Origin of the sequence: Paenibacillus hubeiensis (assembly GCF_032334105.1) — a bacterium.
Taxonomy (GTDB): domain Bacteria; phylum Bacillota; class Bacilli; order Paenibacillales; family Paenibacillaceae; genus Paenibacillus; species Paenibacillus hubeiensis.
Window position 1 is genome coordinate 576,716 of record NZ_JAVYAE020000001.1, and the last position, 57,671, is coordinate 634,386.

56 protein-coding genes, 1 tRNA gene, 1 other RNA gene and 1 riboswitch (2 of these 59 running past the window's edge) are annotated in these 57,671 nt (G+C 51.4%); of the genes, 19 read left to right on the plus strand and 39 right to left on the minus strand.

The window, feature by feature from the left end; translation table 11 throughout:
• Positions 1-11, minus strand: partial view of a sensor histidine kinase gene (locus RSX24_RS02610; protein WP_343259580.1) — the start only. Its footprint begins 1,813 nt before the window's first position; the window shows 11 of its 1,824 coding nt (coding positions 1-11); it begins with the start codon at positions 9-11; the stop codon falls past the left edge of the window.
• 638 nt (positions 12-649) lie between these two features.
• Between RSX24_RS02610 and RSX24_RS02615 the strand changes: the two genes are divergently transcribed.
• Positions 650-2,080, plus strand: a complete 1,431-nt coding sequence (locus RSX24_RS02615; protein ID WP_343259581.1) for a hypothetical protein — start codon at positions 650-652, stop codon at positions 2,078-2,080.
• Here the strand turns inward: RSX24_RS02615 and RSX24_RS02620 are convergent.
• From RSX24_RS02620 to RSX24_RS02640, 5 genes are all read right to left on the minus strand, one after another.
• Complete coding sequence (locus RSX24_RS02620) at positions 2,049-2,681, minus strand: DUF4269 domain-containing protein (RefSeq protein WP_343259582.1); 633 nt, start codon at positions 2,679-2,681, stop codon at positions 2,049-2,051. The genes RSX24_RS02615 and RSX24_RS02620 overlap by 32 nt on opposite strands.
• Positions 2,678-2,884, minus strand: a complete 207-nt coding sequence (locus RSX24_RS02625) for a YwbE family protein (RefSeq protein WP_236417979.1) — start codon at positions 2,882-2,884, stop codon at positions 2,678-2,680. Before RSX24_RS02625 ends, RSX24_RS02620 begins: the two co-directional genes overlap by 4 nt.
• 165 nt (positions 2,885-3,049) lie before the next feature.
• Positions 3,050-3,823: a polysaccharide deacetylase family protein gene (locus RSX24_RS02630; protein WP_339277317.1), complete on the minus strand. Its 774-nt coding sequence runs from the start codon at positions 3,821-3,823 to the stop codon at positions 3,050-3,052.
• A 114-nt stretch (positions 3,824-3,937) separates the two neighbouring features.
• Entirely contained in the window at positions 3,938-4,876 is a 939-nt protein-coding gene (locus tag RSX24_RS02635; protein ID WP_343259583.1) for an aldo/keto reductase, read from the minus strand.
• Positions 4,877-5,028: 152 nt separating this feature from the next.
• Positions 5,029-7,050, minus strand: a complete 2,022-nt coding sequence (locus RSX24_RS02640) for a Na+/H+ antiporter (protein WP_343259584.1) — start codon at positions 7,048-7,050, stop codon at positions 5,029-5,031.
• A 146-nt stretch (positions 7,051-7,196) separates the two neighbouring features.
• Between RSX24_RS02640 and RSX24_RS02645 the strand changes: the two genes are divergently transcribed.
• Positions 7,197-7,496 carry a hypothetical protein gene (locus RSX24_RS02645; protein ID WP_343259585.1) on the plus strand — a complete coding sequence of 100 codons (300 nt, stop codon included), beginning with the start codon at positions 7,197-7,199 and terminating at the stop codon, positions 7,494-7,496.
• A 132-nt stretch (positions 7,497-7,628) separates the two neighbouring features.
• Here the strand turns inward: RSX24_RS02645 and RSX24_RS02650 are convergent, their stop codons facing one another.
• On the minus strand, positions 7,629-8,111 hold the full coding sequence (locus tag RSX24_RS02650) for a MarR family winged helix-turn-helix transcriptional regulator (protein WP_236417995.1): 483 nt from the start codon (positions 8,109-8,111) through the stop codon (positions 7,629-7,631).
• A 252-nt stretch (positions 8,112-8,363) separates the two neighbouring features.
• On the opposite strand from RSX24_RS02650, the gene RSX24_RS02655 reads away from it, so the two are divergent.
• Positions 8,364-9,479: an FAD-dependent monooxygenase gene (locus tag RSX24_RS02655; RefSeq protein WP_343259586.1), complete on the plus strand. Its 1,116-nt coding sequence runs from the start codon at positions 8,364-8,366 to the stop codon at positions 9,477-9,479.
• A 95-nt stretch (positions 9,480-9,574) separates the two neighbouring features.
• Here RSX24_RS02655 and RSX24_RS02660 read toward each other — a convergent pair whose 3' ends face one another.
• The gene (locus RSX24_RS02660; RefSeq protein WP_438286765.1) at positions 9,575-12,130 is read right to left on the minus strand and encodes a beta-mannosidase; all 2,556 of its coding nucleotides are present in this window, start codon (positions 12,128-12,130) and stop codon (positions 9,575-9,577) included.
• A 272-nt stretch (positions 12,131-12,402) separates the two neighbouring features.
• On the minus strand, positions 12,403-14,484 hold the full coding sequence (locus tag RSX24_RS02665; RefSeq protein ID WP_343259587.1) for an acyltransferase family protein: 2,082 nt from the start codon (positions 14,482-14,484) through the stop codon (positions 12,403-12,405).
• Positions 14,485-15,203: 719 nt separating this feature from the next.
• Between RSX24_RS02665 and RSX24_RS02670 the strand changes: the two genes are divergently transcribed.
• The 4 genes from RSX24_RS02670 (at position 15,204) to RSX24_RS02685 (ending at position 19,697) form a co-directional block, all read left to right on the plus strand.
• Positions 15,204-16,961: a DEAD/DEAH box helicase gene (locus tag RSX24_RS02670; RefSeq protein ID WP_343259588.1), complete on the plus strand. Its 1,758-nt coding sequence runs from the start codon at positions 15,204-15,206 to the stop codon at positions 16,959-16,961.
• Entirely contained in the window at positions 16,958-17,989 is a 1,032-nt protein-coding gene (locus RSX24_RS02675) for a YqhG family protein (RefSeq protein WP_343259589.1), read from the plus strand. The genes RSX24_RS02670 and RSX24_RS02675 overlap by 4 nt, the downstream gene beginning before the upstream one ends.
• Positions 17,990-18,137: 148 nt before the next feature.
• Complete coding sequence (locus RSX24_RS02680; protein ID WP_343259590.1) at positions 18,138-19,223, plus strand: hypothetical protein; 1,086 nt, start codon at positions 18,138-18,140, stop codon at positions 19,221-19,223.
• A 51-nt stretch (positions 19,224-19,274) separates the two neighbouring features.
• Positions 19,275-19,697 carry a hypothetical protein gene (locus RSX24_RS02685; protein ID WP_343259591.1) on the plus strand — a complete coding sequence of 141 codons (423 nt, stop codon included), beginning with the start codon at positions 19,275-19,277 and terminating at the stop codon, positions 19,695-19,697.
• A 62-nt stretch (positions 19,698-19,759) separates the two neighbouring features.
• On the opposite strand, the gene RSX24_RS02690 is transcribed toward RSX24_RS02685, so the two are convergent.
• Positions 19,760-19,936, minus strand: a complete 177-nt coding sequence (locus RSX24_RS02690) for a YqzE family protein (protein WP_236418013.1) — start codon at positions 19,934-19,936, stop codon at positions 19,760-19,762.
• A 194-nt stretch (positions 19,937-20,130) separates the two neighbouring features.
• Between RSX24_RS02690 and RSX24_RS02695 the strand changes: the two genes are divergently transcribed.
• Positions 20,131-20,904 (plus strand): N-acetylmuramoyl-L-alanine amidase family protein, encoded by a 774-nt coding sequence (locus RSX24_RS02695; protein ID WP_343259592.1) that lies wholly within the window; start codon positions 20,131-20,133, stop codon positions 20,902-20,904.
• Here the strand turns inward: RSX24_RS02695 and RSX24_RS02700 are convergent.
• The 4 genes from RSX24_RS02700 to RSX24_RS02715 all read right to left on the minus strand — a co-directional run bounded on the left by RSX24_RS02700 (position 20,879) and on the right by RSX24_RS02715 (position 25,559).
• Complete coding sequence (locus RSX24_RS02700; RefSeq protein WP_339277298.1) at positions 20,879-21,814, minus strand: divergent polysaccharide deacetylase family protein; 936 nt, start codon at positions 21,812-21,814, stop codon at positions 20,879-20,881. The two genes, RSX24_RS02695 and RSX24_RS02700, sit on opposite strands and share 26 nt — an antisense overlap.
• A gap of 229 nt (positions 21,815-22,043) precedes the next feature.
• Positions 22,044-22,871 (minus strand): GNAT family N-acetyltransferase, encoded by an 828-nt coding sequence (locus tag RSX24_RS02705; RefSeq protein WP_343259594.1) that lies wholly within the window; start codon positions 22,869-22,871, stop codon positions 22,044-22,046.
• A gap of 702 nt (positions 22,872-23,573) precedes the next feature.
• Positions 23,574-25,181, minus strand: a complete 1,608-nt coding sequence (locus RSX24_RS02710; RefSeq protein ID WP_343259595.1) for an alkaline phosphatase family protein — start codon at positions 25,179-25,181, stop codon at positions 23,574-23,576.
• Between the two features lie 293 nt (positions 25,182-25,474).
• Positions 25,475-25,559: transfer RNA gene (locus RSX24_RS02715), tRNA-Leu, on the minus strand.
• Between the two features lie 330 nt (positions 25,560-25,889).
• Positions 25,890-26,021: riboswitch (cyclic di-AMP (ydaO/yuaA leader) on the plus strand.
• 6 nt (positions 26,022-26,027) lie between these two features.
• Here RSX24_RS02715 and RSX24_RS02720 point away from each other — a divergent pair.
• On the plus strand, positions 26,028-26,492 hold the full coding sequence (locus tag RSX24_RS02720; protein WP_236418023.1) for a C40 family peptidase: 465 nt from the start codon (positions 26,028-26,030) through the stop codon (positions 26,490-26,492).
• A gap of 124 nt (positions 26,493-26,616) precedes the next feature.
• Here the strand turns inward: RSX24_RS02720 and RSX24_RS02725 are convergent, their stop codons facing one another.
• From RSX24_RS02725 to RSX24_RS02740, 4 genes are all read right to left on the minus strand, one after another.
• On the minus strand, positions 26,617-26,946 hold the full coding sequence (locus RSX24_RS02725; protein ID WP_236418025.1) for a carboxymuconolactone decarboxylase family protein: 330 nt from the start codon (positions 26,944-26,946) through the stop codon (positions 26,617-26,619).
• A 131-nt stretch (positions 26,947-27,077) separates the two neighbouring features.
• Entirely contained in the window at positions 27,078-27,296 is a 219-nt protein-coding gene (locus RSX24_RS02730; RefSeq protein WP_343259596.1) for a hypothetical protein, read from the minus strand.
• A gap of 143 nt (positions 27,297-27,439) precedes the next feature.
• Positions 27,440-27,769 (minus strand): hypothetical protein, encoded by a 330-nt coding sequence (locus RSX24_RS02735; protein ID WP_236418028.1) that lies wholly within the window; start codon positions 27,767-27,769, stop codon positions 27,440-27,442.
• Between the two features lie 97 nt (positions 27,770-27,866).
• Entirely contained in the window at positions 27,867-28,448 is a 582-nt protein-coding gene (locus tag RSX24_RS02740; protein ID WP_236418029.1) for a xanthine phosphoribosyltransferase, read from the minus strand.
• A gap of 199 nt (positions 28,449-28,647) precedes the next feature.
• Between RSX24_RS02740 and RSX24_RS02745 the strand changes: the two genes are divergently transcribed.
• Positions 28,648-29,706, plus strand: coding sequence for a YkvI family membrane protein (locus RSX24_RS02745; protein ID WP_343259597.1), 1,059 nt, complete (start codon positions 28,648-28,650; stop codon positions 29,704-29,706).
• Between the two features lie 95 nt (positions 29,707-29,801).
• Here the strand turns inward: RSX24_RS02745 and RSX24_RS02750 are convergent, their stop codons facing one another.
• Positions 29,802-30,947 (minus strand): glycosyltransferase family 4 protein, encoded by a 1,146-nt coding sequence (locus RSX24_RS02750; protein WP_339277290.1) that lies wholly within the window; start codon positions 30,945-30,947, stop codon positions 29,802-29,804.
• 148 nt (positions 30,948-31,095) lie between these two features.
• On the opposite strand from RSX24_RS02750, the gene RSX24_RS02755 reads away from it, so the two are divergent.
• Positions 31,096-32,496: an RsmF rRNA methyltransferase first C-terminal domain-containing protein gene (locus RSX24_RS02755; RefSeq protein ID WP_343259598.1), complete on the plus strand. Its 1,401-nt coding sequence runs from the start codon at positions 31,096-31,098 to the stop codon at positions 32,494-32,496.
• Between the two features lie 91 nt (positions 32,497-32,587).
• Positions 32,588-33,571, plus strand: coding sequence for an MBL fold metallo-hydrolase (locus RSX24_RS02760; RefSeq protein WP_343259599.1), 984 nt, complete (start codon positions 32,588-32,590; stop codon positions 33,569-33,571).
• A gap of 155 nt (positions 33,572-33,726) precedes the next feature.
• Here RSX24_RS02760 and RSX24_RS02765 read toward each other — a convergent pair whose 3' ends face one another.
• The 4 genes from RSX24_RS02765 to RSX24_RS02780 form a co-directional block, all read right to left on the minus strand.
• Entirely contained in the window at positions 33,727-34,281 is a 555-nt protein-coding gene (locus RSX24_RS02765; protein ID WP_343259600.1) for a GNAT family N-acetyltransferase, read from the minus strand.
• A 21-nt stretch (positions 34,282-34,302) separates the two neighbouring features.
• Complete coding sequence (locus tag RSX24_RS02770; RefSeq protein WP_343259601.1) at positions 34,303-35,109, minus strand: Cof-type HAD-IIB family hydrolase; 807 nt, start codon at positions 35,107-35,109, stop codon at positions 34,303-34,305.
• A 152-nt stretch (positions 35,110-35,261) separates the two neighbouring features.
• Positions 35,262-36,008, minus strand: a complete 747-nt coding sequence (locus RSX24_RS02775) for a pseudouridine synthase (RefSeq protein ID WP_236418040.1) — start codon at positions 36,006-36,008, stop codon at positions 35,262-35,264.
• Entirely contained in the window at positions 36,005-37,630 is a 1,626-nt protein-coding gene (locus RSX24_RS02780; protein ID WP_343259602.1) for an RsmB/NOP family class I SAM-dependent RNA methyltransferase, read from the minus strand. The genes RSX24_RS02775 and RSX24_RS02780 overlap by 4 nt, the downstream gene beginning before the upstream one ends.
• Positions 37,631-37,848: 218 nt before the next feature.
• Here RSX24_RS02780 and RSX24_RS02785 point away from each other — a divergent pair, with 218 nt between their 5' ends.
• Positions 37,849-38,394 carry a thioredoxin family protein gene (locus tag RSX24_RS02785; protein WP_236418042.1) on the plus strand — a complete coding sequence of 182 codons (546 nt, stop codon included), beginning with the start codon at positions 37,849-37,851 and terminating at the stop codon, positions 38,392-38,394.
• A gap of 174 nt (positions 38,395-38,568) precedes the next feature.
• On the opposite strand, the gene RSX24_RS02790 is transcribed toward RSX24_RS02785, so the two are convergent.
• The 3 genes from RSX24_RS02790 to RSX24_RS02800 all read right to left on the minus strand — a co-directional run bounded on the left by RSX24_RS02790 (position 38,569) and on the right by RSX24_RS02800 (position 41,221).
• Positions 38,569-39,072 (minus strand): DUF309 domain-containing protein, encoded by a 504-nt coding sequence (locus tag RSX24_RS02790; RefSeq protein WP_343259603.1) that lies wholly within the window; start codon positions 39,070-39,072, stop codon positions 38,569-38,571.
• Positions 39,059-39,874, minus strand: coding sequence for a GTP diphosphokinase (gene yjbM / locus RSX24_RS02795; protein ID WP_236418045.1), 816 nt, complete (start codon positions 39,872-39,874; stop codon positions 39,059-39,061). Before yjbM ends, RSX24_RS02790 begins: the two co-directional genes overlap by 14 nt.
• Positions 39,875-40,123: 249 nt before the next feature.
• Positions 40,124-41,221, minus strand: a complete 1,098-nt coding sequence (locus tag RSX24_RS02800) for a quinone-dependent dihydroorotate dehydrogenase (protein ID WP_236418047.1) — start codon at positions 41,219-41,221, stop codon at positions 40,124-40,126.
• Between the two features lie 276 nt (positions 41,222-41,497).
• Between RSX24_RS02800 and RSX24_RS02805 the strand changes: the two genes are divergently transcribed.
• Positions 41,498-41,635, plus strand: a complete 138-nt coding sequence (locus RSX24_RS02805) for a hypothetical protein (protein WP_236418049.1) — start codon at positions 41,498-41,500, stop codon at positions 41,633-41,635.
• 62 nt (positions 41,636-41,697) lie between these two features.
• On the opposite strand, the gene RSX24_RS02810 is transcribed toward RSX24_RS02805, so the two are convergent.
• The 3 genes from RSX24_RS02810 to RSX24_RS02820 all read right to left on the minus strand — a co-directional run bounded on the left by RSX24_RS02810 (position 41,698) and on the right by RSX24_RS02820 (position 45,001).
• Entirely contained in the window at positions 41,698-43,119 is a 1,422-nt protein-coding gene (locus tag RSX24_RS02810) for a L,D-transpeptidase family protein (protein ID WP_343259604.1), read from the minus strand.
• A 220-nt stretch (positions 43,120-43,339) separates the two neighbouring features.
• Positions 43,340-43,582 carry a ferredoxin gene (locus tag RSX24_RS02815; protein WP_236418054.1) on the minus strand — a complete coding sequence of 81 codons (243 nt, stop codon included), beginning with the start codon at positions 43,580-43,582 and terminating at the stop codon, positions 43,340-43,342.
• 117 nt (positions 43,583-43,699) lie between these two features.
• A complete protein-coding gene (locus RSX24_RS02820) occupies positions 43,700-45,001 on the minus strand; it encodes a DNA polymerase IV (protein WP_343259605.1) in 1,302 nt (433 codons plus the stop codon).
• 370 nt (positions 45,002-45,371) lie between these two features.
• On the opposite strand from RSX24_RS02820, the gene cimA reads away from it, so the two are divergent.
• On the plus strand, positions 45,372-46,991 hold the full coding sequence (gene cimA, locus RSX24_RS02825) for a citramalate synthase (protein WP_343259606.1): 1,620 nt from the start codon (positions 45,372-45,374) through the stop codon (positions 46,989-46,991).
• Positions 46,992-47,088: 97 nt separating this feature from the next.
• Here cimA and RSX24_RS02830 read toward each other — a convergent pair whose 3' ends face one another.
• Complete coding sequence (locus tag RSX24_RS02830) at positions 47,089-47,640, minus strand: TlpA disulfide reductase family protein (protein ID WP_236418058.1); 552 nt, start codon at positions 47,638-47,640, stop codon at positions 47,089-47,091.
• A gap of 198 nt (positions 47,641-47,838) precedes the next feature.
• On the opposite strand from RSX24_RS02830, the gene RSX24_RS02835 reads away from it, so the two are divergent.
• Positions 47,839-48,327, plus strand: coding sequence for a M67 family metallopeptidase (locus RSX24_RS02835; protein WP_339277277.1), 489 nt, complete (start codon positions 47,839-47,841; stop codon positions 48,325-48,327).
• Here the strand turns inward: RSX24_RS02835 and RSX24_RS02840 are convergent.
• The 3 genes from RSX24_RS02840 to RSX24_RS02850 are packed head-to-tail and all read right to left on the minus strand — an operon-like array spanning position 48,313 to position 51,578.
• The gene (locus RSX24_RS02840; RefSeq protein WP_343259607.1) at positions 48,313-49,050 is read right to left on the minus strand and encodes an exonuclease domain-containing protein; all 738 of its coding nucleotides are present in this window, start codon (positions 49,048-49,050) and stop codon (positions 48,313-48,315) included. The two genes, RSX24_RS02835 and RSX24_RS02840, sit on opposite strands and share 15 nt — an antisense overlap.
• Positions 49,047-50,141 carry a DUF294 nucleotidyltransferase-like domain-containing protein gene (locus tag RSX24_RS02845; protein WP_438286766.1) on the minus strand — a complete coding sequence of 365 codons (1,095 nt, stop codon included), beginning with the start codon at positions 50,139-50,141 and terminating at the stop codon, positions 49,047-49,049. Before RSX24_RS02845 ends, RSX24_RS02840 begins: the two co-directional genes overlap by 4 nt.
• Before the next feature lie 36 nt (positions 50,142-50,177).
• Positions 50,178-51,578, minus strand: a complete 1,401-nt coding sequence (locus RSX24_RS02850; protein WP_236418073.1) for an ammonium transporter — start codon at positions 51,576-51,578, stop codon at positions 50,178-50,180.
• 349 nt (positions 51,579-51,927) lie between these two features.
• Between RSX24_RS02850 and RSX24_RS02855 the strand changes: the two genes are divergently transcribed.
• Both RSX24_RS02855 and RSX24_RS02860 read left to right on the plus strand, forming a co-directional pair.
• On the plus strand, positions 51,928-52,356 hold the full coding sequence (locus RSX24_RS02855; RefSeq protein ID WP_236418524.1) for a MerR family transcriptional regulator: 429 nt from the start codon (positions 51,928-51,930) through the stop codon (positions 52,354-52,356).
• A gap of 29 nt (positions 52,357-52,385) precedes the next feature.
• Positions 52,386-53,066 carry a zinc metallopeptidase gene (locus tag RSX24_RS02860; RefSeq protein WP_236418075.1) on the plus strand — a complete coding sequence of 227 codons (681 nt, stop codon included), beginning with the start codon at positions 52,386-52,388 and terminating at the stop codon, positions 53,064-53,066.
• Between the two features lie 44 nt (positions 53,067-53,110).
• Here RSX24_RS02860 and gltC read toward each other — a convergent pair whose 3' ends face one another.
• On the minus strand, positions 53,111-54,019 hold the full coding sequence (gene gltC, locus RSX24_RS02865; RefSeq protein ID WP_236418077.1) for a glutamate biosynthesis transcriptional regulator GltC: 909 nt from the start codon (positions 54,017-54,019) through the stop codon (positions 53,111-53,113).
• A 69-nt stretch (positions 54,020-54,088) separates the two neighbouring features.
• A complete protein-coding gene (locus RSX24_RS02870) occupies positions 54,089-54,715 on the minus strand; it encodes a rhomboid family intramembrane serine protease (protein ID WP_343259609.1) in 627 nt (208 codons plus the stop codon).
• Positions 54,716-54,864: 149 nt separating this feature from the next.
• Here RSX24_RS02870 and tpx point away from each other — a divergent pair, with 149 nt between their 5' ends.
• Positions 54,865-55,383: a thiol peroxidase gene (gene tpx / locus RSX24_RS02875; RefSeq protein ID WP_343259610.1), complete on the plus strand. Its 519-nt coding sequence runs from the start codon at positions 54,865-54,867 to the stop codon at positions 55,381-55,383.
• Positions 55,384-55,459: 76 nt separating this feature from the next.
• On the opposite strand, the gene RSX24_RS02880 is transcribed toward tpx, so the two are convergent.
• The 4 genes from RSX24_RS02880 to cshA form a co-directional block, all read right to left on the minus strand.
• Positions 55,460-55,852: a DUF1499 domain-containing protein gene (locus RSX24_RS02880; RefSeq protein ID WP_236418091.1), complete on the minus strand. Its 393-nt coding sequence runs from the start codon at positions 55,850-55,852 to the stop codon at positions 55,460-55,462.
• Positions 55,853-56,023: 171 nt separating this feature from the next.
• Positions 56,024-56,214, minus strand: a non-coding RNA gene (gene ssrS / locus RSX24_RS02885) — 6S RNA.
• A gap of 49 nt (positions 56,215-56,263) precedes the next feature.
• The gene (locus RSX24_RS02890; RefSeq protein ID WP_343259611.1) at positions 56,264-57,088 is read right to left on the minus strand and encodes a YesL family protein; all 825 of its coding nucleotides are present in this window, start codon (positions 57,086-57,088) and stop codon (positions 56,264-56,266) included.
• Between the two features lie 221 nt (positions 57,089-57,309).
• On the minus strand, positions 57,310-57,671 hold the final stretch of the coding sequence (gene cshA / locus RSX24_RS02895; protein ID WP_343259612.1) for a degradosome RNA helicase CshA. 1,204 nt of this gene lie beyond the right edge of the window; the window shows 362 of its 1,566 coding nt (coding positions 1,205-1,566); the start codon falls outside the window, past its right edge; it ends in the stop codon at positions 57,310-57,312.

A 57,671-nucleotide genomic window follows, 5' to 3' on the forward strand; every position in this document is an offset into this window, starting at 1 on the left:
ATAAAATTCATCGTCTCCCGCCCTTTTCGAAAGCGTTATCAAAAGTGCCTGTACGCAGGGCATGTCAACCTCGAATGTACGGCATCTGCAATTTCCTTCCTTTTATGGCATGTTTCATTGTAATCACGGTCATTGTTCATTGTCTATGTCATTCCGTGACCTGTTTCTGAACATTATGGTGACTTTCCTTTCGAATCGCTTTGCCGCCTCGTGTTGCTTCGAAAGTCGACTTTCTCTTTACCGCACTAACAATCACACAAGGCACTGCGAGTGCAGTACCATCTTCCGATCGCTGTTATCCCCAGATTTTTTGATTCCCCTTTTCTAAGGGGAAAATCCGGTGATAAGCCTATGCTTCCGATGCAGCTTTCTTTCAGAAAGCTTTCAGCGAACGCTTCGCTTCTCCAGATTGGTTCTGCCTCTCCGTTGACGTGTGTATGTTTTTTGCGGTTTACATAGATAGTTCTCCATTTGTAAAAAAAATCCTTCAACCCTTCGGTTAGAGCAGAGGGGCAGGTGATGTCCGGCAATCCCCCTTGTCTTCGGCAGTCATGAGCAGAGTTGTACAATTCGTAGTTCGGCACGTACACCTAAGCGCCCACCCAAGCATATGATACGTTGACTTTCAAGAAGAAGGGTGGCCTGCAGCATGCATATACAGCTCACTTCGTTGCATTATGTATATCTTGCTTTTATCGTCCTGATCATGGCCGTCATGATTCGCCGCAGGGATACAACGATCATCTGCGTGGCCGGAGTAATGACGATCGGAATCCTTGCGACCGAAACATTAAGCGGGTCGGTTACCGGCATTTTCAACAGCTTTGTTTATGCGGCCAAAGAGCTGCTCAGCACCATATTCATCATCTCGATCATCGTGGCCATGAGCCGGGTACTGATCCGAACAGGCATCAACGAGACGATGGTTGCGCCGCTCACCCGGTTTATCCGATCGCCTCAGGTTGCGTATTGGGGCATCGGGCTCATCATGATGACGGTATCCCTGTTCTTCTGGCCGTCTCCGGCAGTGGCGCTGGTGGGAGCCGTGTTGCTTCCTGTCGCGGTCCGGGTCGGCCTGCCGCCCATCGGCGCGGCCGTCGCCATGAATCTGTTCGGGCACGGCATCGCTTTGTCGGGAGATTTCATCATTCAAGGCGCGCCCAAGCTGACCGCAGATGCAGCCGGATTATCCGTAACTTCCGTCATGTCTGCGAGCCTGCCCCTGGTCATCGTTATGGGCACCGTCTCCACGCTCACTGCTTTCTGGATGCTTCAGCGGGAGATGCGTTCAAACCAAGGATCGGGCAACCTTCTCCCGTCCTCTTCGCCGGAAGCCGTAACGGACACGCCGACGCAGGAAGCTCAAACAAACGAAGCGAATGCCGGCGTCCGCCCTTTACCTTCGCGGCTTCGGCACGTATTTGCCATTAGCATTCCTTTGTTGTTTGCGGTCGATGTTGTGCTCATGTTTGTGCTGAAGCTGCAGGGGGGAGATGCCACGGCGCTGATCGGCGGCACGGCGATCCTCATTTTGATCGCGGTAACCCTCGCGGCGCATCGTCACGAAGGACCCGAGCAGACCACGGAGTATTTGATCGAGGGGTTTCAATTCGGGTTCAAGGTGTTCGGGCCGGTCATTCCCATAGCGGCTTTTTTCTACCTCGGAGATGCCGCCATCAACGAATTGTTCAGCAGTCCGCTTCCGGACGGATCGCACGGCATCGTAAACGATTTGGGGGTAGCCCTTGCGGGCCTTGTGCCATTAAACCATACGGTGGGCGCAGTGACGCTAACGTTGACCGGGGCGATCACCGGCATGGATGGATCGGGGTTTTCGGGCATATCGCTGGTTGGTTCCGTGGCATCGATGTTTGCCGGAACGGCGGATGCAGCCCCAACCCTGACTGCGCTCGGCCAGATTGCCGCCATCTGGGTCGGTGGCGGTACGCTGATTCCGTGGGCGTTAATTCCGGCCGCGGCGATCTGCGGGGTTAGCCCGTTCGAGCTGGCCAGACGCAATCTGAAGCCGGTGCTGCTGGGATTGATCGTCACAACGGTGGTTGCGATTTTTCTGATGTAACTGGTCGTAAACGAACAAGATCAGCCAGTTCTTCATCACTCTTGTCCGCCAGATTCAGCAATTCAGCATAGGGATCCCCATTCAATCCCAACGCATATGCAAATGCCGGTTCCGTCTTCATTCCTTTATTTTTCAGTCTGCGTATCTCCTTATGCCCTTCACGTCCCCAATGCGTCAGCAACGCCCATTCGACCAGCATGTGCCTGTAGGCATTTTGCTGCCGGACCGGCATGGATTGGGCGAATATTTCCACAGGCCAGCCTCCTGTAGACACGCTGCAGACGACGTAAGGCGACACTCCCGTTTCTCGGGTTACTAGGGTACATTGGAAGCCTTCCATCTCTCCCAACGCTTGATGCACCACAGCTCTGAACCGCTCCAGATCCTCGGCTTCGCACAAGAGATCGATATCGCTGCCCGGCACATCGATATCGATGGGCACGGTTCCCGCGGGATATGGATGGTACGCCGCCAACAGCTCCATCAACCCGCTCTGCTTCAGTGCCCGATAAGCGGATCGCTGTCTTTCGTTGCCTGATGCAAGATGGGTCATGACGCCTGCCGCACTCGTCAAGTCCGGTCGCATCTCGCCATTGCTCATTCGGGTGAACCCGTGATGATTTGTTTCACTCTTCCCACTTGCCCATTCGTCAAGCGTACCTTGATGCCGTGAGGGTGTGTGGGGGAGTTGGTCAACAAGTCCTTGACGATGCCCCTCGTCAATTTGCCGGACCGCTGATCCTCTTTCAGGACGATATCCACCTCAAGTCCTGGTCTGATGTTTGCCCGTTGTTGTCCATTCATATGCCGTTCTCTCCTTCCGTTATTTGTTCATGCATGAAGAACATCATTCGTCGCGCTGCATTTATTGTAGAGCTTCCAGCCCGCCTTTGCCAAGGGAGAATGCTTGCTGTGAAAAACACAAAACCGCAGACTGCACCCTTTCGGGAGTCCGCGGCTTTGTCATGCTTATGGACGGTGATGCTTCGCCGAAACGTCATCGTTCGCAGCTTCCCTTGCTTTCAGGGCGAGCAGCTCGGAGACCGTGACGAACCGGTATCCCCGCTTTTGCAAGACAGGTAAAATTTGCTCGAGGGCAGCGATCGTGTGGGACTTGCCTTCAACCTTATCGTGAAAAAGAACGATATCCCCGTTACGGGCATTGGTCAGCACCTTTTTGGTAATACGCCCCACCCCTGGAGAGGCCCAGTCCCGCGTATCCTGATGCCAGGACCAGAGCACAATGGTGTACCCTTTCTGTTTCGCCATTTGCACCAGCGTATCATTGTAAAATCCGCCGGGGGGCCTAAACAAGACGGGACGCTCGGCTCCGGCCTCGATAATGGATTTCTCCGCCTCATCCATCTCGCGCAGCACCTTGCTTGCACCGGTCGATCTGTTGGAATACATGTGGTTAAATGTGTGATTGGCCACCTCATGGCCCTCACGCTGCTCCTGGACGATCAGCTCAGGATACTTTTCCGCCCATTTTCCGAGCACAAAAAACGTCGCCTTGGCATCATACCGTTTCAGCAAAGCCAAAATCTGCGGAGTCTGGACCGGGTCCGGACCATCGTCGAACGTCAGCGCAATCAATTTGCCCTGAGTCGGCACTTCCCACACGATCTCGCCGCGCTGCTCGTAGTAATCGCGGTTTTTCTTTACCGGCGAAGCCTGCGCTGTACTGCTGCTTAACAGCAAAATCATGACAAGTCCGATCATTCGGGCTGCCTTCAGGTTCATGTCGTTGTCCTCACTTTATGTTCAAACGTAAACTCCCTGTTAGCATTTCCCGAATTCGCGGAACTATGAGACCAGGACGAAACAAGTGCCTGCAGTCTCCTTGCAGCTTCTAAATTAACGGAAAATCTGATCAATCACCGCAATTTCCTCGGCGGACAACCGAACTTCCAAGGTTTTCAGATTGGATACGACTTGTTCCGGCTTTTTGGCGCCCGGAATCAATGCATCAATGGATGGTTGGGTAAGGTACCAGGCAAGCACCAGATGCGCGACCTCCACGTTTTTGGACTGGGCGATGCTCCGAAGCTGATCCACCTTGTCCAGATTTCGAATATAAGCTTCCCCGGTAAACAGCGGATTTTTGGCCCGGCCGTCCTTGAATGTCGTATCTTTGGTGTATTTGCCGCCAAGAAGCCCGGCAGCCAGCGGGAAATACGGAACGAATGAAATATGCTGCTCCGTCGTATACGGGAGAATTTCTTTCTCCACCTCCCGCTTGAACAGGTTATATTCCGATTGCAGCACGTCGACGTAACCATCGCGGTTCGCTTCGCGCAGCTGGTCGATCGAGAAGTTCGAAACACCGATCGCCCGTATTTTTCCTTCTTCTTTCAATCGGGCCAATGCTCCGACTGCTTCATCTTTCGGTGTGTGTTCATCCGGAAAATGGATGTAAAACAGATCGATGTAATCCGTTTGCAGCCGTTTCAGCGCTTCATCCACTGAAGCTTTCAAAAAGGCGGGGGAATTGTCGAGAACGATGCTGCCGTCCACGAATTTATGCGCAGCTTTGGTGGCGATGACCGCCTGCTGGCGCTTTCCGGTTTCTTTCAACACTTCGCCGATCAAGCGCTCCGAATGTTCAGGTCCATAAATAAAGGCCGTATCAATAAAGTTAATGCCTTGTTCCAGTGCCGTGCGAACGACATCCTTGCCCGTTTCGTCATTGAGCAAATTCGGATAAATATTGTGGCCTCCGACCGCATTTGCCCCCAGCCCGATGGGATTAACCACCAGCTCGCTCTTACCCAGACGTGTCTGTTGTTCTGTCATGTCTCACACATCTCCTTTATTGAAATTGATATGTAGGTACCCATCTATCAAACCGGATGAATCAGGCACCCGCAGCATCCCTGGACGAGGATCGGCTGTGATGAGATTATACCAGAAGCATAATCGGATTTAAAATATCGGATTTATCGGTTTCAGCTGTTCTTCAAAACGGTTGCCTCCACATCGTTGATGAAGCGGCGCAGCTTCGCCGCAACGTCCCGGTTGATTTCGCCGTTTTCGTACAGCTGCTGCACGGTATTGCGCTGTTCCTGAACGGCTACCATTTGCAGCTGCAGCTTTTCCTGATCGAACGGATCTTCCGTCTCATCCTCGTTCCATGACCTTAGCTTCGCAACGAGGCGTTCGTATTTAGCGATGACGGATAACGCCGCAGAGCGATTGCTGTCGTTCATCTGTGCACGGATAGCCTTGATCGCCGCTTCGGAGCTCCGCAATTTGACCTGGCGATACAGGTCCGCATTTTCGATGGCAAACGGTTTATCCGGTTTGCCCGCCCGGTTGGCAAACAGATGGCCGAACATGCGCCCGATCTCGCCGAGCGAATACATCATCTGTGCATTCGTGCGGCTGGAGAGCATCATTTCCTTTTTGTCCAGCCAACTATTGCATTTGAACGCCGCATCGGATGAGATGACTTGTTCATCCATCATGCTTTCGATTTCTTTGCGCTCTGCCCGGGTGCCGATCAGGCTGATATCCGCCTCTTGTTTCAAAAATTCCTTCTGTTTCCGTGCATCCAAGCCGGATGCTTGGCGAATGGTTTTGGAAAGGTCGGAAACCACAGCAAGGGCAGCAGCCTTGTTGTCGTCGGTCATCTCCGACTTGACGGCGCGTATGGCGGCCTTGAGCATCATGTTCCGCGCTTTGCGCTCCGTCTTCTGAGGAGTTTCCTCGCCGACGGATTCATCCTTTTTGGCTAATACAGGAAGCAAGGCACTGCCGGCAATCAACGTGAACAAAATAACACCCGCCGCCAAAAAGATGATCAGATCCCTTTCCGGAAAAGGAGAACCGTCCTGAAGAACATACGGAATGGAGAACGCCCCTGCCAGCGTAACGGCCCCGCGCACCCCGGACAATGTGATGATGCTTGTCTCTTTCACCTTTGGTTTGCCAATAAACGATTTGCCTAGCAGCGCGTCGCTGCCTTGCCAGAACAAATAAATCCAGGCGAACCGCAGCAGCAGCAGCAGAACCGAGATCAGAACGACGTATCCGAGCACCTGCACGTTGTCGAACGAGGCACTCGAGAAAATTTTGCCCAATACGTCAGGCATCTGCACCCCTAAAATGACAAAGACGAGACCATTCAAAATGTACAGAATGACCGACCACGTACTGGCCGATACCACCTGCATCTTGATCTGCACGGATTCGGTACGGTCCCGCTCAATCGCATGGATAATACCTCCCGCCACCACGGCCAAAATACCGGAAACGCCCAGCTCCTCGGTGACCATATAAATGATGAACGGCGTTAGAATCTGCAGGAGCATATGGACGGTGACGTCCTCCATGCCAAGCCTGCGGACCCAGACGCCAAGGCGAATGAGCAAAAACGACAAAATCGCCCCGAGCAGCAGTCCGCCAATCGAGATAATCAGAAAGCTGACCGATGCTTCCGCCAGGGAAAAGACGCCTGTAACCGTGGCCGCGATGGCGAATTTGAACGCGACCAGACCGGAAGCATCATTCATCAAGGCTTCGCCTTCCAGCAGCCTATGTATGCTTTTTGGCAAATGAACCCTGCCTGCCATCGCTCCGACGGCAACCGCGTCCGTGGGCGACAGAATCGCGGCGAGCGCGAAAGCAGCCGGTAACGGAATGCTGGGAATCCACCAATGAATCGCATATCCGGCAACCAGAACGGTAACAAAAACCAGGCCTAACGCCAGCAGCAGAATGGGAGCCCTCAGGTTCCACAACTCGTGCCTGGGCGTGCGTTTGCCATCGTTATATAGCAGCGGTGCTATGAACAGCACAAAAAACAATTCCGGGCTAAGCGGAAGCTTCACGCCGTGGGGTAGCAAAGCAACGACAACGCCCAGCGCGATCTGGATCAGCGGAACGGGGATAAACGGTACGAACCGGTTTAAAATATTCGATAAGCCGATCAGCACAAGAAGCACGAGCACGGGGATAAACAGTTCCATGATGACCTTCCTTTCCGCAGGCAAAAGTTTGACGTTTCGCATGTTATATCGTTTGGCGCTTACCTCAAACCCAAAAGACCGATTCTGACTATAAGATGTTACAATAAGAACCGGACAATACCTGCATTGGAAAGGATCTTGATGTTATGGCCTTCGGAATCAAACGGCAGGAACTGGCCGAATGGAAAAAACGCGTCGCTCAAGGCGAGCTGGCTTATCTGACTCATTATTGGATCGATTCCCGTTTCCCCGGCGTCACAACCGTGACCAAGGTGGGATGCGCCGACCTGGGACGGTTGGAGAAGTGGTGCAGGGATCACGGATTGGACCCGCAGTACATCCACCGGCGACAGCCCTACCCACACTTTGACCTGCTCGGCAGGCGGCAAAAGGAAATCCTGCTCGAAGAGGGGTTAACCGAGCACATTGAACGTTTCCGTCTTTAATGCTGTCGGTCGGTCATCCATTCCACCCGGCCCCTGCTTCTTGTGCGGGAACAAGAAAAAACGCCAGTTTTCGGGATGGCCCCCGTTGCACGGGGCATCCCTGAATACTGACGTCTTTCTGCACATGCCCGTTCAACGGTTCGCGTGCTCCAATTGCTTCATTTTCTCCAACAGCTTCAGTTCAATCTTCTTCAGCATACCCAGCATTTGCTGCTGCTCCTCTTCCGTAAGCGCCTGCAAAAGCTCCCACGTCATGCGTCCGCGATTTGCATTTAATGCCTGCGCAAGCTGTTCTCCTTCTTCCGTAAGGGAAAGCCAGACGATTCTGCGGTCTTCCTCGCTGCGTACGCGCCGAATCATGCCTTCGCTCTCCAACTGGTTCAGCACAATCGTCGTTGCCCCTGAAGAGAGGCTGAGCTGCCTGGCCACGTCGACAGCCATGCAGCGGCCTTCGCGCAAAATCATTCCAAGAATGTGACTCTTGGTTGGGTTCAGTTTGCAATTCGTGTCCGTTTTCTGTTTTTGCTCCAACACTTTGTTTTTATATCTGAAAAAAGCTTCAATCAATTGATCCACATTTGCCAATTGCGAGCTTTGCTCCGGTTCTGGGCGCATACCTTTTCCTCCCGACTAAAATCATAACCTGTCTTTTATTGTAACATATTTAACGAAAACGGTTTGAGCAATTTACCCTTACGGCTTCGCCAAAAAAATGAAATGGCAGTTGCAATCGTTCAAAAGATTTGTTTATAATAACATATACGTTTAAGTTACTTTTAGTTACTTAATGATTTTTGTAAATTTGTTATCATTAAGTAATTATATATACTGATGGCAAGCTACTTTAATGCAAGGGAACTTACAGACATGAACAATAATACTCCGTTACACGTTGATGTGTGCATCGTGGGAGCCGGTCCTGCCGGAACGCTGCTCTCTCATCTTTTGAACCGAAAAGGAATATCCACGGCATTGGTCGAACGGCAGGCGAACCTGCATAAGTCATTTCGCGGCGAAGTGCTTAACCAGGACGGCGAGGCTGTCCTGAACAAATACGGGCTGTATTCTCTCGTTGCCCAGAGCGGCACGCTTCCGCTCGCAAAAATAGAATACTGGGAAAACGGGAGCATTCTGCACACCGTCTATCCAGACGAACACGAGTCCCATGTAGGCATTCATGTGCCTCAGCATCATCTGCTTGACGTCATCGTTGCCGAGTCCGGCCGACTTCCGGGCAACCGGGAACATGTATTGTTCAATACGATCATGACCGGTCTGCTGAAAGACGAGCAGGATAACGTGATCGGGATTCACGTACGGCAAGACGGATCGCCCGCCTCCATCCGGGCTTCGGTCATCGTGGGCGCAGACGGGCGTTATTCGGCCGTCCGCAGGCATGCGGGTTTGGTTCCGGACGTCCGCAAGCACGGGTATGATCTGTTATGGGCGCGAATCCCCGCTCCGGCGGCATGGGAACCGGCCGTGCGCCTGGCCAGCATGGACGGAGAGCAGCTCGCGCTTTTCTCCCAGTTCGGCGGTTACGTGCAGATTGGCTGGAATATTCCGCAAGGCTCCTATCCGAAACTGCGGCAGCAGCATTTTGAGCCGTTCATCCGGCAACTGGTTGCCGCGTTTCCGTGCCTTTCGGATTCCGTGGCCGCCCATATCCGGTCATGGAGCGATTTTGTATTATTATCCGTGGAAAGCAGTTACTGCGAGTCGTGGACGCATGGCAATATTGTGCTGCTCGGCGATGCGGCACACACCATGACGCCTACGGGTGCTTTTGGCCTGAACGCCGCCATCGAGGATGCCGACGTGTTAGCTGAATTGCTGATCGGAATGGCTGATGACCACTTTATCGATATGGCTCCATTACAGCAGCTGCAGCTCGCTCGTGGGGAGAAAGTGAAACAACAGCTGGCCAAACAGGTCGACATGGAGAATTCCTTCCAGGAGCGTTACGCCTCCTTTATGGTTTAGTGTGTGCAAAAATGCCTGACTGCATCAACAAGAATAAAAAAACAGCCGGAATGCCTGTTTAGGGCAAATCGGCTGTTTTTTTGGGACAAACGCAATTAGCCTTCTCGCCCGTTCATGGCGCTCACCTTGAGCTCGCTTAAAGGCAAGCTGCCCCGTTCCGGATGGCGCAAGCGCACAGTCCGGCTCTCCCCCGGCAGCAGGTCAAAATAATTGTCGCTGAACCGGACGCGGCCGAGAGGAAGTTCCAGCTTGACCATACGGGCAATCGCATGATGCGCCGTCACCGTGACAGACAGCTCCTCTTCGTTGACGTGCACGCTCAGCCGGGATTCCGGCAATGCCACCTCCTTCGGATCGCGCAAGAAATATCGATTGGAAGGTGCCGCGAACCCTTCCGCGCTCAGTTCGACAATAACGTCTTGGGCACGCCGGCCCATAAGCGCCTCCGCTTCATTCAACTTCGCCACGCAGACCGCCGATTGCGGGCCCACCTCAGCGGCATAGCTGCTGGAGTATACGTTTCCGCCTTCAAAATCATACACCCGAAGCTGAAGCTGCCCACGCACCGGTTCCAGCGTATCATTCACCACCCAGAGGGCAAGCGGTTCGCCCGGTTCATGCTCCAAGGACAATAAAACAGGGTGAAAGAACACTTTCCCATAATAAAAAGAAGCCTTAGGCAGCAGCTCATAATCAATCATCGACCAGCTCGTGCCCGGCCAACTGTCATTCAGCTGCCATACCAGCGCACCGCTGTTGCGGTGTTTGATCCGCCGGAAATGTTCAATGCCGTAACGCAAGCCTTCGGCCTGTGTCAACATCGAAAAGTTCATGTATTCATCGATGTTTTGCGGAATGCCTGTGTAGCCTTCCATCAGCAAAATGCCTTTCTGGTGGTTCGTGTCTTTATTTCGGTAAGCCATCTCAGGGCTCCCCCAATAGAACTGGCCAGGAGGCATGTTTTTTTCAAGCGTATACCTGTTCGCCGAGGCATGCATGCCGAATTCGCTGCTAAACAGCGCCATATCCTTTTTATAGTTTTTGAACGTTACGCCTTCGACGCTGTAGTCCAACAACGGGGGTTCGCCTTGTTTTCGCGGATACACCGATCCATGCCACACCTGCCAGTTGTGCCGATCACCGACGCCGGGATCGTTGGCATCCATGCCGTGGCTATCGCCAAAAGGCGAGGATGGCCAATATGGCCTGGACGGGTCAAGCCGTTCCAACGCTTCCGGAATCAGCTCGTGATAGATCAATTCGCCATAGAACGGGCTTGTTATATCTCCGCTTGCCGATTTCATGTCATACAGCCAATCGATTTCGTTATTGCCGCACCACAGGGCAAGGGAGGCCCGATTGCGCAAACGCAGTACATTGTTTTCCACTTCCCTGCGCACGTTCTCCATGAAATCCTGATTGAAATCCGGGAACAATGCGTTGGCAAACGCAAAATCCTGCCATACCAGCACGCCTTGACGGTCACATTCGTCATAGAACACGTCTTTCTCGTAGATTCCGCCCGCCCATACCCGGAGCATGTTCATATGGGCTTCCACGCTCAGCTCGATCAATTCGCGATAACGGTGCTCCGGAATCGAACCGATCAGATGATCTGCGGGAATCCAGTTGGCGCCCTTGGCATATATCTTCACTCCGTTCAGCACAAACGCAAACGAAGATTCTCCTTGCTCATTGTGCAGGGCAAGCTCCATCGTGCGAATGCCATACGGTTCGCTGTACCGATCCGCTTCCCGGCCATCTGCATAAAGAACGACTTCAAGCGTATGCAAATACGGCTCGCCAAGATCATGCGTCCACCATAAACGCGGTGATGACACTGACAAAGAAGCCTTCGCTTGTCCTGCCAGCACGTCCAGGCCGTGAGCCGATGCGACTTCGTTTCCTTGTGCATCAAGCAGTCGTACATCGCAAGTAAGAGAGATCGGATGCTCCCTTCGTTTCTTGCTGCGAAAAGACTCAACGGAGGCGGCTTCTGCCGTAACATCGACAAGGGCCTGCTGCTTGCTCGCAGCACGGGTCTGCGCATACACGCTCTTTAGCTGGGCACGGGTGCTGCGCTTCAGCCATACCTTTCCCCAGATCCCCACAGTGACCATGCGCGGGCCCCAGTCCCATCCGAAGTTCATGGCCGCCTTGCGTAACCAGGGTCGTTCCTTCGTATAGGAGGACCAGTCAAACTGCTCCTTATCCCGATGATGGATGGATAGCGGATCGAATTTTACGGCGACAGCATTCCATCCATTGCGGATGATCGTTGTGACGTCGAACGTATGGGACATCAGCATGTTGGCTGTTTTGCCGATTTCATGCCCGTTGACGTATACCGTTGCAAAGGTATCAAGCCCCTCGAAAACCAGTTCAAAGCGATCTTCCGCGTTCATCTCCTTCACGCAGTTGAAGTTGGTTCTGTACCACCATTCCTTATGTTCGATCCAACGGCTTTTGGCATCGTTATGCCCATAATACGGCGGATCAATAATACCGCGTTGAATCAGGGCTGTGTGCACATCCCCCGGCACGTCCGCTCCGATCCAAAAACGGTCGTCCAATCCGGCCGCCGCCAATTCCATGGCCCGTTTTTCGCCCACCTCGAAATGCTGTATTTTCCATTCTCCCGACAAATCCAGATCTGAATTCTTCAACGTCATCATGTGCCTCTCTCCCAGCATTAAACATAGTCGTGCAGAAACCGTTTTCAGAAAATGAAACGAAAAATATACAAATATATTGCCTCTGATTTCACCCAACACTCAAAGATAACGCATACATAGCTAACTTAACACAGACCATTGCCCTGCGTCCAAAAAATTTCGTTCACAAAAAAGGAGCCCTCCTTCGAGAGCTCCTGCAAAGACGCCTTTCGTTTTGAATCGTAAAATTAGGATGATATGATTCCGGTTTATTCGATGCTGCTTTTCACGAGATCGGCAAAAGCTTCCGACCCTTCCACCGTCAAATGCACGCCATCGTGCTCAAAATATTCGTCGTGCCCTTCGCTTGCACTATACCAATCGATCAGCGATACATTGTCGTAGCTGCTTTCCGCATCGTTCAACGCTTTATTGACCGTACGCTCCCAAGGACGTGGCACCCTTACCGTCACGAGATATACCCGCTCTTTATCCTTGAGGGAGTCAAGTACGGCATTCAGACTCTTCGAGTTAAAGGAACCGTTCGTTCCGAGCTCAAGCACGACCCGGCTGCCCAATTTCCGATTCTGTGCCAGTTCCGCCAGAACGTCGGCAGCCTCCCACATCTGGCGGCCGACATGCCCGTCCACGTATACGCCGGCTATGCCTTTTTCAAGATAAGGTTTGGCATCCAGAATAACCGAATCTCCGATCACGGTATATGCAATTTTTCCGTCCTTGGCCGACAGTGGAACGACATCTTCCTTGCCCGCTTCATTGGACGGAGCTTCCGGCGCTTTCCCCCCTCTGCTGCCTTTGGAGTCGGGGACGTTTCCCTTCGGTTCATTCCCCGAAACGACCGGCGCATCTTCCTGCACCGGTTGTTTTCCTTCGCCGGAACCCGCTCCAGCGGCCGGCTTATCATTGCTTGACTGCGGCTCTCCCTGATCGTTGCTTCCATTCGCCGATTGGTCTGAACCGGATGAAGGCTTCTCGCTTGCAGTTACATGCTGTTCTTCAGCAGGGGTAGAGCCCGCATCGTTGGGGAGCAGCGTATGGCCTTCTTCTTCATTCGATTCACGATCTCCGTTGAATGTGGCCGAGACCGATTCCGAATGGGAATCCACGTTGGCGGCCGATGTAACCATCATCTGCGAAATGGTGAAGCAAAACAACAGCAAGCCCATCATAAGAGCAGCACGTTTTCCCCACAATTGGTGCTGCGGAACATTCTGCCGCCCCTTACCCCACCATCCGGAAAACGCATGGCGAAACCCGTTATGCCGAATCGGGTTTTCGATATACTTCAAAGATAACGATGCCAGCACAAACGTCGCCAGCACTTGCAGCAGCATGCGTACAGGGTCTGCTCCATCCGTGTCCACGGCAGGGCTGGTGAGCACAATGACTGGATAATGCCACAGGTATAGTCCGTATGAACGTTCACCAATCCAGCGCAGCGGCTTTGCGCCGATGACGCGTGCCAGCAACGACGCGGGGTGGGCCAGCACTGCCACAAGCACCGTGGTAGCAAGAGCCTGCAATGCCATGCCGCCCATATATAACGAAGGATCGTACTCGCTGCTGGTCAACAGCATAACCACAAGCACGCCTAAGGCGGTCAGTCCCACCGCATCCATCATCATTCTGCCCCTGGCGGCAATCGATGCGGACAGTTTGCGGCTCGGCCATACGACAGCCAAAGCTGCGCCTGCGAGAAGGGCAAATGCCCTCGTGTCCGTTCCATAATAGACGCGGCTTGGATCGAGATCCGGATCGTACAGGATCGCCATCATGCCGGCGGACAATTCCGCAACCACCACGATGAATACGACCAGCCATCCTTTCCGTTTAAACAATGCGATCGACGCAATGAGAATCAAAGGCCAAACGATATAGAACTGTTCCTCCACGGCCAGTGACCAGAAGTGGCCGAACGGCGATGGCGGCCCAAAACTCTCAAAGTAAGAAACGTGATGAAAAATGTACCACCAATTGCTTATGTATAAAATGCCCGAAATGATGTCTCCGCGAAGCGCCGCAAGCCGGGAAGGATCAGTAAACAACAACCAGATCATTACAACCGCCGTCATCGTGAGCATGCCCGGGAGCAGCCGCCTTGCCCTGCGCAGCCAGAAGTCGCCAAGGGCGATCCGCCCGTGCGCCTTCCATTGAGACAGTAGAATATCCGTTATGAGATAGCCCGATAAAACAAAAAACATGCCTACTCCGAGCAAACCGCCGGGAATAAATCCTAAATTCAGGTGATAGGCGATGACCGCCATCACCGCGATGGCCCTCATGCCATCCAGCCCGTTCATGTGGCGTCTGCCATTCATTACTTGTGACATGCAAGCCCCTCCTTGTCAGCAGGAGCCGACGCCGAAATCGTCCGTAGCGTTGCCGTGCTTGTTGCATTTCTGGTTGTCATCCACATCATTAACATTCGTACTGCACCTTCCATCCTTCATTTCCACACAACAAAGACGCGTCATATTCTGTTCGCGTTGCATCTATATTTATTGAATCCGCATCGCTTCCCGTTTAGCATTATACGCCGATGCTTCCGGGAAGAAATGACAGCAACCATTACAAATCAATGAAACGATGTAACCTTTTCTGCCAGATTCAACTAGCTGTAAAATCATACTGCAAAACCGCCGTTTAATACAATGTTTTTCTCGTACTGGACAATATTACCTGTCATTTCATGGCCGCGTTTTCATCCGCAATGCAGAAGCACTTCCACAGATGTCGTGAAAACCCGACTTCGTCCGACAAAAAAAGGCTGCAAACCATGTCTAACAGCCATTACCCATTATAAACCGAATTATTGCCAGATTGAAAGTTTTGCCCCGAATTGCGTCCAGATACCTAGGACCAGGGAGAGAGTACGCATTAGCGTATGGAATCGCCAAGAAGGTGCATATTGATGAAAGTTCTGCAATTCTATGAAATCTCATGCCCGGACAAACGCGTACATTACGCATATGGTTATGAACTGCTTCCCGTTCGTCCATACTATAACCTACGAATACTACGTCATGAACCATGGCAGGGAGGATGCAACATGAACCGGAAACAACCGCAGAACAATCAACCTGCACCACCGAAATTGCCCGTTCCGCTGGAATTGGACCGCACCTGGTTGAACCAGCTCGAATCCCGGCTTGACAAAGGCGGTCCCTGGGGCGATTACCGGCTCTTTCAACTGGCGAATCAAGCCGAAGAAACGAATCTCATTCCCAATTTTGACGAAATCCAGTGCCTGAAACATCTGCAAGGGCTTACTCCGCTCCCCCATCAACTGGATACTGCCCGCAAGGTACTCTTTGAAATGTCGGGCCGTGCCATTCTTGCCGACGAGGTAGGTCTGGGCAAAACGATCGAGGCCGGGCTGATCCTCAAAGAATACATGATCCGTGGACTCGTCTCCAAAGTGCTTATTCTCGTGCCCGCATCCCTTGTCCTGCAGTGGGTGCGAGAGCTGAATTCCAAGTTCGGCATTCCCGCAGTCGCGCAGAAAAAAGCCTACTCCTGGCAATCCGAAGTCGTCGTTGCCTCCATGGATACGGCCAAACGCGATCCGCATAAGGATATTTTGCTGGGCACGGACTACGACATGATCATTGTCGACGAGGCCCACAAGCTCAAAAACAAAAAAACGACGAACTATCAATTCATGCTCAAAATGCGAAAAAAGTATTGCCTGCTGCTTACCGCTACCCCGGTGCAAAACGACATGGGCGAGTTGTTTAACCTCATCAACCTGCTGAAGCCCGGGCAGCTCGGCAAGCAAGGCGATTTTGCCGCCAACTTCGTCGTCGACAAACGTATACCGAAAAATCAGGAGCAGCTCAAGGACGAGCTGTCCAAGGTCATGATCCGCAATCGGCGCGGTGAAGGCCCCGTTCAGTTCACGAAACGCAATGTATCTAACGTGAATTTGCAGCTTTCACCAGACGAGCAGGCTCTTTATGATGCGGTTACGGCCTTCGTGAAGGATCAATACCAGGAGGCCGGCGGCAACTTAAACAGCATGCTGTCACTGGTCACGCTGCAGCGTGAAGTATGCAGCAGCCGCGATGCCGTCTTTGTCACCCTGGTCAACCTGGCCAAAAAGCTTCCGCTGGATTCTCCGCTGCGGGACAAGATCTGGGAGCTCGTTGCCCACATCAAAGCCATCAAGGCCAATTCCAAAGCGGAAAAAACGATGGAACTCATTCGCGACATGAACGAAAAAGTGATCATCTTCACGGAATACCGGGCCACGCAGGAATACCTGCTGAACTATTTCCGCAATAACGGGCTGACGGCAGTTCCCTACCGCGGCGGTATGAACCGGGGCAAAAAAGATTGGATGATGGACCTTTTCCGCGGTCGCGTGCAAGCCATGATTGCCACGGAAGCGGGCGGCGAGGGCATCAACCTGCAGTTCTGCCACCATATGATCAATTTCGATCTTCCATGGAATCCGATGCGGGTCGAGCAGCGAATCGGGCGTGTACATCGGCTCGGGCAGCAGAACGACGTCAATATCTATAACCTTTCGACGACAGGCACCATTGAGGAGCATATCCTGAACCTGCTTCATGAAAAAATCAACATGTTCGAAATGGTTATTGGCGGCCTGGACGTTATTCTGGAACGGCTGGAAAAGAAAGAATCCATCGAAAAAAGCCTGTACAAAATCATGCTGGAATCCCAAAACGAAGACGATATCCGGCGCAAAATGGATTCCCTCGGCCAATCGCTCCATTCCATTCAGCGCGAAGTACAGAGTGAAGTTCCCGAGCGGGAATTACGGGAAGGAGGAAGATCACGATGAGCATGGCGCCAAACGAAGTGCAGGCTTACGTGCTGACCTATCTGGAAGCAACGGATTGCGACATTTTGGAAAAATCCCCGGCCCATGTTACGGTCAAGCTTTCTCCGGAGGCAGACAAAGCCCTGACGAATCGCCCTTATTACTGGGGGTTTGTGGAACGCACCGGCGCTCCGGCCGAAACGATGTCGTTCACCTTCGTTTTCGATCCCGAAGCCTATCAACGCTCCCTGGAAGCAGCAGAAGCGGCTTCCGCCGCCTCGCAGACGCCGAATTCACCTGCAGCAGGCGGTGAAGCAAAGGAAAGCATTTTGGGCCGGTATTTCGGCATTGCTCCTGCCCTTCCGCAGCTCGGACCAGGGCGCATCCTGCGCGAGGATGTCGTGTACGGCAGCCGGCGGTTGCAGCAAATTTTCGGCGCTGCCCGCGAAGGCGGCTCCTATGTCAATTTGTTCGAGCAGCCTGCCAAGCGGCAGCTGAACGCTTCTGCCCCATCCCTGTACGAGCCCTGGCTCGGCGTCTGCTTCAAGGTGGAATTTGCCTGCGACCTGAAGCGGGAAGAACTGCATTTCCTCGGCATTTCCTTACGGTCCGGCGAAATCGTCGAACGATTCGGCTCCAAGCTTAACCGGCGCGTCCTCAGCCCGCGGCTGGCCGAAAACATGCACGTCCAAACGGCCAAAATGTCGCTGGCCGCCGCCGGAGACGCGCTGGAAACCCATCTGACCAACCAGCTGATGCGGCTGGATTACAGCTGGGCCGAACAAGCGAAGCAGCGTCTGGAATTGGAGCTGTCCGTGCTGGATGCCTATTACGAAGCTGTTTTCAACGAAGAGGAAGGCGAAACGACAACGTCCAAACGTGCCGAAGCGAAGGATGCTTCCCCTGACGAAGACAAGGTAGAGCAAGCCGCATTGGCGCGCGAAGCCCTGAAACAGCAGTATGAAACACGTCGAACCGAAATGATCTGGCAGTATGAGCCCAAAGTGAAGGTTACGGCAATCAGTTGCGGCATGTTTCATTTAAGATAGACGTGGATGCTACTTTTCCAGCAAATGACGGCAAAAGTAGTGTTTATTCCTGAGCCGCCTGACGACAGGTTGCAGCACCCTTTGCACGGCCTGTCCCCTAGAATAGGAATTGGAATCGAATCGAACCGAAAAAGAAGGTGTGAGTCCATTGAACAAGCTTCTCTGCAGGCCGCGCATACTCCACGGGTTTCTGATCGGATTGGGAATAAGCCTGACCGGTCTGTTCGTGTCATCCTTCCCGATGTATGCAGAAGGCGCGGAACGGCAGCAACAGCGGGAGTCCTCGGCATATGCTGCCTCTGCGGCTAATCCCGAATTTACGCTCCCTTCTTCTGTACAAGCGCCCGAATCCGTGCTGCAGTTTGCCCGTGATCAGGCACGGGTGCTCGGAGCCGGATCACCCGAATCATCCCATATATGGGGTCGTGCAGAGCTGCGTTTCTTTCCCCTGGGGCCGGGGACACACGGCTGGTTGGTTCATGCTTATGTGGACGATGCGGCTCTAGGATATATGATCATCGTTGCCAGCGAACAGGGGGACCTGGTTCTAAGCGAATATGGCGAAGGCAAAGAGCCGCTGTACAGTTTCACTTTGCTGAAAAAGGCTCTGCGGAGGCAACAGCTCGATCCACAGGTGGTCACGGCAGGCGGAGGGTCAATCGAGCTTCGCTACATGCCGCCTATGCTGGCCTACTGGTCCGTGAAGCAAAAAAACGGAGATTCTTTATATATCGACGCTGCAGGAGGTGATCTGCTTCCGTTCGAAGTTGTGCAGGCCGCGGAACAACGGCTCGCCGCCGGCGATCCCCATTCCTTTTGGAGCCTTTCGTTTAAGGAAAAGCAGCAGATCGTATCTTCACCTGACCCCTACGTCCTGGATGCATCAACGTTTACGGTTGACCAGCTGCATGCTGTCCCCTTGTACGATCCGGTTGAACAATTGTCATGGATCACCTCGCCTGCGATTCCTGTGAAGGGAACTGACGATCTGTTCAAACTATGGGGTCAAGGCCAATCCATCGTATTCTCGGCTGGCGAACGCAACATGTATTATGGCGGCCCGCTGCCGGTCGGCGGCATTCAAGTCTGGACATCATTGTCGGACGGGATGAAGATTGCGTATGCTGCCATAGGCGGCAGTTCGACCATTCAACGAAGGGTGCCCTTGCAAACCTTGATCCATGACGGACATTTTTACGTGTTCGATCCCCTCGCCTCCGTGCATCATCAATGATACAATTGGTCATTATATCCAGTATTTCTATCGATATGGAGGGCATGATTCATGAAGAGGTGGGGCTTCGGTGTTGGCATTGGCGTAATCGTATGTTTTGCCGCGGGATTTTTTTGGATGGTTACGTTTATTCAAAACGTGGGTGTCCCCCAAGTCCGGATGATGCAAACATTGAATTCAACCAACCTGGACATTGGCGCACTCGGAACGGACGAACAAGGCCACGGACTGTTTCTGACCCGGAACAACTTACAGCGTACCACTCAACTGTTTCAGGATCGCATGAGCGAACAAGGCTGGACGTATACCGGACAGGAAGGTTCGGGTTATTTTTTCAAAAAAGGCCGGCAAACCGCGGTCGTCACAACCCGCATCATGCACCGGAAATTCATTCAAATTCAGGTGCAGCATAATATTGTCAACATTGCCGACTCATCCACAACAAATAAGACGCATTCCTCAGACTCACTCTAGGAAAGCGTCTTTTTGTCTTTCTTTGTACGATCTAAGTGAAGCCAGAGCTGCCCGCCGACCACTTATTTACGGTCCTTTCTTCTGACCCACATGGATAGGCCGTAGGGAAGCATGCCGAACCATTTAACCGCCCACGGTTCCTTCGTTTTGCGCTGTCCCTTTCGTTCCTCCCGCGGGGTTTCCATATAATGGACGACACGCTGCGTAATGTACTTCACCAATTCATCGCTCTTAGCCATTCTTTCGCCTCCTCACTATTCTACCGGCGGATCGCCGCCGGTTAGTTATAGTGTGCGCAGGACATCCGGCAGGTAAACATTTTTCCGGCTCGCAAAGTATGAAAAGCGTCAGAATGCACAGCCTAATGTCAAAGGGTTCCACTGCATCCAGTTCATGCGTGAGGTGCCTATATAGATAAGGAGTGTGCGTTAACATGTTAAAGCTGTTATCCGTGACGATGGCACTGCTCATCGGCCTTTCCACACTATCCCATTCCACTGCCTTTGCAAGTGCAGGAATCCAGCGTGAATCCGTTTCTTCACCATCTACCGAAAAACAAAGCGAAAGTCCTTCCCTTTTGCCGCTCATGGACGGGGATGCTTATCGCTCCTCCCACCACGCATTTGCCACACCGGTGATTTTACTCGATGTGGGCCATGGCGGAATTGATGGCGGTACAAGTGCGAAAGGCGTTTTGGAAAAAGACATCAACCTTGCCATCAGCCAGAAACTTTATCTGCTCCTGCGCAGCAAAGGATACGCGGTAATCATTAACCGGCTCGGCGATTATGCGCTCAGCGATGATAATCGTTGGCTGAACAGCCGTTCCAGGCACCATCGCGACCTGGCCCAACGGAAAAGCTTGAGCGAGGAAGTCAGTACCGACATTGTGGTCAGCATCCATGCCAACTGGAGCAAAAAAGCGGCCATCCGCGGTCCCGTCGTCTTGCACCAAAAGGAAGGCCGCAGTTATTTACTGGCCGAAGCCATTCAAAGCCGGCTCAATGACTTGTACGGAACCCGGCATGGCGTAGAATGGGGCAAACCGTTTTATTTGCTTAACCAGGTAAAACAGCCCGCCGTTATCGTCGAGACAGGATTTTTGAGCAATGCGAAGGATCTGACCATGATCAACGATTCCGAAGGACAGAAGCGGATCGCAGAGGCTATCGCTGACGGCATTATTTTTTATCTATCGGCTGTGTAGGAAAAGCGTTCCAACTCCATACTTCCCGGGCCAAATCGCCAATACCGACGAATTCAACCTGTCCTTTGTAGCGTATCATCGCCTCATGAACGACGGCGGATGTGTTCAATCCGGTATGGCCGACATGACCGATCACCACGCAATTGGTTTTATCGAGCGTATGTTTCACGGCAGCATCCATCTGTTTACGGATATGCTGCTGCGTATTGCGATCATCCAGAAATATGTCATTGCCGATGGGAGGCATGTTTTTCTGGACAGCCAGTTCGCCGACGATCGAGCGGAAATTGGTACGGCTGTCCACAAAAAACAGCCCCCGCTCCCGGCACACATCCAGTACGACGGACATAATGCGTTTGTCTGAAGTGATTTTGGAGCCCATATGATTGTTCATGCCGATGGCATAAGGAACGTCATCGATTGCTCTTTCTACCCGCTCCCGGACCTCCTCATCGCTTAGTCCTGACGTGATGGCGCCCGGACCGAGCCATTCAGGTCTTCCCTTTTTCGGTTCCATGGGCATATGGACAATGACGTCCATGCCCTTTTCATGCGCAGCGACCGCATCCTTTTTCGTTGTCGGCAAAAAAGGCATGACCGCGACCGTCAGCTTCGCAGGCACAGCCAATATTTCCGCCGTGCCCTTCATGTCGTTGCCTGCATCGTCGATAATAATGGCAAGCCGCTTATGCGGTTCGGAGGATTCAATGCCTGAACCATCCTTGCCGGCTGGCTTCTGCATGTTCCATCCAGCATTGGCATGTTCAATCAAGTCGGAGCGACCTGCCGCAGCTCCAAATGCCCCGGCTGAGCCCTGCAGCAGCATTAGCACCATCGCACCGGCCATGATCACTTTTACGGCCCTGTTTTTGCCTATTCGCGCTTGTTGGCCTACATCTTGCTTTTTCATCATAACCCCCTCCTTATGTCCGTGTACTCATTGTTTCATATTGGAGGAGTGAATATGTACGCTGCTGACCCAGTCTTTCCGGTAAAAAATTGCACGTCAAACAGGCTTGCCAATATCGCTGGAACGCAAGCCTGTCACGTCATATTTATGCTGATACAAGGACGAATCACTATGTTAGCGCCCCAGCAATGAACAAAGATTCAAGAGCGGATATCCCGCAGCTTATCCGTCATTTAGTGAGATCATACCTTAAATTGGCGGCAGCTTCCACTTGCTGAAAGCCTTCCTGAAGGTAGAGGTTCTTGGCTCGTTCATTCTCGGCATTGACGCACAGGATCGCTTGAGAGTACCCTTGTTCAACCGCGAACGCCATTGCCGCTCTAAGGAGAATTCTCCCCAGCCCTTTTCCTTGGTATTCAGGAACAAGCGCAACCGGCCCGATGTTCATGATCGATGCTCCTTGGAATTCATCGTCCGAACCCCGCACGATTCCAACGGGCCGGTCCCCATGATACAGCATCAGCATCCCGCCCTCAAGGTAATCCTCCTCCGCAACCATTTTGGTTACCATGTCCGGTGTTACCGGTGTTTCATTTCCTTTCAGCTTGGCGAAACCCGCGTTTCGGATCTCTGCCCATGCCTCTTCGTCCAATCCCGTACGGAAAGCTTCCAATCGATATCCGTCAGGCACCTCGAAAGTCGGCTTTTCGAGCTGATGATGTACCAGAATAAAGGCATATCGCTCCAGCTTGAAATCCAGCTTTTTCAACGTTTCCATAAATTCGTGATGTACGGTTGGCACAAAAACAAACAGGTGATCCAGCCCTTTCCCATGCTGTATAATCGACTTCAACAATCGGCCGTGTAGAGTGAGATCACTCACTTCGGCGTGAAAAATGCGGAACCGCCCACGCCGCCCTTTGCGGTGATAAGCATCTTTAATGAGCGAAACTGCGCCAACCACTTCCTCCGCCGAATCCAGGGCAATATAGGTCGGATTGTCTTCATGGATGGCAAAGTCGCGCAAGTCCTCTTCGTATAAAAACGAATCATCCACTTCATTACGGTGCTTCCTGCAATATGCTAAAAAGCTCCCCAGAGTTTCCTGGCTCAAAGCTTCAATTCTATGATTGGTCATATGCGCTTCCCCGCCTCTACTTATATTATGAAAAAACTCCAGAGTTTCTCTGGAGTTTTGCTTATGATTTGTGGATGCGGTCGAGAGGACTCGAACCTGCAACAAAGACTAAGATACCGTGTATTAATTACGGGGTCAACCTATTTTTATTGAACAACAAACTCCAAATTGAAGTTACAGGAAGTCAAAGGTTACATTCCCATGAATGAAGAGATCGGACCGTACGCAAAATAATAACCGTTATTCAATAAGTATAACCCTTCAAAAAGGCGGTGAAATGGCATGCAATGGACGCGACTCCTGAATAATCGAGGAATCCTAATGTCGTTATTGGCTGTAGGAGTTGGATTGGCTACCTATGGGGTTACACGGCGGCTAAGATAAAACAGCAGCTACTGGCGTCCGATGATGCCACCTGTTCGAAAAAATGTTCCAGGTACAGCAGCAATAAACACCAAACAACCACCGGTATAAAAGTATACCGGTGGTCTCATGATCAATGCATGAACGCTGCAAAGATCCCTACCAAATCTGCGGGTACCTTGAACGAACTCATCAAAGAATTTGTTTATCAATACGGTCACCAATAATGAAAGAGGGCATTTGAAACGCCTTCTCTTTTCACCTGTTGCTTTTCTGGGCCTTCTTTGTTACGAGATTAAGCAAATAAGCTTTTAAGTCGACCATTCGCAAGTGTTCCGGCTTTTGGTCTGTTCCGCTGATGATCAAGGGAACAAGCGATTCCATTTTGCGAATGGAACCATGACCGCCTCCGCCCTTATGCGCAGGTGAACTGCCGCCCGTCAATTCATATCCCGGTTTTGCCGTGACAACCAAAAATTCGCCTTGGTGTGAACGGAGCGCGCTTGACAAACGTTTCAGAACATCGGGATATTGATCGTAATTCAATGAATGTGTGGCCGTGTTTATGCTTAAATCCAGCACCTCTTGATCCTGTTCGACCGTCCATGATTGGTTGTATGGATCAGTTAGATTACCGCCTGCTTTAAATTTGATCTGTTTGCCTGTTGCCCCCTGAATGGCGTATATCCATTCCTGGTCTTTCCAGGAAACGAAATCGATGCGCGGATCGCTCTTCAATACATTTGCCGTGTCTCTCAGGGATCGATCCGCTTTCAATGAATATACATAGGCCATCGTTTCATTGACGGCGAGCACGATATCCGTATCTTCCGATACGGCTTCACCCGGACGCAAAATGGTGGCATCTCCGAGCAAAGAGGGCAGATCAATGACCGGATTTTGCTTGGCAGGCAAAATCTGTGTCATTCCGCTGTCGCCTGCAATGACAAAAACGGCCTCTTTCAAGGCTTTCTCCGGAGAACCGAATGTTTCCAATACAGATTGAAGCTGCTGATCCAACTTTTTGACTCCACGAAGTCCAGTGGGACCTTTTTTATGCAACTCCCGGTCCAAGTCCGGCAAATAAACAAACAAAAAATCCGGCAATGTATTGGAGTGAATCAAATATTTTACGGCTTCAATAGCGAAGTCATTATGGATGCCCAACCGATTCGTTACACCGTCCGGCAAGTTTTTTATCCCCTGAAACGGATTAGACAACGAACCCAGGGACAACAGGTCCGGCCCTTTCACATGAATCTCTTTCGGTAAAGAAGCAGGACCTTGAATCCAATCGGGTATCGACAACTTATGATCGGACGCCCCCCTGTAAATCAGGCCGTTGATCGAACCAGACTTAAACCCTTGCCGGGCTAAGTCCTCATAGATCGTAGGCAAATCCTTGCTCAAATGACTCCCGTTCAAATGGATCAGCGCATCAGCAAGTACCCGATTCACTCCGAGCCTGAGCACTTCCATCGGTCCGGTTCCATAGTTGATCATTCTCTTGGTTTCCGCAGAGTACCACGTCAGACCTGGCACACGGTGAATGTCCGGATACGCACCGGTAAGCAATGAGCTGTCGATCGTGACGGACATCGTGGGAAAGGAACTGACCAGGTTTTTATAATATTGTCCGTGTTCGATCAGAAATTTTAATGTCGGAAGCTCCTGCTTGCCGATTCCTTGGTCAATCGCCTGAACCATCAAAGAGTCTACCATCAGGAAAATGACTTTCTTCGCATTTTCTCCACTGGCGGAATTTATTCGCATCAAATCCTGTTCTTTGGGTTTCGAGTTCTGGCATCCGATCAGCATGATCGATATAAGGATCACAGGCCACATTCGAATCCCTTTTTTCTTCATAACGGTTCACCCCTTTATGTACATTGTGTCTTGAAATCTAGGGGGTATCCGAGGTTATTTTTTCCATTATGAACATAACCAAGATGACAATTACATCCGTTCCGTGAAAAGTATGGCTGGATTCAGCACAAATACAGCGTCTCGCGGCAAATCTCTCCCGCCGCACTGGACGAAATGATGGCCAATGGCAAGCCGGTACAGCGTGACCGCGTTACACAGGCGTTCCTATAGATGAAAAAAGCTCCTGAATCTCCAAATAAGGAAATTCAAGAGCTTTCTTATGGTTATATTGATGCGGTCGAGAGGACTCGAACCTCCACGGGGGGTTAGCCCACACGGACCTGAACCGTGCGCGTCTGCCAATTCCGCCACGACCGCATATGTGGTATATCTCCGGAAATATCACGGCGACAAGGAAGAATATATCATAGAAACCGAAACTCTGTCAACACATTAACAGCCATGATGAACAGCAAAATGACGCGAAAGGAAATGGATGCTGTAGTCAGGCGACAAACTATTTATTTGTCCATTCCATTAGCTGTTGAAACGGTGGTTACTTTTTTGTAACCGAAAAACGACAGCTTTTTCGCAATTTGAGCATAAAAAATGAGAATTCCGTTAACATGGCGGTGCAGATAACCGTTTCAGAACGATTTGACAATTTCGTATTTATGCAATATCATTTCAAATGGTTACAAAATATTCATTATTCATGTGCCGAGTTTCATTAGTGAAAACGGGGGAACCATACCGGGTGAATTATTCCGATACATAGGAAATATAGGGAACCTTCTACCGAACCCTTAGCTAACTCCGTAGGCATCGAAGGGAGAACATAACATTTTGAAAAAGCTTATCCTGTCCTTATTCGGCGCAGCCGTTTTATTTACTTCCGGTGCAACAGCAACCGAAGCAAGCAGCATCAATACCGTAGTCAACAGCATGACTGGCATTCCGTACAAGTGGGGCGGCACAACAATGGCCGGCTTCGATTGTTCCGGATTTATGAGATACCTGTTTAACAAATACAGCATCGAGCTGCCGCGTACCTCGCAGGCACAAGCCAAGGCTGGCACCGCTGTTTCCAAAGCCAACCTTCGCACAGGCGACCTTGTATTTTTCAATACCACTGGAAAAGGCATCTCTCATACAGGCGTGTATATCGGTGGAGGCAACTTCGCCCATGCTTCAAGCAGCAAAGGCGTCAGCATCACCAAATTGTCCAATCCTTATTTCAGCGACCGCTACGTCACTGCACGCCGTGTAACCGGCGAATTCATGTATAACAAAATGCTTGGAAAAATTTAAACGATACCGCACTTGTTCATCCAGATCACTTGAGAAACATTGTACTCTAACCAAGAATGCCAAAAAAACCAGACAGGGCTCGAGCCTTGTCTGGTCTTTTTGGTGCAAATATGGGCTTATCGGATTAATGCAGCGCCTTCTGAACCCTAAGAGCCCCCTGAGACAGGGCGTGTCCGCCTCCAACGGCTCCGGCGACGGCAACGGCCTCCAGTATTTCCTGATCGGAAGCTCCCTTGGCACGGGCCTCCTGCACGTGGTAGAGCGTGCACACTTCATTATTCGCAAACAATCCGATGCCCAGCGCGATTAATTGTTTCGTTTTGGCGTCGATGGCGCCTGGCTGAAAACACTCGCCCGTAAATTCGTGATAGGACTTGACCACGCCGGGAAGCAAACCTTCCAATTCGCCAATCTGATCCTTGTACGCATGGACTTTATCGTTCATCAGTGTCATGTTGCAATCATCCCCTCACAGATAGGTTCCAGTCACTCACCGACCTTATCCTGTCTCCCGGAGCAGACAACTATGCCCAAACGTCCATGGTAAATCCAGTTAACCTCAGGAATAATCCTGATGGCAGACCGCTACTCCTTCAGCGGGCTTCGACGGGGTTCGCTGAAACGTTGGAAGCTGTAACGGCGATCCAGCTTGACCACTCGCCGATTTTGACGGCGAATGAGAACCTGCTCATCGTCCCACGCAACGACAATGCCTTTCACGTCGTTGGATTCCAACTCGTCGCGCACCACCCTCACTTTTTCTCCCGACAAGCGGAGCGCATTCAATTCTTCATCGCTAATCATGATTCATGGCCTCGACTTTCTATAAAATGATGGTCTGTATCTGTGCTAAACGGCAACGTGCTACAAAAAGAGACCTAAATGAAATTCATTTAGGTCTCGCGTGACTGCTGCCGTGTCATTCCTAAGTGGTTCCCTACTGAAAATTATCGCTGAGCGTGCTCTTTGCTGTCGTTCTTCTCAAACCAGAAATCAAGCACCTTGGCGGACATCACGCGTGATTCCAGGTACTCCACTTGATGCGGCGTAAATTGTTCTTTCCAAGAGAAGGACAACTCTTCGCACAAGCCCACGATCGTCAGCAGCTCTGACCAGGCAACGTAGCGTTTGTACCAGAAAAACTGCGGATGTTCAATCATATAGGGATAAAGGTCATCAAATTCCGTATGTTTACAATCCAGGGCACGTTCAAAATGAACTTTTGATTCAGCCAGCTTATCCATAAAAAACTGTTCTGTTGCCGGTTGGTTTCCCATGGTGTTGCCTCCTCTCCCTAACATAACCCCATTATAAAACAAATGCACGGTCATGCAAAGGTATAGTTAAGAAAAAATGAGTCTTTCCTTCGAATGGTCAACATTCCGAATCGTCAAACTGCACGGTACCGTTCTCCAGGGAACGGATCCGAACCAACGCTTCCACCGGAACGCCCAACTCGCGAATGGTGCGTGCGCCGGCCTGAAAGCATTTTTCCACCACGACTCCGAATCCGACCAGCTCAGCCCCCGAACGCTCTATAATTTTGATGATGCCGCGCGCGGCATCCCCATTGGCAATGATGTCGTCAATGAACAGGATTCGATCATTTTCCCGGATGAACTCGCGGGATACCATTATATCGGTTACGATTCCTTTGGTAAAGGAAGGTACGCGCTCACAGTAGGCGTCTGGGTCAGCCAAAAGCGTTTTTTTGCGCCTTGCGAATACGAGCGGCACGCCAAGTTCGTGCGCTGTGGCAAAAGCGACCGGAATGCCCGACGATTCAACCGTAATGATCCGGGTTACCCCGCTTTCGCGGAAACGTGCTGCAAATTCGCGTCCCATTTCCATCGTCAATTCCGTATCGATCTGATGGTTGAGCAGGGCGTCCAGCTTCAGAACCTGGTCCGAAATAACCACGCCTTCTTCCAAAATCCGTTGTTTCAATACTTCCATGTTTTGACCTCCCAGCCTATCCTATGAGGTAAAAGTATCATACATCCTGCCCATAGTTCAAGCGAAATCGCCCCAGTCTTCATGACGAAGGAAAAAGTTGTCGACTCTACGCGCTTGTCATGACTTTTTCGGGTCAAGCATACCTTGTACCATGGCACCCGCATGTCCAAACTAATTTGGTGCCTGAGAGGGGAAACGCATGAAACAGGCTTTCCGGGTACTGCAGATCGCATTCACATACATCGGAACGGTTGTCGGCGCCGGCTTCGCGACAGGACAGGAAATATTGCAGTTTTTCACCCAGTATGGCAAATGGGCCACCATCACCATCGGTTTATCCACCATACTGTTTGTCTGGCTGGGCACCAAAATGATGCTGATTGCCCACGATACCGAATCCCGCTCCTATGAGGATCTCAACAAGCATTTGTTCGGGCAGCAGGCAGGCAAATGGATTACCTGGGTTACCCTCCTGGTCCTCATTGGCGTCAACAGCGTGATGCTTGCTGGCGCAGGCTCGGTATTCGTGGAGCATCTGGGGATGCATTACCAAACCGGACTACTCATTACGCTGGTCGGTACATACCTTTTGCTTGGACGAGGCATACAAGCGATTCTGCAGATGAACAGCATCGTGGTGCCCATGATGCTTCTGTTGTCGTTGCTCATGATTGTCAGCACCATTCATCATCCAGCCGCCACGCGGTTCATTACGCTGACGACGGATGCTAATCCGGTTAGGGTCTGGCTATCCCCCTTGCTGTATTCGTCATTTAACCTTGCCCTGGCTCAGGCGGTGCTCGTGCCGTTAGGCAGTCAGATCCGTGATCGTAACGTACTGAAGTGGGGCGGCATTGTAGGGGGCGTTGGCGTCGGTTTCATGCTGATGGCAGCACATTTTGCGATGTCGGCCTATATGCCTGGAATTACTCAATTCGAGATTCCGATGGGCAGCATTGCCTTTCAATTGGGATGGGTTGTGCAATCCATCTACGTGTCTCTGATTTTTATGGAAATCTTCAGCACGTTCGTTGCTGATATCTATGGCATGACGCTCCAGCTTAAACAGCATGTCCAGGTTCCGCCCAAACTGCTTATCCTGACGATCATGTTGCTGTGTTACCTGCTCAGCCAATTGGGGTTCAGTTCATTGCTTTCCGTTCTGTACCCGATCTTCGGCTGCCTCGCCCTGGTCTGGGCAACCAAATTGATCATGAACCATTGGGGAAGCTTTCGCAAAACCGGCAAGAATCCATAAAAGCAAAGGAGCGAAATAAACGGGCAGCAGACCCGGCATTTCGCTCCTTTGCTCATTGGCGGCTTTCCGTCGGCGGATCGCCTCCCGCTTTCGATTCAATCTTCTATGCCGGAAGTCCGGCGATCCAATTGCAAATATAGCTTTTTCAGCTTATTGACGGATTGGCCCAAGGAGTACTCTGCCTTTGCCTTGGCACAGGCTGACCGGGCAAGCTCATACCGATAAGCAGGATCAAGCATGACTTTCTCCAATGCCTCGGCAAGCGCAAGCGGGTCTTCGGCAGGCACAAGCAGGCCATTGCTCCCATCCTCAATCTGCTCGGGAATCCCGCCCACGTCGGTGCCCACAAGCGCAAGACAGCTGAGCGCCGCTTCGGCGAACACGGATCCGAACGCCTCTGCCCGCGATGGGAGGACGAAAATATCGAAAAACGGCATGAATTCCTCCGGATGCAGCGTGTACCCGTAAAATATGGTCTCATTGTAAATGCCGAGCCGCTGCGCCAGTTCTTCCAGATCGGGCCGGATCGGGCCATCCCCGATAATATGTAAAACATATTCATGGCCGCGCTCCTTCAGCTCGGCACATGCCTTGAACAAAATATCCAGCCCCTTCGCCGGAACGAGCCGGCAAACCGTAACCAGCTGCGGAATCGCATTATCATGCGGTATCGGCTTGAAGCGTTTCTCGTCAAATCCGTTCGGAATCACTCCGATCGCTTCGGGTTTCCGGAGCAGAGGTGCCAGATACGACCTGAACGAATTCGATACCGTCAGCAGCCGGTCCGCGTGATGCTCCAGTTCGCCATAGATCGACAGCAGGAAACGATGCTCCGGTCCATCCGGTTCAATGCGCCCGTTCAGGATCAGCTCCCGCTCATAACTGGAGTGAATCGTTTGAATAAGGGGCACCTGCGGAAAAACCTTTTTCATCGCAAGCCCGGCAATCGGGTGATGGGCATGGATCAGATCATAGGACTTCTGGATGCGCAGCTTGGTCCACCACAGATAGTCCCGGTAGGTTTGCATGTATTTTTGCACGATTGGACTGTCCCCGTATTGCGTCCAATCGAACGTTTCGAACCGGACTTCCTCCACGCCCTTGTTACGAATCCGTTTGGGCAGCGAAAACAGGTCCATCTCCCATCTTGGAGAAGTGAACCTCTCCTGCATATAGGGAACCATAGAGGATACACCTCCGGGCTGTTCCGGAGGAAAGAATAGCGCCTGCAGCAATTTCACCGTAAGTTTCCCCCTTCCTTGCATCGGTCTTTTCAGTATAACTTGAAACATGATATATTGGAACGTATGTTTCAGTCAAAGAGAGTACGGCCTTTGTACGTTCCACCTTGCTAATCCCCTGTTTTTCATGAAAGGAGAATGTTTCGAAATGGGCAAGCCCCAACTTCCCAATGCGTATGTACAATATATGCGGCAAATGCTTGGCAAAGAAGCAGATGCTTTTATCAACAGCTATCAACAGCCCCGCACACATGGATTGCGCTTCAATTCGCTCAAGGCAACCCCGGAACGATTGCAGCAGGTAACGGAGCTGTTCTCCCTTACTCCCGTGCCTTGGTGCGAATCGGGTTATTATTATGACGAGGACCAACGGCCAGGCAAGCATGCATATCATGCAGCAGGCCTTTATTATATACAGGAGCCTTCAGCGATGTCGGCCGTAGAAATGCTGAACCCCCAATCCGGCGAAACGATCCTTGACCTGGCGGCGGCACCGGGTGGAAAAACGACGCATATCGCCTCCCTCATCCAAGACCGGGGACTGCTGATCTCCAATGAAATCCATCCGGCCCGGGCCAAAATACTGGCCGAAAACGTGGAACGGATGGGACTGGCCTCCGTGGTTGTCACCTGCGCTGCGCCCGGTGAGCTGGCAGCCCGTTTCCCTGCAACGTTCGATCGCATCATGCTGGATGCCCCATGTTCGGGCGAAGGCATGTTCCGCAAGGATGCCGATGCAGTGACGGATTGGACCGAGGATCTGGTCACGCTGTGCGTCAACAGGCAATGGGATATTTTGCAGGATGCATATACGATGCTGAAACCCGGCGGAACGATGGCTTACTCTACATGTACTTTTAATCGCGAGGAAAACGAGGGCATGATGGAGCGATTGGTCGCTGCCTATCCGGACTTGACTCTTGTGCGTACAGAGCGAATTTGGCCTCATTTGAACCGCGGAGAGGGACACTTCGTTGCGATCCTGACCAAAGCGGAAGCACGACATGCAAACATCGGCGAATCGGAAGAAAGCATGTCCACAGCCAAACGTCATGGCAAAAAGGGGAAAGCCGGACGCCAAAATAACCCTGGCAAAGAAACGCAATCCGCCTGGGACGCGTTCATCGCCTGGAGCGACGAGCATATGCCGGATCACGTTGTGCGAACGGGTCGCCCGCTCCTTTTCGGCGAAGCCTTGTATGCCCTGCCGGACAGCGGCGCGGCACTGCTCAGCGACGAGCGTTTGAGCGGCTTGAAGCTTCCGCGAGCCGGGCTGCATGTCGGCGACTGGAAAAAAGGGCGCTTTGAGCCTGCTCATGCTCTGGCCTTGTCCATTGCACCCGATGCGGCAGCCCGAATGCAGCATGTGACCCTGGAGGCGGACAGCGATCTGACAGCCGCTTATCTGCGTGGCGAGAGTCTGCCGGCGGATGCCGCGTTGAAAGGCTGGACGCTGGTGACGGTGGATGGACTGCCGCTCGGATGGGGCAAAGCCAGTGGCGGACAGCTGAAGAACCGTCTGCCGAAAGGCTTGCGCCGCATGCAGTAAGCCGTGTTCGGCTGGTATCAGCCTGTCTGCAAGACGGCACTGTTTTTTCAAAAATTCAATTTTTGATCATAGAGAACAGAAGGGTTGAATCATGACAAAATACGAAAATCAGATTCCGACGTCCGCAGGCATGAGCTTCAACTCATTAATAAGCATGTTAAGAGACTCGATCCGAGGCAGTGCCGTACGGAGGCCGGCAGCCAACATGCCGATCGTGAAATGTGAACCTGCCGAATCGTTGAACGCATCGGATAACCCACAGGTCACATGGTTCGGCCATTCGGCTTTCCTGCTTGAAATGGAAGGACGCAGGCTGCTTTTTGACCCGATGCTGGGCAAACGCCCTTCCCCTGTGTCCTGGGCGGGTACGAAACGGTACAGCACCCGTTTGCCGATCGAGCCGGAGGATTTCCCGGCCATCGATGCAATCATTATTTCGCATGACCATTATGACCATCTGGACTCTTCCTCCATCCGCAGATTAAAGGATAAAACAGAACGATTTATCGTCCCGCTCGGCGTTCGCCGACGATTGATCCAAATGGGTGTTCCTGCGGAACAGATTACCGAGCACCACTGGTGGAATGAGTTCTCCTTAATGGGATTCACTGTTGCTTGCACGCCAGCGCGTCATTTCTCAGGCCGAGGCTTGTTTGATCGCAATTCCACCTTGTGGTGCTCATGGGTCATTGCTGGACGGGAAACGAAGGTTTTCTTTAGCGGCGACAGCGGATACGGCCCTCATTTCAAGGAAATCGGCAGAAAATACGGGCCTTTTGACCTGACCTTGATGGAGTGCGGACAATATGACGAGCGTTGGTCCAACATTCATATGATGCCGGAAGAAACGGTACAAGCTCATTTGGATGTAGGTGGCGAACTGCTCATCCCGATTCATTGGGCCGCATTTACGCTGGCCTTTCATGCCTGGAACGAGCCGGTTGAACGGGTCACCAAGGCAGCACAAGCCTTGAAGGTTAACATCGCCACACCCAAAATTGGTGAGAAGGTCAGGCTATATACGGCGGATTACCCGAGCCAACCATGGTGGAGATACCCTGAACCCCGGGGTTAACCGATGAAATGGTTAGGGATGCATTTGATGGCATAAAAAACAAGCGCAAAAAGACGTGACCGGACAGATCGTTCACAACAATCCGTCCAGTCACGTCTTTAGTTTTACCCAAACATGCTGCAAAGGTTGGTGCCCAAATCAGCAGCAGATCTTCGTCAAGCTTCATCGCCGAGCAGTTTCTCATAAATGCTATACCCGTCGTTCTCCCCAAGGTATGTATATCCGTTCCTTGCATAGAACGCGTTCAGCGTATCATTGCCGGCCACGCAGTCCAACCGGACCCGATCCTTGTTCTCAAACCAGATGCCGGTACTGCTCCATTTCAATATGCGTTTACCCAACCCGACGCTGGCATATTTGCGGCTTACGGCCAACCGGTGCAAATATAGCGCTCCATCCTCTGTTCCCGCTTGTTCTCCCCACAGTCGCTCATCCCACTCGCTCGGACTACGCAACAAGGTCACCATCCCGGCCACCTCATCGCCTTGCTTTACGACGAATACGTCGCCCCGGCGAATCGCTCCGACCGTATCATGAGAGTCTTCTCCTCGAAGAAGCACGCCCCATTGGCTCGACCCCTGGCTGTTTAACCACTCCGCAATTTCAACCAGCATGCGCATAATGGCATCGGTATCGTCCGGATGGGCCCGGTCGATGTAAAACGCTTCGCCGAGATCATGCTGCTGAATGGTATAGGTTGGTTGTTCCATGGCTTCTCTCCCTCTCCCTATTTAACCTTCGGACAGCACATGCTTTCGAATGGCATGCGCCACGCCTTGCTCGTTGTTGGAGTATGTCACTTCATCGGCAGCCGCCTTGACTTCCTCCGGCGAGTTGTCCATCGCAATGCCTTTGCCGGCAAAGGTCAGCATCGTAATGTCATTATAATAGTTTCCGATCGCCATGATCTCCTCGGGAGCGATGCCTTTGGTTTCGGCCAAACGTTTCAGCGCTGCGCCTTTGGATGCCTCCGGATGCATCAGATCGATGAAAAAGTCGCCGCTGCGGGTCATGTAATAAGGCAGATCCCAGGTTTCCCATTCTTGCTGGACGGCGTTCATCTGTTCGAGCGGACCGAATGCGGTAAATTTGGCCAATGGCTCCGACAAATCCGCCCATGTCGGCAGTTTTAACGGCTCCATCATGAAATTGGCATACATCTCCTGCACGTTCAGGGCCAAGCCCTCAGGTTGATCTACATATAGCCCAAACGCCGTGTTGATGTCAAAATGAACGGCATTGCTGCGGCAATAGTCAATGATGGGCTGCAAACCTTGTCCGTCCAACGCAAAACGATGCACGATTTCGCGGGATTGCACTTCGGCTGTCACTGCACCGTTATGCGTAATGACATAACCGTTCAAACCCATGCGCTCCATGAACGGAATCGTGTTGGCAGGCCCTCTGCCGGAGCAGAGAACGATTTCTGCGCCCTGACGCGAAGCCTGAATCAACGTCTCCTGCGTGAACTCGGTCAGTTCGTGATGATCATTCAAAAGTGTTCCGTCTACGTCCAGCGCGATCAATTTATAAGTCATTTGGCTTTCTATCCCCAATCCTCAAATATGTTCTCCTAGTGTGAACCGCGTAATCAATCACACCAGGCCACTGCGAGTACCTATGCTTCCGATGCTGCTTTCTTTCAGAAAGCTTTTTGAGCGAACGCTTCGTTTCTCCACATTGGTTCTGCCTACTTCCGCAGCAAATTCAACTCGTCCTCGGTCAGCTCGCGATATCGCCCGATCGGCAGATCCGGGTCCAGCTGCAAGCCGCCCATCGCCACGCGTTTCAAATAAATAACGCGTTTGCCCACCGCTTGGAACATTCGCTTTACCTGATGAAATTTCCCTTCATGAATAATAAGCGAAATATGGGATACCACCCCTTCTTCCGTATCCTCATGGTTCAGTACGGTCAATTCCGCAGGCATCGCGTCGTATCCGTCATCCAGCTGCACGCCTTGTTTGAAACGTTTGACGTCTTCTTCGTCCACGTTGCCGAGCACTCGGGCTTCGTACGTTTTCGGCACGTGCTTGCGTGGAGATAGAAGGTCATGCGCAAGCGGCCCATCATTGGTCAGGATGAGCAAACCTTCGGTATCCTTGTCCAGCCGTCCCACAGGGAACGGATTGAAGCTGCGGTCCTCTTTTTTCAACAAGTCAAGCACCGTACGATCTCTGGTATCCTCTGTCGCAGACACCACGCCCGGAGGTTTGTGCAGCATCAGATAGATCATTTCGCGGTAAACAATTCGTTCCCCGTCTGCCTCAATGACATGGACATCCGGATCAACCTGAATGCCGCTGTCCTTTACCGCTTTGCCATCCACGTGGATTCGGCCTTGTTTGACCATTTTTTTAAGCTCGCTGCGGGTACCTACGCCCATATGGCTCAATATTTTATCCAATCGCTGCGTTTTCTTGCCTTTGCTGCTCATGCCGATGTCCACCTCCAGCCTGCAGGATATTCATTTTTCAAAACGCCGTCCAGCCATTTCCCCCAGCCGAGGGCATATCCGTCCACGCATATAAGCGCATAGCCCTTACGGGCAATACCAGCTTCCACCTCGACCCGATCCTCGTCCACGTTTAACGTCTCGCCTTTGAGATATCTTACCGCTTCGCCGTCTGCCGAGGATAGATGGATCACTCTCTTTGCTTCCTGCGCGCGGAGCGCACAGGCCAGCGGATGGGAAGGCACGAAACGCCCGTTTTTGACGGTACCCATAAACCAACCCGGGCGAACGACCTTTAACCCTTCCAGCCTTGCTGCTCCGACTGCGGATTGATACACCCGATCGCCGTAGAACACCGTCTCCCCACACAGCTCGATCTCTGTATGCTCCGCAATGAAGCGGGAATACACTTGTCCGGCGTCCGCACCACCCTGTTCGACACGTTTCGTGCCACGATCGGATTTGTTTCCGCCGCGTTCCTTGCCTTTGCTATGTTTGCAGCCGCTTTTGCCTCCAGAATCCTGCTGGCGATCACGTCCCTCGTACCTGGTCAACCGTTCATGCTTCCGACCTCTGGCATCAGTCCATGGCTCTCCCGCAGCCGAGGCGTGGATCGCGACTTCTTCCTCCACGACGTCAGCTGTCATGGCCGGTTCGCCATTATGCTGCAGCACCGCCAAATAGTGTCCTTCCCCTTCGAGCAAATGAGGCCACAGCCGTGCCGTACCCCGCACCTGATCCAGCACCCTTTCGGTCTGCTCAGCCGTTTCAGGCAGCATCCGGCGCACCCAGTCAGGTCTGCCGGGGGCAAATCCTGCCTCCGCCGGAATCGGCTTCACGGCAAATTCGGGATTTGCAGCAAGGAACTCGGCAATCATCGCTTCATTTTCCTCCGGAGCAAACGTACAGGTTGAATAAACGATCGTTCCGCCGGGGGCGAGCAAACGGGCCGCGGTTTTGAGGATATCGCGCTGCATCAGCACACACTTTTCGACCGAATGATGCTCCCAGGATTTCACCATGTCCTCGTCTTTGCGGAACATGCCTTCGCCAGAGCAAGGCGCATCGATCAGCACTTTGTCAAAGTAATAAGGAAACGCCTCCGCGATGCGTTCCGGCGATTCATTCAGTACAACGGCATTGCGGACGCCATAGAGCTCCACGTTTTTGGCAAGCGCCTTGGTCCGTTCGGCATGAATGTCATTGGTGACCAGAACGCCCTCGCCCTGCAATTTGGCCGCAATCTGCGTCGATTTGCCGCCAGGTGCAGCGCATAGATCCAGAACACGGTCTCCCGGTTCCACTCCCAGCACCTCCACGGGTGCCATGGCACTCGGTTCCTGAATATAGTACAACCCCGCATGGTAATACGGATGCAGTCCAGGTTTGACGCCATGCGGAACGTAAAAGCCCGTATCAGACCATGGTATAGGTCTCAATTCGTAAGGAATGATCTCACGCAGATGTTCTACCGATATTTTCAACGTATTCACCCGTAAACCCGCATACGGGGAATGCTGATATGATGTCATAAATTGTTCGAATTCTTCGCCAAGCAGCATTTCCATGCGTCCGGCAAAGCTTGGTGGCAACTGTACAGCCATATTTCCACTCATCCTGTCTCGTTAAAATGCATATTGCTCTATGTTATCATATCCCGCGATTGCTTTCCTATTGATCTTGTTCACGTATTCCACTACACACTGTAATGTTGTATAATGACAAGTAGGTTGATGAACGAGCATAATTCAGGGTGTTTATGAATATTATCCCAGAATTTTTGCCGAAACCATATCTTGATATGATCAATGGAGGATGTCCGATGAAATCGAAGAAAAAGAAAAGCGCCGCCATTTTTATTTTTTTGGGCGCATTTGTCGTTCTGCTCGCTGCGCTTGCTTTGGTGAACCAGCAATCCAAAAAGCAGTTGGACGCTACGCCGAACCCCTACGGCATCGCAGCCTCCAAGCTTAATCCGGCGACCAGGGAACTGCTTGACGATCCGAATTACCAACAAATCATTTTGCCCGACCAGCTCAAGTCCAAGATCGATAACAAAGACAGCTTTTTCGTTTACTTCTTTGCCTCCGATTGCGTGCACTGCCGGGCTACGACGCCTCAATTGATGCCGCTCGTCGACGAAGAAGGCATCAAATTGCCGCAGTTCAATCTGCGCGAATTCGAGTCCGGCTGGACCGATTACAACATCGAGTTTACGCCTACGCTCGTTTATTACGAGAAAGGCGTCGAGAAAGACCGCATGGTTGGCGGATTGAGTGAGCAAAATTCCGACAACGGGTACACGTTGGATGATTACAAGCAATTTTTTGATAAATACAAGGCTAACCTGACGCCAGCAGCAAGCTAAACCATTTTCCGGGCAACATGGTCCGAAAAGATTCCGTGTCCAAAAATCTTTGGACAAGCCTACCGCACTTCTAATTATGGCGCATGATACAAACACCCCGGCGGCTCCATGACGGAGCCACCCGGGGTGTTTTTTGCCTTGCTCTTTGACGTCAGAATGGGCCTAGCTAGCATCCTAACGCTGATTGCTTTCCGACTGTGCGTTCCCTTGCTTCATCGCCTTCATTCGTTCCTCATAAATGCGTCCACGCGTAGGGCTGCGCCGCTGCGGAACGTTCGCCTTCAGCTGAGAGGAACGCTGCCGGATTGCTTGCATTAACGCTTCATCCTGGATGTGAATCACAAGATCCCGATACGGAACAGGTTCAGCATGCCGGCCGGAGAGCTCTTCAGCCAACTCCCTCACGTCCTCCACAAGACGTCCAAGATCAATTCCCCTTGCATCATCAGGGTACGGCTGCAACAATTGCAGCGCGCTCTGCAGCATCATCCGGCCGCCGCGCAAATTGCCGTTCCTGAAATGGTACAGTCCGACGGCAACCTGCAGCAAACCTTTATATAAAGCATCCCGATCCTTCTCAAGCCATAACTCTTCCAACGCTTCATGGCATTCGAAATAATCTTGGTCGCGGTTGAAATAGATCAGATAGTCAATATATAACGGCTCATAGGGATTCATCGGGATTGTCGCCCTTCCTGGCCGTATTCAGCAGCGTTTTGACGTCATCCAGCAGCTGCTTGAGACCCTCCATGTCATGGCGTTCCCAGAGTTCGTTGAATCGCTGCTGTGCATCGATCGCTTCCTTCACCAAATGATAGAAGTACAATTGATGAATGATCGATAACGTCTTGGACACGATGTTGGAATCGTCTTCGAACTCCTTCTGTGCTTCGAGGATCTGCAGCCGAATGGCCGACATCTCGTTGTCCAGGACAAATGCGGCTTCCGCCGTTTTCTTCAACCGCTCTCTCATATCGTCCGGCAAACTCTCCCGGTATTTGTAACTGAGCGAATGCTCGATGGTCGCCCAGAAATTCATGGCCAGCGTGCGAATTTGGATTTCTGCCAGCACCTTTTTCTGTCCGAGCGCCGTTTGCACGGGATATTCGATAATCATATGAAAACTGCGATAACCGCTTTCCTTGAAATTGGTAATGTAATCTTTCTCGATCAGCACGGTCAGATCCTTGCGGGCCCGGATGTATTCGGCAACGCGGCGGATATCCTCCACGAACTGGCACATGATGCGAATGCCCGCAATATCCTCGATTCCTGTTTCGATTTGATCAAGCGGCACGCTCAGACGTTTGGATTTCTCCAATATGCTGGATATTTTTTTGACCCGTCCTGTTACAAATTCGATGGGCGCATATTCTTCTCTCTTTTTGAGTTCTGCCCGCATCGTTTTGAACTTGACTTTCAATTCCTCTACCGTTTGTTCATAAGGAAGTAAAAATGTACCCCAGTCTCTACCGTCCATGTTTAATGCCTCCTGTCTCTATAGCGTCCCCTATGTTCCATTATACATGATGTCGGGCGGGGGGAAGAGTTCCGCGCATATTGCCCTCTTCCTGCTTCTTTTTTCTGGGGATGTAGTCATTACACGCTCTCACTGTCTTTTATCTTATCAGAAAGCATGCCGTTCGCAGCCCAAAGTCTGGGCGATTGCAGCAAAAACAGCCGCAATACGCGGTCTGTTTTCTCAGCGCCTTTATCGGCCCATGCACCACTAGCGGTGATCCGCGCCGACAGCCTCCGAAATATGGCTGTATCCGTCCTTGCGCAGCAGCTCCCGCAACCCTGCGTGAAGCCGGCGGTTGATCTCGGGCCCTTCGTAGATCAGTGCCGTATAGATTTCCACCAGGCTGGCACCTGCTTTTATTTTCTCGTAAGCATCCTCGCTCGTGAAAATGCCGCCCGATCCGATGATCGGCAGCTTTCCTTCCGTCTGACGATAAATTTGGCGAATGACCTCCGTGGAACGCTCGCGCAGCGGCTTCCCGCTAAGCCCTCCCGTTTCCTTTGCATGTTCGTGGGACAGTCCTTCGCGGCTGATCGTTGTATTGGTTGCAATGATGCCGGACACGCCGCTGTCCACGATGGTGCCAACCATGTATTCGAGTTCTTGCTCATTGACGTCGGGTGCGATTTTGACCAAGACCGATTTGAGCGTTCCCCCGGCTCTTTGCTGCTGTGCCTTCAGTTCGACCATAACGGCTGCGAGCAGCTCCTTCAATTCGTTTCCATGCTGCAGATTACGCAAATCCGGCGTATTTGGTGAACTGATGTTCACGACAAAAAGATCGGCATAATCATAGAGCGCACGGATGCATTTGGCGTAATCGAGATGAGCTTCTTCGTTGGGGGTCGCCTTGTTTTTTCCGATATTTACGGCTACGGGGATCCGTCGTTCCCTCAGCTTCGCCAGTTCACCTGCCATGGCCTCGGCCCCCAAATTGTTGAAGCCCATACGGTTCACCAGCGCCTCATCCGGAGGCAAACGGAACAAACGCGGCTGTTCATTCCCTGGCTGCCCCAGCGGAGTCACGGTGCCTACCTCCATGAATCCGAAACCGATGGAAGAAAAGCCGGCGACGGCCTGTCCGTTTTTATCCAAACCGGCAGCCAGGCCTACCGGCGTCGGGAAATGGCAGCCAAACAGATCCACGGCGAGGTCCTCCGTTTCGTTTACGCCGTACATCACTCGCAGCCCGGCAGGAACCGGGCGAATGCTGCCCATTCCGCTGAGTCCCCCGATAATCAGATGATGGGCCTTCTCCGGGTCCATTTTGAACAACAAGGGTTTAGCCAAACTTTTGTATAACAAATCCACTCACTCCGTTCTCGTCCGGTACGCCGTTAACATGCTTTCCCGTCCATTTATATGTAAAAACACCCTACTCCCAAGTCTATCCGTTTCTGACCTAAAAGGAAAGTAGTTTGCGCATAGACGCAGGCATTTGCCCTACTGAAACCATGTCTCATATCGGCAGCGCCCGGGGAACAAATACAACCGCATACTGGAAATAACGAGATGATTTATTTACAATGAAAGCAGTGGCCTCGACTGCAAGGCTCGATGTTAATAAAGGAGGATATGCCCATGGCTCCCAAACGAAAACCGCCCACGCTGCAGCAGAAAAAAGAAGAAGTCAACCGCAAAGCCATTATTTGGACGGCAGCAAGCGTTGTAGGGTTGATCATCATCATCAGCGCGCTTATTATTATCGCCAACCTGTGACCAATCCAATCCAGGGCCTGCTCATCTACATAACCACGCTTCACGAATGATCTGCTGCCAGGTCAATTCAACCAGTGATACGTTTTATTCGGGTTGTTTTGCTTGGGAACCAGCGTATCCCGGTAACGTTCCTTGTCGCCAGGAACGAGCGTTTCCTCGGGCAGCAGGTCATTCCCGATCTGAACAGGGGTCCCTTGAGGAGCAAGAGCAAACAGCTCCTCCACATCCCCCTTGCTCATCCGAATGCATCCCAAAGATTTATCCAGACCGATGCTGTCAGGTTCGTTCGTGCCGTGAATGGCATAATTCGTATCCGATAATTGCATGCCTCGCGTCCCGAATTCGCCGTCAGAGCGACCGTTGGGGTTGACGACTTTGTCGGAAATGGCGAAACTCCCCTCCGGCGTTCGTTCGCCTCCCAAACCCACTTCATAATTGCGGATGATGGTTGTGCCGCTGATTACCGCAAGCCTGTGCTTTTTCTTATCCACCACGATTCGCAATCGTTCCTGCAAAAACGGCTGCCCTCCGAGCGTATCGCCAAAAACGCCTGCTCGGGAGTCCGTATCGCCGCCATTACCCTGCTTACCGCCTGATGGATTCGATGCATTTGCGTTCTGGTTCAAAGCAAGCAGTTCAGGAAACATTTCGCTCATGCCCGGCATGGTTTCACCCAAGATGTTATTTGGAAACGGCCGCGTCAGGTTGCCCAAGCTTTTGGGCCATGCCCCGTTTTTCTTATGGTAGGAAGCGATGGCACTGGACAAGGCGGCTGCCGATTCCTGTTTCTCCGTCCAAGCCTGGGCCAATTGCTTGATTTTATTCGAAACGTCCGGAGGCTCGCATTCGCATTGCTTCGGGTCGTAGCTCTGAGCGGTAAGCCTGCCCTTGCCCGTCGTCTGCACGATATATTTTACGGGCATGTCGCGTTTCCACAGCATCCAGTCCCCAGAGGCCTTCATCCCGAGCACCGCTGTAGTCCGCACCCCCTCGTTCGCATCCGACATCGCTGAAGCAAGTGCACCTTCCCCCAGGCTGCCTCCGCCGAAGCCGGCAGCGGTAAACGTATTGGATGCTTGCAGAGCGGCCGCGGCATCCTGATCTTTCGCGGCCGATTCCTCGTCTTCCGCGGAATCCAGCGCCGCGGCCAGCGCATCGCCCGCATCCCGGGCGAAACCCGGCGCGTCTGCGGGTGGCAATCCAGCCAGCATGAGCAGCATAAGCAGCGTCAGCCACATTTTGCGCATGCGGCGTTTTTTCTCCTTTTGCTCCGCGGCTTCAACGAGTTTGTTCTGGTAATCTACCCAAATGTCAGCCGGCGCCTTGCTGCGCTCGAACGCTTCATATACCTCTCCGGCCTGCTGAAAACAATAATTGGCCTTGGCTTCCTGGCCTTCATTAAGATATTCTTTGCCCAGCAAATACCAGGCCATCTTATTATCTGGATGTTTCTTCACATAACTTCGCAAATGAGTATTTTGCATCCGGTCCTCCGTCATTTTGCCTTTTTCAGGTTATACCTTATGTATATCGGCAAAAGAAGTCAACAAATCCATAGGACTTCAGTACCCGGACCCCTTACCCGTTCGACAAAAATTGCCGACCCAATATGAATGAAGAGCTTCAATGGCAAAAAAAAAAGCATATTTGCTGTCATCGGGACAGCAGAACATGCTTTCTCTGCAAAACAACATATGATAAAGATTAACCTTCTTTATTGAAAGGCTCGTCCGCAATTTTAATGGAATCTGTAGGGCAGCCGTCGCATGCATCCTGCATGTCGTCGAACAGGTCGTCCGGAATGGCTACCACGCCTCTGTTGGCATCGCCGTCGAAAATCACTTCTGCCAAACCTTCATCGTCGTAATCGTAGATGTCGGGTGCCGTTGCTCCGCAAGCGCCGCATGCGATGCATGTATCTTTTTCAACCCAAGTATATTTGCTCATTACAATCTCTCCTCCTAAAATTCAAAAACGAACAGTGATTTTATCTAGAAACATATTAATACAAAGCAAGAATAATTACAAATCATTTTAACGACTCAAGACTTCATTATGCCTCATTTACTCCGGACTTTGCAAGTTGTCTTTTTGAAGCGACGTTCCGCGAACCTTGTGATTTCGAAGCAGGACGGAAGGGTCATCCCCAAGCATGCCTGCGGTGACGACGGCATTTTCCCCGAACTTGTCCCGAAGTTGGTCCATGATGCGAATCAGGTTTTCCTTTTTTGGCTTTTGCTCATAATCGAACAAATCCAGCTGAACCGCGCTCTCCTCGCGTGGAATCAGATTCTGAAGGGTGATCCCCAGCATCCGGACAGGCTTTCCGTTCCCCCAGTGCCTGGCGAAAAGGGCACAGGCTTCGCGGTAAATGACGGTTGCGTCTTCGGTTGGCACATCCAGCATGCGGGATCGGGTAATCGTCTTCATCTCGGGTGTTCGAATGGTGATTTGTATGCCTTGGCTCAGCATCTCGTGCCGGCGCAGTCTCCTTCCCACTTGGTCGCTTATATTCAGGAGGACCCGATGCACGTCGTCTATTTCGGTGATATCGGCAGGCAGCGTGGTGGTGTGCCCGATGGACTTGTTTGCTTCCCGCTCCGGCTGAACGGGCGAATGATTGATGCCTTGCGCCGAATTTTTCAACCAGGTCCCGTTGATGCCAAAAACGTCGACCAGCATCCGTTCATCCGACTGCGCCAACTGGCCAATCGTTTCGATTCCTAGTTTTTTCAATTTTTCCGCCGTTTTTCGTCCGATGCCAAACAGCTCCCCGCACGGCTTCGGCCACAGGATATGAGGAACATCCCTCATGCGCAGTATCGAAATGCCATTCGGCTTCTTCATATCGGATGCCATTTTGGCCAACAGTTTATTAGGTGCGATGCCGATCGAGCAAGGAAGCCCGAGTTCGTCACGAATGCGGCGCTGAATCGTTTCGGCGATGTCAAGCGGGGTTCCAAACTGCTTCGATCCCGTAATGTCAAGGTAACACTCGTCGATCGAGGTGGCTTCCAACTGCGGCGTGAAGCTATATGCAATTTGCATGAATGCTCTCGAGTACTGCCGATACAAATGAAAGTCCGGGCGAATAACGATCAAATCCGGGCATTTGCGCAGTGCCTGGTGGACGACCATACCTGTAGAAATCCCCTTGCTTCGGGCCGCATAAGAACAGGTCACGATCACGCCCTTGCGCACCTCGCTGCTTCCAGCTACGGCCGTTGCCTTGCCCCGGTACAACTCCGGTTCCTCGGCTTCATGCACGGAACAGTAAAATGCGTTCATGTCGACATGCAAAATAACCCTTCCGGCTGCAGGATAGTAACGCTCCACATCAGCATGCCGGGTTCTTTCGGAAGACAATGACATCCCGCCCTTCGTACGGTCCTATCGTCTATTTTCTATAGACCTGCTTCCCATTATACCAAGGAACGTTATGTAAAATCATGTATGCAGCGAAAGGGCTGGGCATGCACAATCATCGGAATGCACCTATTGTATGCTTTTCAACTGCCGCAAAGTGTGTTCACCGTCACGCAAAACCATTTGTAACATCAAAATGAGAATTGCATGTGGCATTTGGCGGCAATGGTGCTATAATAATAAATTATACAAATTCCCGAAGGTAGGACAAATTCATCTTGCGAATTTAATACAGTGTAGCGTTGCAGGATCGAAGGATTCACCCAAACATAACGAAAAAAAGTAGCTTTACCTTTAAAGGAGGATCTTCATGTCAAAGGCCATTTCCATCTTCGATACGACTTTACGTGACGGCACGCAAGGAGAGGGCGTCAGTCTGTCCGCGGACGACAAGCTCAAAATTGCCAGAAAGCTCGATGATCTGGGTGCCCATTATATTGAAGGCGGAATTCCGGGCAGCAACACCAAGGACATTGAATTTTTCAAACGGGTCAAAGAGTTGCATCTCAACGCCAAAATCGCTGCATTTGGCAGCACGCGCCGCAAAGGCAGCATTGCAAGCGAAGACGCAAACCTGAAGCGAATTCTCGAATCAGGCGCGCATGCGGCTACTTTGGTGGGCAAATCATGGGATTTCCACGTGCATACGGCACTGCAAACCACATTGGAAGAGAATCTGTCCATGATATATGATTCCATCGCCTTTCTGAAACAAAACGGCATGGAGGTCATCTTTGATGCCGAGCATTTTTTTGACGGGTATAAACATAATCCCGATTATGCAAAAGCCGTCCTGAGCAAAGCCCACGAAGCCGGAGCGGATTGGCTGGTGATGTGCGATACGAATGGCGGAACGATGCCGCATGAGGTGTATGAAATCGTATCCGGCATGGCAAACCGCCTGCCCGAGGCCTATCTCGGCATCCACACGCATAACGACTGCGAATTGGCGGTGGCCAACACGTTAAGTGCCGTACAAGCTGGCGCCAGACAGGTGCAGGGTACGATGAACGGGTATGGCGAGCGTTGCGGAAATGCAAACCTTGCCTCGATCATTCCGAACCTGCAATTAAAAATGGGATACGAGTGCGTTTCCCAGGAATCCATGAAGCAACTGACCAATGTGGCCCGTTATGTCAGCGAGATCGCCAATGTGAACATGCCAACCAACCAGCCTTATGTCGGCAATTCGGCTTTTGCGCACAAAGGCGGCATCCACGTCTCCGCGATTTTACGGGATTCCCGCACATATGAGCATATCGAACCGGAACTCGTCGGCAACAAACAGCGCGTGCTGGTGTCGGAGCTGGCGGGACAAAGCAACATCGTATCCAAAGCGCAGGAGCTGGGTCTTGAATTCGATCCGAACAGTGAAGATTCCCGCCAGATCATTAACAAAATCAAGGATCTGGAGCATCAAGGATATCAATTCGAAGGTGCGGATGCCTCCCTTGAATTGCTGATCCGTGAAGCGAATGGAGACATTCAGGAGCTGTTTGCCTTTGAGTCGTTCAAAATGCTCGTGGAAAAAGGAGCCGGCAAGCCGGTCGTTTCCGAAGCATTCGTGAAACTGAACGTAGCTGGTTCAAGCGTATACACTGCTGCGGAAGGAAACGGTCCGGTCAACGCGCTGGACAACGCCCTTCGGAAAGCGTTGGTGCAATACTTCCCTTCCCTTGCTCATATGCACTTGTCCGACTATAAGGTGCGTGTACTGGATGAAAAAGATGCAACGGCCGCCAAGGTTCGTGTATTGATCGAATCCAAGAACACGGAAGATACGTGGAATACCGTCGGCGTTTCGGAAAACGTCATCGAAGCTTCCTGGGAAGCTCTCGTACACAGCTTCCGTTATGCGCTGCTTCAGGAAGAATTGCAGGACGGGCCCGGCATCGTGCACACTGCCGCTCATGGTCTTAGCAATCATTAAGGCGAAATGGCTATTTCCCGGAAAATATGATGCATTGCACAACAAAAACACCTTGTTTCTCCATTCGGAAAACAGGTGTTTTTGTTTTTTCTTGCCATTATCCTTTAATCAATTTCTTGATCTTCTTCTCCAGTTCCTTTTCAGGCAGGATGCCGAGAATAATCTCTTGCACGACCCCATTCCCATCAATCAACACGTTCGTCGGGAAAGCAACACCGTTATATTTGGCGTAGGCCGATCCATCCTCATCGAGTAAAATCGGAAACGTAAGCTTATAGTTGTCCACAAATGCCATCGCATCTTTCAGTTTGTCATAAGGCGTTACATTCACACCGTAGACGTCGAGATCATTTTGATATTTGGCAGCCAACTGGTTGAGTCCAGGCGCCTCTTGTTTGCACGGCTCGCACCATGAGGCCCAGAAATTGACGAGGATCGGCTTCTCTTTTGCTCCTCCTGCCGTATACGTCCGGCCATCCATACCCTGAAGCGAAAAAGCAGGCGCCAGCAAACCGGCCTGCGGCCCGGTCTTCGTGGGCAACGGCTTCTCCTGGCTGAACACAGCGGCAATCTCTTCACCTTTATTTTGAGCGACGGCTATGCCTACCAACAGCACAACCCCCAAAATGATGTACAGATTTCTTCTCATGGCAAGCCACCTTTGATTGTAATCGCAAAACAAAGCCACGATCCGGACTTGTCCCCTCCATGCTGCAAACGCATTCCTTGAATACGATGACATTCGTCCTTTTATATTGTACCCTTTTCGTTTAAAATTTTACAATCGACACCAGACAAAAAAGGACCCCTGCCGAAGCAGGAGCCAAAGAGAGAGGGGTGAATACAAATGGCAGCACTTCACGGACAGCAAAACATGATCTACATCCCCCGCTCCATAGAGCAGGAAATGGCGAGGCACATGTTCTCTTCACTGCCGCAAGAAGCCTGCGGGGTTGTGCTGGGTGAAGCTGCAGCGGGCGGCATGCGAATCAGCCGGTTTAAGCCCATTCGCAACGTAGCGCCTGACCCGCTGCATCACTTCGTCATGGACGAGGCTGAATGGATACGCTGCGTGTTCCAGGAAAAGCAGCTCATCGGCATATTTCATTCCCATCCGCGCACCTCTCCGATTCCATCGGCGAGAGACTTGGACAACCTCCCCTCGTTTGCGGGACTGCTGCGTATCTATCTCATCGGGTCACCCGTTCCAGCAAGCTCATCCAATGCCCGGATGCTGCTCGGCGGCTATGAAATCATGAAAGCGCCGGAAAAAGGCAGCCTGTCAGCCTCGACTGAATCGTATGCCTTGCAACCAACACCCCTAAGCGTGACTTAACTGGGTATACAGATCGCCTAACGTTTCCACGTTTTTGCGAGTCATGTCTTCCAGATAACATGACCACAGCTGCGCCGTCATTCTCGCATCCTCAAGCGCATGATGCCGGCCTTGGATCGGAATGCCGCGGGACTCCAGCAGCTCATCCAGCCCATATCCCGGGCGCTGCGGCTCCAGCCAGCGTGCCAGCATCATCGTATCGATCAACCTGTGGGTCAGCCTTACCTTGGATGTTTTCCATAATGCAGCGTTCAGAAAAGCGCGATCATGGGCACTCGCGTGGGCGACAAGAACGTTGCCGCCCACAAAGGACATGAAATCATGAAGCCCTTCGAGCAATGTAGGCGCATCCGATGTCATTTGCTGAGTGATGCCGGTCAATTCGGTAATGTGCTGGGGAACGGCCGTTTTGGATTGGACCAACGTATAAAAATGTTCTCCTTCCACAACCTCCCCGCCGCAAATGCGTACCGCACCGAACGAAAGAATTTCATCCCCGTGCTGTGGAGAAAAACCTGTCGTTTCCAGATCGAACACGACCGCATTCAGTTCGCGCAGCGGCGTATGCAGCGCCTCCGGCTTCCGCTGCTCCCGCATCATCGAGCGAATAAACGCCATGTGTTGCGCCGTAGGGGCCCCCATCATGGAAGCGATGGCGGAAGGCACCCCTCCCTGACGCAGCGAATTCCAAAATCCAGTATTGCCCCTAGCCGGCTCTCTCATGAACGTCTCCTTTCCGTGAAGCGCAGCTGTCTTTGAAGGGCACGATGTACCCTCCGAACCAGTCCCAGCGTTTCCCTGAGCTCAAAATGCACTTGTTTTTGCTTTAGCTGTTTTTCATCCAAAAACCCGCTGCTGTGCTGCAACCCGTCCTTTAGAGCAATCGGCGTGCTGCGCCTCAGCTTGAGCGCGCTCATGAATGCCCGCTGCGCCGCATCCGACAGCGTCATCGGCACGGCTTCAAGCACCATCAGCCGCTGAAGCCGTTTGAGCGTTGACGTCTCTTTGATTCCATGCTGGAGTGCAAGGAAACGTGCACTATTCACGAGAGGAATATAAACGCCGTATTTCACATCGAAACCGCCTGCGTGTTCGCCAAACCGCTCAGTGACGACCTGGCCCAGAATGTTAAGCGTAGCTTTATGTTTTACCGTATTGCGAAGCACGGCATCCGACAACTCCGGCACGGTTCTAAACCCATCGTAGAACGCGGCAATCCATTGCTCGGCAAGACTCCGCTCACCTGCCACAAATCGCATATCCGATGCGATGATCAGATTGCGGACAGGTTCCCAAGCCAGATCCGTTCGCCAATCATGCAATTGCTTCTTCCACGCCTCCAGCGTTTTGCGCCACAACGCCTCCGAGCACATGACCTTCCCTTCGCACTTGGCATAACCTAGTTGTTCCAGCGTATCGCTGAGCCGAAGTCCCAATTCCGCGAAATAGGCTTCTTTCCCGTCATGCGGGGCATCATCGATGATCATGCCGTTGTCCTGATCACTCCACATTGTTGCCTCTTCCCTGCCCGAACTTCCAAACACGATAAAGGCATAGGGGACGGGAGGCTGACCGAAGCCCTCCTCTACCATCCCCTGAATGCACAGCTCCACTGCTTTCCGATAAATCCGGTCATGCAGCTCATTTACCGTCTGGTACCACTCGATCGGCGACAAGGAAGCGGACAACAATCCCTGGAGCTCATTCTGCAATAATACGCGCGCCTGGCGCAGTTCTTCAAAAGAAGAAGCACCGTCAATTCCTTCAAAGGACCAGGATTGATTGATATACGGAATGGGTTCCATCATGTCCAGCCTCCTTGCAGCGTGATTCATTTCAATGCCCACCTTTTAGGAGCTGAACGTTCCGCTTCCCGATTTATTTTCCAGACTTTTCATTTGCTCAGGATAACCGTAAGTCCCATGCTCACTCATGTCCAGACCCATGGTCTCTTCTTCCTCCGTAACACGAATGCCCATAATCGCTTTCATTCCGCCCAGGATGATGAAGGATAATACCAGCACAAAGGCAAATGCGCCTACGAGACCGAGCAACTGAACTCCCAATTGATGGAATCCACCACCGTAGAACAGACCCGCTTGGCCTACTCCTACAGTTTCGGCAAGTTCCGGCGTTGCGAACAAACCTGTGGAGATCGCGCCCCACATACCGGCTATACCATGTACGGAGAACGCGTAGATTGGATCATCGATGCCTTTCCGATCAAACCATTGAGCGGTAAAGAATGTAATAATTCCTGCCAAAGCACCGATGACCAAAGCGGCCCAAGGTTCAACGAAGGCACAAGCACCTGTAATGGCTACGAGTGCCGCAAGCACACCGTTCAGCATGCTAGGAATGTCGGATTTGCCAAGTACTGCCCAGGAAATCAGAAGTGCAGCTACACCACCAGCCGCAGCAGCTACGTTGGTCGTCAAAGCGACGTAACCGAAGAATCCGTCTCCCATTGCAGACAGCGTGCTGCCCGGGTTGAAACCGAACCAACCGATCCAGAGGATGATGACGCCAAGCACAGAATAGACTTGGTTGTGACCTGGAATGATGTTAGGTTTACCGTCTTTGTTGTATTTACCGATACGAGGTTTCAATAGAATCGTTGCTACCAGCGCTGCAGTGGCACCCGTCAAGTGAACGACGGTGGAACCTGCGAAGTCTTGCATGCCCAGTTCCGCGAGCCAGCCGCCGCCCCATACCCAGTGAGCGACAACAGGGTACATGATGATGGTGTACAGGGCTCCAAATACGATATATACGCTCATTTTTGCACGTTCAGCCATGCCACCGCACGCAATGGCCAAGGATACCGCCGCAAAAGCGAGGTGGAATACAAATTTGACGGTCAGCGGTACATCGGAAAAGGCCAGGGATTCAAAAGATGCTGCCATTTGATCTCCGCTCAGGAAGAAACCTGTCGTTCCGAAAAATCCATTTCCGTTGCCGAAGCCAAGAGCGAATCCGAATGCCCAGAAGGCAATGACCGAAATTCCCAATGTCAGGATGGTTTTACCCGCAATATGTCCTGCATTTTTCATTCTTGTGGAGCCTGCTTCAAGTAAAGCAAATCCCCCTTGCATAAAGAACACCAGCACTACCGCCAGAAACGTAAAGGCCGAGTTCAACCCGCTTTGGAGTTCGACGTTCGTCGGCCCCTCGGCTGCCGCAAAAGCACTGACCGGGAAAGCCAACAAGGTAAGCATTGCTAACATCGAAACCAACCATTTCTTTCTCATGTACCCCACTCCCTCAAGTGTTAGTTTTATTCACATGTCGTGAAATTCTTAATGTCATTATAAGCAGGAGTCAGGAAAGTTGACAAGGGTTTTTTCAGCAAATCCGAAAATATTTTATAGCCATAAAGTCTTACGTCTTTTTCTTGTACTTAAGTACATAATCATGTCCAATAAGCACATAGACATAGATAACACGATCCCTTTTTGCTAAAGCGTAACGTTTGACTGTATGGTTAAAAATCATGTATCATATCTATAGATCGTAATGGGGCGGATGCCGCTTTACCGCAATCGGAATGACCAATTCCCTACATTTGAACTGCAAAAGAGGTGAATATCATTGGGGGATATGAAACTGTTTCGGATTGGCGAACTTGCCAAGACCGCTGGTGTGAGCGAACGGACGATTGATTATTACACCAAATTGGGCCTGATCGCTCCAGAAGAGCGCACCGAAAAAAATTATCGTCTCTATAGTAATGAAACCTTAACTAGGCTGGAACGTATTGTACAGATGAAGCAAGAGAAGTATAGTCTCGAAGAGATTAAACAGACGCTGGAAAAGTGGAGCCTGGTAAGCACCGAAGAACAGGTTGCAAGCAAACTGTCCAGCCTGGAGCTTCATGTTCAACAGCTCGAGCGGGAAGTCAACGAACTTAAGCCGCTGCTTGGGGAGATGAAGCCCTCACAGTCACGCAAGATGATCACCGGACTTCTCGCGAAAAGCGCCGGCACGATGGAAGCGTTGAAAATCTTGCTCGAAAACACCATGATGTAATATTTAAGAAAGAAAACGGAGGAATGAATATGGGTTTTAACTCGGGTATGCTAATACTGATCATGCTGGCATTCGGCCTCTCTGTTTGGGCGCAATTCCGCGTTAAAGGTACATTTAACCGCTGGTCTGACGTACCGAACCAACGCGGGATGACCGGATATGATGCAGCACGCCACATGTTGGATACCAACGGCCTGCACGACGTTCCGATCGAACCTGTTCGCGGCGCGTTGTCTGACCACTACGATCCAATTAACCGCGTCGTCAGGCTTTCGGAACCTGTATATTACGAAAATTCGATCTCGGCCATTTCGGTCGCTTGCCACGAAGTAGGCCATGCCATCCAGCACAAGGAAAGTTACCCTATGCTGGCGCTGCGTCACCGGATTTTCCCGATCGTGAACTTTGCATCCGGACTCGCTCCTTTCCTGCTGCTTGGCGGATTTATCTTCAACGCATTCAATCTGATCGGTCTGGGGATCATCTTTTTCTCGGTCACCGTGGCTTTCCAGCTTATTACGCTGCCGGTCGAATTCAATGCCAGCAACCGTGCCAGAGAAATTATGGTATCCGAAGGTTACATTCGCAATGAAGAGGAGAAAGGCGTAGCGAAGGTACTTAATGCCGCAGCTCTTACTTATGTGGCAGCAGCACTGATCTCCCTGCTGGAGTTGATCCGCTATATCGGTATCTTCAACAACCGCGACTAATGGTCGTTTGTAGATCATACAACAAAAACAATACCCCGTCCTGATCAGGACGGGGTATTGTTTTTGTGCAAGCCGAAATAATTAAGCAGGAATGTGCGAAAAGATTGAGCGACAAGCGGGAGTTTGTCATCTGCACGATGAATTAACCCAATCGTTCTCGTCACTTTCGGTTGGGAAATAGCCACATGGGCCGGCTGCAATGGTTTGGTTTCAAAGAGGGACATTTCGGGAAGCAAGCTAACACCCATTCCTGCAGCTACCAGTCCCCGAATCGTGTCCGTCTCCTCCCCCTCGAAGGCAATTTTTGGCGTAAACCCTGCCTCCAAGCAGGCATGCCAAACAATCGGGCGCAGAGAGTAACCTTTGCTGAACAATACAAATTTGTCATCTTTAAGCTGCTGCAGCTCGATTTCATTCTCGCCGGCCAACGGATGATTCGGAGGAAGAATGGCGTGCAGCTCTTCCGTCAACACAATGTCCCCCGCTACCTGATCATGCTTTTCGGGAAACGGAGAAATGAACGCCAGATCCACTTCAGCCGATAATACGTCGCGAATGAGCGTGGGAAACATGCCCTGTTTAAATCTGAATTTAACGTTTGGATAACGCTGCCGAAATGCCGCCACAACCGAGGGAATCAAATGAATGCCCAGACTGTGCGGAAAACCGATGCGAATCTCGCCATGCTCCGGGTCCAGAAATTCATGCACTTCGCCCACGGCTTTATCAAGGTCTTTCAAAATACCTTCGACCCGTTTGCAAAAAAGCTGGCCAACCGGAGTCAGCTGCAAATTACGACCCTTTTGCATAAAAAGGTCAACACCCAACTCCTCCTCCAACTGGTGAATTTGGCGACTCACGGCAGATTGCGCCACATGCAGCTCTTCTGCAGCCTGAGTTACATGCTCTTTCTGTGCCACCTTCACAAAGTAATGCAACTGTCTTAATTCCACTCGCCTGATCTCTCCAATCTGCTATTACCCTTCTTATCCTACTTTGTATACTTCATGAAACTTTAAACGCTACCTCTTCAACATGCGGGGTTTCCATAGTCTGATCATTAGGCCATAAATGAAAAATCCGCTGAGCAAACCGCCGAGGTGAGCCATCCAGTTAACACCCGACATAGCAATCGAAAAAATGATCCCGAACACAAGCAGCGTATACAGGGTTTTGCGCGACGCTTCATCCATCATCGACCGTTGGAATAAGGCGACGTACAAAAATGCCCCATAGATGCCATAGATCGCCCCTGATGCCCCTACGGATATCGTGAGCATATTTGCGGAATTATACCATGCCACCGATATCACATTCCCTAACACGCCGCTTGCAAGATACAGCACCCCATACCTTAACGATCCTAACAGCCGCTCCATAGGAGGTGCAAACACAATCAACGCAAAGCTGTTGAAAAATAAATGGTCAAAACCCGAATGCATGAAAATGGACGTGATATAACGCCACCACTCTCCGTCAAAAGACGGATCGTTCGTCACGGCGCCATACTCCAGTAACGTTCTAAAATCTGTCGAACCGCCATTAAAGGACAGCACGATGAACATAATAACATTGGCCAACAACAACAAAGATGTCAGCGGGAAAAATTTCAAATAACTCCGCCAGTTCTCGTACCGAATAAATATCATAGGTCTATAGGTTCACTCCACCCTTTTCGGAACACCATTCGGTGAACCGAATCATAATCATGAAACGGCCTCCATATTGGACAATGCCTCTCATAAAAGATTATAATGGATTTTGGCACGGATCACCAATTAAAAGGAGGAACATTATTATGTCACAAGAACGTACAGGCGCAGCCACATTCAAAGGCAACCCTATTACTCTGATCGGCCCTGAATTGAAAGTGGGCGATCAGGCACCTGATTTCACACTGAGCAAAAACCTGCTCGAAGACGCAACTTTGAAAGACTATGCCGGAAAAATCAAACTCATCAGCGTTGTTCCTTCCCTGGACACCGGAGTATGTGATGCACAGACACGCCGCTTCAACGTGGAAGCCGGAGAGCTCGGAGAAAATGTGGTTGTGTTGACCGTGAGCGTTGACCTTCCGTTTGCGCAAGAGCGTTGGTGTGGGGCTGCTGGTGTGGATCGCGTTGTCACCCTGTCCGACTACAAAACGCGTTCGTTCGGCCAAAGCTACGGCGTCCTGATCAAGGAATTCCAATTGGACATGCGTTCCATTTTTGTTGTAGATGCCAACGACAAAATTACATATGTGGAATATTTGCCTGAGATGGCGGATTCCCCGAACTTTGAACAGGCTATTGCTGCCGTCAAAGCTTTGCTGTAAAACAATGCTGCGCATTCAGAACAAAAGCGAGGAAGGTTTACCTTCTCTCGCTTTTGTTTTTTTGATCCTCAGTCACTCATTCATGCACTTTAAACTGAGCCAGCTTCTTGTCGAGCACCGAGAATAAGTTCAGGATCGTTCGATAATTGGAGCCCAAATCCCCAAAAGATCCCCGGGAAGCCGAGTACATATCCACCGCGCTGCGTACCGGACTTACCGAAATGATCGACACCGTAATATCCATCGTTCTGCCAAACGACGTGCGCTTTTCCAGAATAATTTCTCCTACCGAAGGCACTTCATGCAGCACACGATATCCGGGAATCTTTTTCAGCGTCGAAGACACTTCTTCAAAGGCTTTATCTTTGGACATGTTATAATACCGCGTTTTCATCTTGGGATCCTTGGCTCGATCACTGGTCCCTTCCATACTTCGGATGATGCCAACGAACGTTCTCTTTAATGACAAGACCCTTCCCCCTTTAAATGTAACCGTTCCATTTATGTATACTAGTGTATCATTGTTCAGGTAGTAACAAAAGAGCATGAAGCACTTTTAACAAAACCAGAATGGTTTACGCACAAAAAAAGCACCCTGAATTCCTTCCAAAGGAAGCAGTCAGGGTGCTGTACGTCTGTTAGAGAACCCGCCTATGCCGTCCGGCTACATTGTCTTATGAACCTGCTTGGCAGGTGGGTGACCGCAAAAATGTGTTTGAAGTCCCCTTGTCATATAGACAGGGCTTTTCAGCAACATTCTATGTAGATCTCCCGAAGACATCATCATTGGTTCAAAACAACGATTAACCGAAACGTACATCGCAGGATGTACAGTTATTATATCCCTAACCGCGGCAAAAGTAAATGCCGCTCATCAAGATTATTTAACCTGCTCCCGATCGGATTTATCGGCAGATCCCTCACTGGCCGGATTTCCGTCTGCCCGTTCGTCCCCTTTTTCCTCAGCCAGAGCCGCTTCCTCTTCTTCCTTCTGCAGCTGCATCTTCTGCATTTGTTCCTGCATCTTGTTGAAGGTGGCATAGAAGTTGAAGAACGCAAACCAGGCAACAATGCTAATGATGAAGAAGATGAACAATACAGGATAACTAAAGCCGATATAGAACAGCAATCCGCTTCCGAGCAGTGTGGAAAATACGCGGAACGGTCTGATCAGTGTCAAAAGCACCGCATTTTTGATAATGAGTCCGATGGACATATGATAGTGAACAACCATCGAGAAAAAGTTGAACAAGGACACAAACAGCAGCAGCAGCAAAATCAACATAATAATACCGACAAGCTGCATGTTTCGGAACTGCGTCATGTAAACCGTATAATCCAGATACATGACAACAAACAGCACCGTGTAGAAAATACCCCCGAGCAAGCTCTGTTTGTAATTTTCCTTGTACCCTTTAAAAAAAGTACGGAAAATCGGTACATCCGTATCTCCCATATTCCACTTCCGGACAACCGTGAACAGTGCCGAAGTCGCCGGAAAAAGTGTAAGCGGTGTCACAATACCGATAGCCCAGTTCATTTGCAATGATTCGTTGGCGAGATTCTGCTGCATCACCAGCAGCTTCATGACCAAGAAAAACAAGAACGGCGACGAGCAAATCGCCCACAACAGGTTGGTTGCGGCCAGTCTCGTAATCCACTCTGTCAGCCGATAGATCCCGCCCATAGCTCCTTTAAATTCCAAACATTTCTCCTCCTCCACAGCCTTGCTTCTAACGTAAACTCTAATATTAATATACTCTATTCTGGATAGGAAAAGCCAGCACTTCCCGAAAAGAGCTGTCTAAGCGAGCTGCCTGCATAAGCAAATCATCCGTATCGTTAACCCCGGCTCAGAAAGTCCCTGCCCGAAGGCAAAACAAAAGAATGGAGCAGGAAACCTGCTCCATTCTCAGTCATGCTTTATTATTCGAAAGAAGACTCCCGTGCAGGGCGACGTCCTTCATTGTTGTTTGTGCGCGGTTTGCGGTCACGGTTATAGCCACCTTCGCGGTTGCTGCTTCCGCTGCTGTAGCGATCGCGGTTATATCCGCCACGTCCGCTATTGCTGTTGCGGTCGCGGTTATATCCGCCGCCGCCACCGCTACGGTTGCCGTTGTAACCGGATGGTTTGCGTCCGCTGGAACGCACATCTGGTCTGCGGCGTTTTGCACGGATCGGATCTTCCGGCGTCAATTCGATTTGCGCATCCTTTTTGTCGCCAGTCAGCAACTTCAATGCCGCAGACAACAATTGAACGGAATCGTATTGTTCCAGCAATTGAATGG

Bases quoted from the DNA above. Each gene is read 5' to 3' on its own strand.
- RSX24_RS02615 (WP_343259581.1), top strand. From the start codon at position 650: ATGCATATACAGCTCACTTCGTTGCATTATGTATATCTTGCTTTTATC.
- RSX24_RS02620 (WP_343259582.1), bottom strand. From the start codon at position 2,681: ATGAGCAATGGCGAGATGCGACCGGACTTGACGAGTGCGGCAGGCGTC.
- RSX24_RS02625 (WP_236417979.1), bottom strand. From the start codon at position 2,884: ATGAATGGACAACAACGGGCAAACATCAGACCAGGACTTGAGGTGGAT.
- RSX24_RS02630 (WP_339277317.1), bottom strand. From the start codon at position 3,823: ATGAACCTGAAGGCAGCCCGAATGATCGGACTTGTCATGATTTTGCTG.
- RSX24_RS02635 (WP_343259583.1), bottom strand. From the start codon at position 4,876: ATGACAGAACAACAGACACGTCTGGGTAAGAGCGAGCTGGTGGTTAAT.
- RSX24_RS02640 (WP_343259584.1), bottom strand. From the start codon at position 7,050: ATGGAACTGTTTATCCCCGTGCTCGTGCTTCTTGTGCTGATCGGCTTA.
- RSX24_RS02645 (WP_343259585.1), top strand. From the start codon at position 7,197: ATGGCCTTCGGAATCAAACGGCAGGAACTGGCCGAATGGAAAAAACGC.
- RSX24_RS02650 (WP_236417995.1), bottom strand. From the start codon at position 8,111: ATGCGCCCAGAACCGGAGCAAAGCTCGCAATTGGCAAATGTGGATCAA.
- RSX24_RS02655 (WP_343259586.1), top strand. From the start codon at position 8,364: ATGAACAATAATACTCCGTTACACGTTGATGTGTGCATCGTGGGAGCC.
- RSX24_RS02665 (WP_343259587.1), bottom strand. From the start codon at position 14,484: ATGTCACAAGTAATGAATGGCAGACGCCACATGAACGGGCTGGATGGC.
- RSX24_RS02670 (WP_343259588.1), top strand. From the start codon at position 15,204: ATGAACCGGAAACAACCGCAGAACAATCAACCTGCACCACCGAAATTG.
- RSX24_RS02675 (WP_343259589.1), top strand. From the start codon at position 16,958: ATGAGCATGGCGCCAAACGAAGTGCAGGCTTACGTGCTGACCTATCTG.
- RSX24_RS02685 (WP_343259591.1), top strand. From the start codon at position 19,275: ATGAAGAGGTGGGGCTTCGGTGTTGGCATTGGCGTAATCGTATGTTTT.
- RSX24_RS02690 (WP_236418013.1), bottom strand. From the start codon at position 19,936: ATGGCTAAGAGCGATGAATTGGTGAAGTACATTACGCAGCGTGTCGTC.
- RSX24_RS02695 (WP_343259592.1), top strand. From the start codon at position 20,131: ATGTTAAAGCTGTTATCCGTGACGATGGCACTGCTCATCGGCCTTTCC.
- RSX24_RS02700 (WP_339277298.1), bottom strand. From the start codon at position 21,814: ATGAAAAAGCAAGATGTAGGCCAACAAGCGCGAATAGGCAAAAACAGG.
- RSX24_RS02710 (WP_343259595.1), bottom strand. From the start codon at position 25,181: ATGAAGAAAAAAGGGATTCGAATGTGGCCTGTGATCCTTATATCGATC.
- RSX24_RS02725 (WP_236418025.1), bottom strand. From the start codon at position 26,946: ATGACACTGATGAACGATAAAGTCCATGCGTACAAGGATCAGATTGGC.
- RSX24_RS02730 (WP_343259596.1), bottom strand. From the start codon at position 27,296: ATGATTAGCGATGAAGAATTGAATGCGCTCCGCTTGTCGGGAGAAAAA.
- RSX24_RS02735 (WP_236418028.1), bottom strand. From the start codon at position 27,769: ATGGGAAACCAACCGGCAACAGAACAGTTTTTTATGGATAAGCTGGCT.
- RSX24_RS02740 (WP_236418029.1), bottom strand. From the start codon at position 28,448: ATGGAAGTATTGAAACAACGGATTTTGGAAGAAGGCGTGGTTATTTCG.
- RSX24_RS02745 (WP_343259597.1), top strand. From the start codon at position 28,648: ATGAAACAGGCTTTCCGGGTACTGCAGATCGCATTCACATACATCGGA.
- RSX24_RS02755 (WP_343259598.1), top strand. From the start codon at position 31,096: ATGGGCAAGCCCCAACTTCCCAATGCGTATGTACAATATATGCGGCAA.
- RSX24_RS02760 (WP_343259599.1), top strand. From the start codon at position 32,588: ATGACAAAATACGAAAATCAGATTCCGACGTCCGCAGGCATGAGCTTC.
- RSX24_RS02765 (WP_343259600.1), bottom strand. From the start codon at position 34,281: ATGGAACAACCAACCTATACCATTCAGCAGCATGATCTCGGCGAAGCG.
- RSX24_RS02770 (WP_343259601.1), bottom strand. From the start codon at position 35,109: ATGACTTATAAATTGATCGCGCTGGACGTAGACGGAACACTTTTGAAT.
- RSX24_RS02775 (WP_236418040.1), bottom strand. From the start codon at position 36,008: ATGAGCAGCAAAGGCAAGAAAACGCAGCGATTGGATAAAATATTGAGC.
- RSX24_RS02780 (WP_343259602.1), bottom strand. From the start codon at position 37,630: ATGGCTGTACAGTTGCCACCAAGCTTTGCCGGACGCATGGAAATGCTG.
- RSX24_RS02785 (WP_236418042.1), top strand. From the start codon at position 37,849: ATGAAATCGAAGAAAAAGAAAAGCGCCGCCATTTTTATTTTTTTGGGC.
- RSX24_RS02790 (WP_343259603.1), bottom strand. From the start codon at position 39,072: ATGAATCCCTATGAGCCGTTATATATTGACTATCTGATCTATTTCAAC.
- yjbM (WP_236418045.1), bottom strand. From the start codon at position 39,874: ATGGACGGTAGAGACTGGGGTACATTTTTACTTCCTTATGAACAAACG.
- RSX24_RS02805 (WP_236418049.1), top strand. From the start codon at position 41,498: ATGGCTCCCAAACGAAAACCGCCCACGCTGCAGCAGAAAAAAGAAGAA.
- RSX24_RS02810 (WP_343259604.1), bottom strand. From the start codon at position 43,119: ATGCAAAATACTCATTTGCGAAGTTATGTGAAGAAACATCCAGATAAT.
- RSX24_RS02815 (WP_236418054.1), bottom strand. From the start codon at position 43,582: ATGAGCAAATATACTTGGGTTGAAAAAGATACATGCATCGCATGCGGC.
- cimA (WP_343259606.1), top strand. From the start codon at position 45,372: ATGTCAAAGGCCATTTCCATCTTCGATACGACTTTACGTGACGGCACG.
- RSX24_RS02830 (WP_236418058.1), bottom strand. From the start codon at position 47,640: ATGAGAAGAAATCTGTACATCATTTTGGGGGTTGTGCTGTTGGTAGGC.
- RSX24_RS02835 (WP_339277277.1), top strand. From the start codon at position 47,839: ATGGCAGCACTTCACGGACAGCAAAACATGATCTACATCCCCCGCTCC.
- RSX24_RS02840 (WP_343259607.1), bottom strand. From the start codon at position 49,050: ATGAGAGAGCCGGCTAGGGGCAATACTGGATTTTGGAATTCGCTGCGT.
- RSX24_RS02850 (WP_236418073.1), bottom strand. From the start codon at position 51,578: ATGAGAAAGAAATGGTTGGTTTCGATGTTAGCAATGCTTACCTTGTTG.
- RSX24_RS02855 (WP_236418524.1), top strand. From the start codon at position 51,928: ATGAAACTGTTTCGGATTGGCGAACTTGCCAAGACCGCTGGTGTGAGC.
- RSX24_RS02860 (WP_236418075.1), top strand. From the start codon at position 52,386: ATGGGTTTTAACTCGGGTATGCTAATACTGATCATGCTGGCATTCGGC.
- RSX24_RS02870 (WP_343259609.1), bottom strand. From the start codon at position 54,715: ATGATATTTATTCGGTACGAGAACTGGCGGAGTTATTTGAAATTTTTC.
- tpx (WP_343259610.1), top strand. From the start codon at position 54,865: ATGTCACAAGAACGTACAGGCGCAGCCACATTCAAAGGCAACCCTATT.